Source organism: Paraburkholderia xenovorans LB400 (genome assembly GCF_000013645.1).
In the GTDB taxonomy this organism is placed as follows: Bacteria; Pseudomonadota; Gammaproteobacteria; order Burkholderiales; family Burkholderiaceae; genus Paraburkholderia; species Paraburkholderia xenovorans.
Genome location: NC_007953.1, coordinates 1,383,755 through 1,441,425 on the forward strand (window position 1 = coordinate 1,383,755; position 57,671 = coordinate 1,441,425).

At 62.0% G+C, this 57,671-nt stretch carries 49 protein-coding genes and 4 pseudogenes (1 of these 53 cut by a window edge); 15 read left to right on the forward strand and 38 right to left on the reverse strand.

Annotated elements, in window-relative coordinates; translation table 11 throughout:
• The 9 genes from argE to BXE_RS43635 all read right to left on the reverse strand — a co-directional run.
• A protein-coding gene (gene argE / locus BXE_RS42845; RefSeq protein ID WP_011494395.1) for an acetylornithine deacetylase crosses the window boundary here: on the reverse strand, positions 1-750 show its 5' portion. 447 nt of this gene lie to the left of the window's left edge; the window shows 750 of its 1,197 coding nt (coding positions 1-750); it begins with the start codon at positions 748-750; the stop codon falls past the left edge of the window.
• A 99-nt stretch (positions 751-849) separates the two neighbouring features.
• On the reverse strand, positions 850-2,049 hold the full coding sequence (locus tag BXE_RS42850) for a porin (protein ID WP_011494396.1): 1,200 nt from the start codon (positions 2,047-2,049) through the stop codon (positions 850-852).
• A gap of 119 nt (positions 2,050-2,168) precedes the next feature.
• Positions 2,169-3,014, reverse strand: coding sequence for a hypothetical protein (locus tag BXE_RS42855; RefSeq protein WP_011494397.1), 846 nt, complete (start codon positions 3,012-3,014; stop codon positions 2,169-2,171).
• 43 nt (positions 3,015-3,057) lie between these two features.
• Positions 3,058-3,822, reverse strand: a complete 765-nt coding sequence (locus BXE_RS42860) for an amino acid ABC transporter ATP-binding protein (RefSeq protein ID WP_040123814.1) — start codon at positions 3,820-3,822, stop codon at positions 3,058-3,060.
• Between the two features lie 35 nt (positions 3,823-3,857).
• Positions 3,858-4,748, reverse strand: a complete 891-nt coding sequence (locus BXE_RS42865; RefSeq protein WP_011494399.1) for an ABC transporter substrate-binding protein — start codon at positions 4,746-4,748, stop codon at positions 3,858-3,860.
• Between the two features lie 39 nt (positions 4,749-4,787).
• Positions 4,788-5,687 (reverse strand): amino acid ABC transporter permease, encoded by a 900-nt coding sequence (locus BXE_RS42870; protein WP_011494400.1) that lies wholly within the window; start codon positions 5,685-5,687, stop codon positions 4,788-4,790.
• 14 nt (positions 5,688-5,701) lie between these two features.
• A complete protein-coding gene (locus BXE_RS42875; protein ID WP_011494401.1) occupies positions 5,702-6,385 on the reverse strand; it encodes a type 1 glutamine amidotransferase domain-containing protein in 684 nt (227 codons plus the stop codon).
• 23 nt (positions 6,386-6,408) lie between these two features.
• Positions 6,409-7,446 carry a phosphotriesterase-related protein gene (locus BXE_RS42880; protein ID WP_011494402.1) on the reverse strand — a complete coding sequence of 346 codons (1,038 nt, stop codon included), beginning with the start codon at positions 7,444-7,446 and terminating at the stop codon, positions 6,409-6,411.
• 26 nt (positions 7,447-7,472) lie between these two features.
• Entirely contained in the window at positions 7,473-7,943 is a 471-nt protein-coding gene (locus BXE_RS43635) for a DJ-1/PfpI family protein (RefSeq protein ID WP_011494403.1), read from the reverse strand.
• Between the two features lie 150 nt (positions 7,944-8,093).
• Between BXE_RS43635 and BXE_RS42890 the strand changes: the two genes are divergently transcribed.
• On the forward strand, positions 8,094-9,035 hold the full coding sequence (locus tag BXE_RS42890; protein ID WP_011494404.1) for a LysR family transcriptional regulator: 942 nt from the start codon (positions 8,094-8,096) through the stop codon (positions 9,033-9,035).
• A 570-nt stretch (positions 9,036-9,605) separates the two neighbouring features.
• Here BXE_RS42890 and alc read toward each other — a convergent pair.
• Genes alc through BXE_RS42930 form a run of 8 tightly spaced genes read right to left on the reverse strand, consistent with a single transcriptional unit; the run spans position 9,606 to position 15,658 of the window.
• Positions 9,606-10,637 carry an allantoicase gene (gene alc / locus BXE_RS42895; protein ID WP_011494406.1) on the reverse strand — a complete coding sequence of 344 codons (1,032 nt, stop codon included), beginning with the start codon at positions 10,635-10,637 and terminating at the stop codon, positions 9,606-9,608.
• A gap of 40 nt (positions 10,638-10,677) precedes the next feature.
• The gene (locus tag BXE_RS42900; RefSeq protein WP_148223132.1) at positions 10,678-11,346 is read right to left on the reverse strand and encodes a DUF1989 domain-containing protein; all 669 of its coding nucleotides are present in this window, start codon (positions 11,344-11,346) and stop codon (positions 10,678-10,680) included.
• A gap of 2 nt (positions 11,347-11,348) precedes the next feature.
• Positions 11,349-12,146, reverse strand: a complete 798-nt coding sequence (locus BXE_RS42905; protein ID WP_011494408.1) for an amino acid ABC transporter ATP-binding protein — start codon at positions 12,144-12,146, stop codon at positions 11,349-11,351.
• A gap of 5 nt (positions 12,147-12,151) precedes the next feature.
• On the reverse strand, positions 12,152-12,826 hold the full coding sequence (locus tag BXE_RS42910; RefSeq protein WP_011494409.1) for an amino acid ABC transporter permease: 675 nt from the start codon (positions 12,824-12,826) through the stop codon (positions 12,152-12,154).
• Complete coding sequence (locus BXE_RS42915) at positions 12,823-13,506, reverse strand: amino acid ABC transporter permease (RefSeq protein ID WP_011494410.1); 684 nt, start codon at positions 13,504-13,506, stop codon at positions 12,823-12,825. Before BXE_RS42915 ends, BXE_RS42910 begins: the two co-directional genes overlap by 4 nt.
• A gap of 18 nt (positions 13,507-13,524) precedes the next feature.
• Complete coding sequence (locus tag BXE_RS42920) at positions 13,525-14,160, reverse strand: urea carboxylase-associated family protein (protein ID WP_011494411.1); 636 nt, start codon at positions 14,158-14,160, stop codon at positions 13,525-13,527.
• Between the two features lie 12 nt (positions 14,161-14,172).
• Positions 14,173-14,790: a DUF1989 domain-containing protein gene (locus BXE_RS42925; protein WP_011494412.1), complete on the reverse strand. Its 618-nt coding sequence runs from the start codon at positions 14,788-14,790 to the stop codon at positions 14,173-14,175.
• A gap of 19 nt (positions 14,791-14,809) precedes the next feature.
• Positions 14,810-15,658 (reverse strand): transporter substrate-binding domain-containing protein, encoded by an 849-nt coding sequence (locus BXE_RS42930; RefSeq protein ID WP_011494413.1) that lies wholly within the window; start codon positions 15,656-15,658, stop codon positions 14,810-14,812.
• A 280-nt stretch (positions 15,659-15,938) separates the two neighbouring features.
• On the opposite strand from BXE_RS42930, the gene BXE_RS42935 reads away from it, so the two are divergent.
• Both BXE_RS42935 and BXE_RS46865 read left to right on the forward strand, forming a co-directional pair.
• Positions 15,939-16,823: a MurR/RpiR family transcriptional regulator gene (locus tag BXE_RS42935; RefSeq protein WP_049782495.1), complete on the forward strand. Its 885-nt coding sequence runs from the start codon at positions 15,939-15,941 to the stop codon at positions 16,821-16,823.
• A 160-nt stretch (positions 16,824-16,983) separates the two neighbouring features.
• A pseudogene (locus tag BXE_RS46865) lies at positions 16,984-17,411 on the forward strand (transposase); the annotation flags it as partial.
• A 53-nt stretch (positions 17,412-17,464) separates the two neighbouring features.
• On the opposite strand, the pseudogene BXE_RS47765 reads toward BXE_RS46865, so the two are convergent.
• From BXE_RS47765 to BXE_RS42955, 3 genes and pseudogenes are all read right to left on the reverse strand, one after another.
• Positions 17,465-17,669 (reverse strand): annotated as a pseudogene (locus BXE_RS47765) (integrase); the annotation flags it as partial.
• Positions 17,670-17,820: 151 nt separating this feature from the next.
• Positions 17,821-18,462, reverse strand: coding sequence for an alanyl-tRNA editing protein (locus BXE_RS42950; RefSeq protein WP_011494416.1), 642 nt, complete (start codon positions 18,460-18,462; stop codon positions 17,821-17,823).
• 133 nt (positions 18,463-18,595) lie between these two features.
• Positions 18,596-19,468, reverse strand: coding sequence for a LysR family transcriptional regulator (locus BXE_RS42955; RefSeq protein WP_011494417.1), 873 nt, complete (start codon positions 19,466-19,468; stop codon positions 18,596-18,598).
• A 113-nt stretch (positions 19,469-19,581) separates the two neighbouring features.
• Between BXE_RS42955 and BXE_RS42960 the strand changes: the two genes are divergently transcribed.
• Both BXE_RS42960 and BXE_RS42965 read left to right on the forward strand, forming a co-directional pair.
• Positions 19,582-20,979: an MFS transporter gene (locus BXE_RS42960; protein ID WP_237712054.1), complete on the forward strand. Its 1,398-nt coding sequence runs from the start codon at positions 19,582-19,584 to the stop codon at positions 20,977-20,979.
• A 728-nt stretch (positions 20,980-21,707) separates the two neighbouring features.
• Positions 21,708-24,002, forward strand: coding sequence for a multicopper oxidase family protein (locus tag BXE_RS42965; RefSeq protein WP_011494419.1), 2,295 nt, complete (start codon positions 21,708-21,710; stop codon positions 24,000-24,002).
• A gap of 28 nt (positions 24,003-24,030) precedes the next feature.
• Here BXE_RS42965 and BXE_RS47770 read toward each other — a convergent pair.
• The 3 genes and pseudogenes from BXE_RS47770 to BXE_RS42975 all read right to left on the reverse strand — a co-directional run.
• Positions 24,031-24,546, reverse strand: a pseudogene (locus BXE_RS47770) (asparaginase domain-containing protein); the annotation flags it as partial.
• A complete protein-coding gene (locus BXE_RS47775) occupies positions 24,431-25,012 on the reverse strand; it encodes an asparaginase domain-containing protein (RefSeq protein ID WP_237712055.1) in 582 nt (193 codons plus the stop codon). The gene BXE_RS47775 and the pseudogene BXE_RS47770, both read right to left, overlap by 116 nt.
• Complete coding sequence (locus BXE_RS42975; protein ID WP_233518878.1) at positions 25,009-25,281, reverse strand: non-heme iron oxygenase ferredoxin subunit; 273 nt, start codon at positions 25,279-25,281, stop codon at positions 25,009-25,011. Before BXE_RS42975 ends, BXE_RS47775 begins: the two co-directional genes overlap by 4 nt.
• Positions 25,282-25,343: 62 nt before the next feature.
• Between BXE_RS42975 and BXE_RS47780 the strand changes: the two genes are divergently transcribed.
• The 4 genes from BXE_RS47780 to BXE_RS42990 all read left to right on the forward strand — a co-directional run bounded on the left by BXE_RS47780 (position 25,344) and on the right by BXE_RS42990 (position 27,482).
• Positions 25,344-25,868, forward strand: a complete 525-nt coding sequence (locus BXE_RS47780) for an MFS transporter (protein ID WP_272942406.1) — start codon at positions 25,344-25,346, stop codon at positions 25,866-25,868.
• Positions 25,869-25,880: 12 nt separating this feature from the next.
• Positions 25,881-26,486 (forward strand): porin, encoded by a 606-nt coding sequence (locus tag BXE_RS48025; RefSeq protein WP_233518877.1) that lies wholly within the window; start codon positions 25,881-25,883, stop codon positions 26,484-26,486.
• Complete coding sequence (locus BXE_RS48030; protein ID WP_081435660.1) at positions 26,389-26,784, forward strand: porin; 396 nt, start codon at positions 26,389-26,391, stop codon at positions 26,782-26,784. Before BXE_RS48025 ends, BXE_RS48030 begins: the two co-directional genes overlap by 98 nt.
• Positions 26,785-27,194: 410 nt before the next feature.
• Entirely contained in the window at positions 27,195-27,482 is a 288-nt protein-coding gene (locus tag BXE_RS42990; protein ID WP_011494420.1) for a DUF1488 domain-containing protein, read from the forward strand.
• A 1-nt stretch (position 27,483) separates the two neighbouring features.
• Here BXE_RS42990 and BXE_RS42995 read toward each other — a convergent pair whose 3' ends face one another.
• A complete protein-coding gene (locus BXE_RS42995) occupies positions 27,484-27,831 on the reverse strand; it encodes a hypothetical protein (protein WP_040123602.1) in 348 nt (115 codons plus the stop codon).
• Here BXE_RS42995 and BXE_RS43000 point away from each other — a divergent pair.
• Together BXE_RS43000 and BXE_RS43005 are read left to right on the forward strand one after the other, a co-directional pair.
• Complete coding sequence (locus BXE_RS43000; RefSeq protein ID WP_040123601.1) at positions 27,830-27,964, forward strand: entericidin A/B family lipoprotein; 135 nt, start codon at positions 27,830-27,832, stop codon at positions 27,962-27,964. The genes BXE_RS42995 and BXE_RS43000 overlap by 2 nt on opposite strands.
• 680 nt (positions 27,965-28,644) lie before the next feature.
• Entirely contained in the window at positions 28,645-37,251 is an 8,607-nt protein-coding gene (locus BXE_RS43005) for a GH36-type glycosyl hydrolase domain-containing protein (RefSeq protein ID WP_011494422.1), read from the forward strand.
• A 410-nt stretch (positions 37,252-37,661) separates the two neighbouring features.
• On the opposite strand, the gene BXE_RS43010 is transcribed toward BXE_RS43005, so the two are convergent.
• The 8 genes from BXE_RS43010 to BXE_RS43035 form a co-directional block, all read right to left on the reverse strand.
• On the reverse strand, positions 37,662-38,960 hold the full coding sequence (locus BXE_RS43010; RefSeq protein WP_011494423.1) for an L-fuconate dehydratase: 1,299 nt from the start codon (positions 38,958-38,960) through the stop codon (positions 37,662-37,664).
• A gap of 205 nt (positions 38,961-39,165) precedes the next feature.
• Positions 39,166-40,107 carry an ABC transporter substrate-binding protein gene (locus BXE_RS43015; RefSeq protein ID WP_011494424.1) on the reverse strand — a complete coding sequence of 314 codons (942 nt, stop codon included), beginning with the start codon at positions 40,105-40,107 and terminating at the stop codon, positions 39,166-39,168.
• An 88-nt stretch (positions 40,108-40,195) separates the two neighbouring features.
• Complete coding sequence (locus BXE_RS43020) at positions 40,196-41,221, reverse strand: ABC transporter permease (protein WP_011494425.1); 1,026 nt, start codon at positions 41,219-41,221, stop codon at positions 40,196-40,198.
• 16 nt (positions 41,222-41,237) lie between these two features.
• Positions 41,238-42,752 carry a sugar ABC transporter ATP-binding protein gene (locus tag BXE_RS43025; RefSeq protein WP_011494426.1) on the reverse strand — a complete coding sequence of 505 codons (1,515 nt, stop codon included), beginning with the start codon at positions 42,750-42,752 and terminating at the stop codon, positions 41,238-41,240.
• A gap of 501 nt (positions 42,753-43,253) precedes the next feature.
• Complete coding sequence (locus BXE_RS48035) at positions 43,254-43,376, reverse strand: hypothetical protein (RefSeq protein ID WP_267886379.1); 123 nt, start codon at positions 43,374-43,376, stop codon at positions 43,254-43,256.
• Between the two features lie 66 nt (positions 43,377-43,442).
• Positions 43,443-44,678, reverse strand: a complete 1,236-nt coding sequence (locus BXE_RS43030; RefSeq protein ID WP_040123808.1) for a cation:proton antiporter — start codon at positions 44,676-44,678, stop codon at positions 43,443-43,445.
• A 342-nt stretch (positions 44,679-45,020) separates the two neighbouring features.
• Positions 45,021-45,161: a helix-turn-helix domain-containing protein gene (locus BXE_RS45190; protein WP_233518876.1), complete on the reverse strand. Its 141-nt coding sequence runs from the start codon at positions 45,159-45,161 to the stop codon at positions 45,021-45,023.
• Positions 45,162-45,217: 56 nt separating this feature from the next.
• A complete protein-coding gene (locus BXE_RS43035) occupies positions 45,218-45,421 on the reverse strand; it encodes a hypothetical protein (protein WP_011494429.1) in 204 nt (67 codons plus the stop codon).
• Positions 45,422-45,703: 282 nt separating this feature from the next.
• Between BXE_RS43035 and BXE_RS43040 the strand changes: the two genes are divergently transcribed.
• Positions 45,704-46,441, forward strand: coding sequence for a protein-L-isoaspartate(D-aspartate) O-methyltransferase (locus BXE_RS43040; protein WP_011494430.1), 738 nt, complete (start codon positions 45,704-45,706; stop codon positions 46,439-46,441).
• Between the two features lie 489 nt (positions 46,442-46,930).
• Entirely contained in the window at positions 46,931-48,031 is a 1,101-nt protein-coding gene (locus BXE_RS43045; RefSeq protein ID WP_011494432.1) for an NAD(P)-dependent alcohol dehydrogenase, read from the forward strand.
• A gap of 73 nt (positions 48,032-48,104) precedes the next feature.
• On the opposite strand, the gene BXE_RS43050 is transcribed toward BXE_RS43045, so the two are convergent.
• The 6 genes and pseudogenes from BXE_RS43050 to BXE_RS43070 form a co-directional block, all read right to left on the reverse strand.
• Complete coding sequence (locus BXE_RS43050; protein WP_011494433.1) at positions 48,105-49,547, reverse strand: aldehyde dehydrogenase family protein; 1,443 nt, start codon at positions 49,545-49,547, stop codon at positions 48,105-48,107.
• A gap of 130 nt (positions 49,548-49,677) precedes the next feature.
• Positions 49,678-50,865 carry a fumarylacetoacetate hydrolase family protein gene (locus BXE_RS43055; RefSeq protein WP_011494434.1) on the reverse strand — a complete coding sequence of 396 codons (1,188 nt, stop codon included), beginning with the start codon at positions 50,863-50,865 and terminating at the stop codon, positions 49,678-49,680.
• An 85-nt stretch (positions 50,866-50,950) separates the two neighbouring features.
• On the reverse strand, positions 50,951-52,735 hold the full coding sequence (locus tag BXE_RS43060; protein WP_011494435.1) for an IlvD/Edd family dehydratase: 1,785 nt from the start codon (positions 52,733-52,735) through the stop codon (positions 50,951-50,953).
• Positions 52,736-52,835: 100 nt separating this feature from the next.
• Positions 52,836-53,358, reverse strand: a pseudogene (locus tag BXE_RS45195) (MFS transporter); the annotation flags it as partial.
• A gap of 130 nt (positions 53,359-53,488) precedes the next feature.
• A complete protein-coding gene (locus tag BXE_RS43065; protein ID WP_011494436.1) occupies positions 53,489-54,373 on the reverse strand; it encodes an SMP-30/gluconolactonase/LRE family protein in 885 nt (294 codons plus the stop codon).
• A complete protein-coding gene (locus BXE_RS43070) occupies positions 54,370-55,137 on the reverse strand; it encodes an SDR family NAD(P)-dependent oxidoreductase (RefSeq protein WP_040123806.1) in 768 nt (255 codons plus the stop codon). The genes BXE_RS43065 and BXE_RS43070 overlap by 4 nt, the downstream gene beginning before the upstream one ends.
• Positions 55,138-55,675: 538 nt before the next feature.
• On the opposite strand from BXE_RS43070, the gene BXE_RS43075 reads away from it, so the two are divergent.
• On the forward strand, positions 55,676-56,197 hold the full coding sequence (locus BXE_RS43075) for a helix-turn-helix transcriptional regulator (protein ID WP_011494439.1): 522 nt from the start codon (positions 55,676-55,678) through the stop codon (positions 56,195-56,197).
• 2 nt (positions 56,198-56,199) lie between these two features.
• Positions 56,200-57,534: a type II toxin-antitoxin system HipA family toxin gene (locus BXE_RS43080; RefSeq protein ID WP_011494440.1), complete on the forward strand. Its 1,335-nt coding sequence runs from the start codon at positions 56,200-56,202 to the stop codon at positions 57,532-57,534.
• Positions 57,535-57,671: the final 137 nt, after the last annotated feature.

A 57,671-nucleotide genomic window follows, 5' to 3' on the forward strand; every position in this document is an offset into this window, starting at 1 on the left:
GCTAGTTTGCGCAGTCGAGAACGGCACATCGTACGCATCATCGAAAGGTCCTGTACGACGGAATCGATCGGCCACATCGCGTATGTGGCATATAAGGCGCGCAGCATATTCAATTGCGTTGACGCCATTGGGCGTCAGGGAAGAGTGAGCCGCCACCCCGCGCACGCAACAGCGAAAAGTGTTGATCCCCTTGTGGCCCACGACAGGCTGCATGCTCGTCGGCTCCCCGACGATGCACGCCTCGGGATTGATGCCTCGCTCGCGCATGTCCGCAATCAACAGTGGCACGCCGAGACAGCCAACCTCTTCGTCGAACGACAGCGCAATATGAACGGGCCGTTTCAGTTTGGCTGATAGCATTTCCGGCACCAACGCCAGTACAGTGCCAATAAACCCTTTCATGTCGCACGTTCCGCGCCCATAGAGTCGTCCATCGCGAACGACGGGCCGAAATGGATCCGAGGTCCAGTGCTGACCGTCCACAGGCACCACGTCGGTATGACCGGACAGCACTACACCACCGTTATCACGTCCATCATGCGACGGAATGGTGGCGAACAGGTTCGACCATCCGTCGCGCTTGTCCCGCGTCAGGATCGATTTGATGCCTTGTCGCAGCAGCCTGTCCCGAACAAGTTCGATGAGTTCAAGGTTCGGATTCCGGCTTACGGTATTGATCGAAACGAGGTCCTCGATCCACGGCAGGCCAATGGTTTGCTGGCCTTCTTGAGTGCGCGTCCGGCTGGTCATAATTTCCTTGATTGCGTGAGTATCGGCTGTTGACCGACATCGTCAGGCGCAAGGCCGGCGAACCGTTCGCCGCCCCTGCGCTGACGCGAGTTGACCTGCTCAGAACTTATGGACAATGCCCGCGAACACACCTTGCTGACCCCGCCCATAATTCGGCGCTGTGCTGGATCCGCCGCTTGCCGGATCGTCGTTGCCGTTAGGTCCATACGGATCGGTGAATCCGTCGCCAAGGCCAATGTTCGACGTTTTGCTGTTGCTGACATAGCCTGCCTCAGCGTACAGGAACGTCGCCTTGCTGAGATTATGCGTTGCCCCGAGCGTGTATAGCGTGGCATTGCCGTTACCGTGATTCGCATTGGCGTGATAAATCCCCGCTGTCAGCGAGTTCGCTGGATCGACCTGCCATTGCGCGCCCAACCATTCCTGCTCCGCGCTGGTCGGCACCGTTGCGCCAGATGGCAGCACCGGATTGACGCCCGAACCGAAGACCGAGGCACTCGTCGAATCCGGAGCGCTCAAATGCTGGTATCCCGCGTAGAGCTTCACCGCACCCAACTGGTAGGTCCCCGCTGCCATCAACGACCTGGAATTCAGGTAGACGTTATCGAAGAGGCCGTTGCCGTCCCGGATTTCGTCGTAGGCAACCGTCAGATACGCCGGGCCCTGCTCATAGCTCAGCTGGATGCCATCCGAACGCCCCTGGGTAAATTCACCCATCTGGTTTGGACCGCTGGCGCCTTCGTTCCAGTGTGTGCTATTGCCGAGATCGTATTGTCCCTTCAGCGTAAAACCGTGAATGGTGGGCGACGTGTACTCAAGGCCATTCCCTGCCTGCGACCAGTTGCGTCCCCGAACCAGTGTCTCGATTGCATAGGGCAACTCCCATTGAGGATCGGCCAGGAAGGCGGCGTCCTGCGCGAGTTCCGTAATGCCGAAGTTACCCATCCTGAACTGGCCCCACGCGTCGTTGCTAAACCCCACCACCGCCACACGGCCAAAGAAACTGCCATTGCCTATTTTTCCGGTCATCAGACTGGCTCCGGATTCAAGCCGGAAGAACGCCTTCGTTCCTCCGCCTAGATCCTCGACGCCCTTCATTCCCCAGCGCGTCGGCAATGCGTAGCCGGATTCGGTATGCACGAGACTGCCGTGAGCCAATCCCGACAGATACTCAACGCCGCCGTCGACGATGCCGTAGAGCGTGACCGAAGACTGCGCCCATGCAACTCCAGGCAGACTGGTCAGCATCACCATACCCAGGGAATTTGCTGCGAGAGTCACGAATATTTTCTTTTTCATTAGTATTCCTAGGTTAATAGAATAGCGAAACACCCACATCAAAAAAGCACTGATACAGATCACCCCGCCGGACGCGACCACCGTGCCGCTGCGTCCCCGCAGCAGCGTGCATCGGTACGTCAGAAGCCTTTCTTAAAGATTTCCGAAGCAGCTGCCGTGATCTTGCCGCCTTCGTGACCCACGCCGACGACGTCGATCATGGACCATCCAAAACGGGCGTGACGCTCGTCAGCCGCCTTTCTGGCGCTGTCGAAGTATCGGTGAGCGCGCTCGTATCGGGTCCGTCCCTGGACCATCGCCTCGGCCTCCTTCGGAAAGCTTGGATCGTCGTAGTCAATGTCCAGCGTGCCCGCCATCACAACGAGTGGGAACGCGAGCAGATCAAGCAAGGCTGGCTCGTCCACCCCTATCCCTGCGAGGCCATATGGATAACGCACCGATAGATCCGCCACGCCATACGTGCCCGCATTGGCAGCTATAGCAGCGCCTATATGAGCGGTGAAACCCGCAGACAGCGAACGCTGCACATACTGACTACCGGCGGAATGTCCAAACATGGCGCAGGTCGGTCGGGTCGTGACACCTGCTTCGCGCAACGCTGAAAAAAGGCGGGGGATGATGGCATACGTACTCTCGCTGCGCGGAAGCGCGTTGCCGTCGTCGTCCAGCAAGTTGCCGAAATTGAACCAGCGCAATCCCGGGAAATATTCCTGCCGGTATTCAGGGGCGATTACCAGCGCTGCCGTCTCGTCGATCACGGGCAACCAGTAGTCGCGGTAGATATCCGCATTGCGAGCCGCCCCGTGAAATGCAAAGATCACGGGCATCCCTGGATGCCAGTCCTTCGGACGAGCGGCCCACAGCCTGAGTGGCCTATCGGGAAAATGCGGGTCGATATAATCAATATTGTCGTTGGCGCCAGCTTTTTCCACCAACGCCATCATGGCTTCGGAATGGTTTTTCATAATGTCTTTACGCTATGGGCTGTTAGTGACCGGTACGAAGGGATTAAAGGTGACGGGAAAGAAATTCGCGGGTTCGGCATTCGCGCGGATTTGAGAGCAAGCCTTCCGGTGGCCCTTGCTCCACGATTCGCCCGTCGGCCATGAAAATCACTTCGTCGGACACTTCCCGGGCGAAACTCATTTCATGCGTCACACAGATCATGGTCATGCCGTCTCGGGCAAGCTCACGCATGACGGCCAGGACTTCGCCCACCCGTTCCGGATCCAACGCCGAGGTCGCCTCATCAAACAGCATGACCTTCGGGTCCATGGCCAGCGCTCGCGCAATCGCTACGCGCTGCTGCTCGCCGCCGGAGAGCTGCTTCGGATAACGATCAGCCTTGGAGCCAAGACCGACTCGACCGAGCAGGCGCTGTGCCCTTTCGCGCGCGACTGCTCGCCTGACCTTCCTGACCATGACCGGGGCGAGCATGATGTTCTCAGCGGCGGTCAGATGTTCGAAGAGATTGAACCCCTGAAAGACCATGCCCACGTCGCTGCGCATTGCGCAGATCTCGCGTTCCGGAGCGTGACGAAGCGTTGAGCCGGCCAGACGGAAGCCGATCATCTCACCGCCAATCGATACGTGTCCGGAATCCGGTACTTCGAGGTGATTCAGGCACCGCAACAGGGTAGACTTTCCCGCGCCTGAGGGCCCAATCAGACAGACGACCTTACCCGCGGCGACGTCAAGACTCACGTCCTTAAGCACCTCGACATTCCCGTACCATTTGCGCAGTCGGTGCGCCCGGACCATGGGTAGTCCCATGCTCGCGCCCGCGGTAGATTGAGACGAGGCGATATTCACTGCGCCTCCGCCACGAAGGATGGAGTACTGCGCAGCGCGGAAAGCCCCCATTTTCTGAAAATTGCGTCATAACTACCGTTGGCGACCATCACCTTCAATGCTGCCGCGATGGCATTGCCAAGCTGAGGGTCGTCCTTGCTGATTGCCACCCCGCAATCCAGCTCGCCCCCTGGAGCCGCGCCTCCTTCAGCTACGCTGAGTTTGCCTCCCGAATGCTGGGCGACAACCACGGCAGTCGCATAGCCGACGCCGGCGGCCTCCGCGCGTCCCGACTGTATCGCCAGCATCTGGGGACCCTCGCCGTCCAGCACCAGCAAATTCATTTTGGGCTTTCCCTGCTTCGTGCAGTCGTTGGCGGCAGTTTCCCAATACAGTTCCGGAGACGTTCCCTTTTCAAGAGCGATCGTATGGCCGCATGCGTCGTGGGTGTTGATCTTCGCCGGGTTGCCGCTTGCCACAACGAGCCCGTTGGTTGCCACCGAATAGCGGACAAACGACACTACCTTCAGCCGTGCCGGCAGAATTCCGATCCCCGACATGCCAACCTGGATACGCGCACCGGAGACCGCGGGAATGATCGATGCAAATCCCATACGGTTTATTTGCGGCTTCAATCCCAGGGTCTCGGCAATCCCATTGAAGATATCGACGTCTAACCCCTGCGCCTTGCCATCCGCGCCCATGAAGTTGTAAGGCTCATAGTCGAGCGGCATGCCCACAGTAAGGGCGCCAGCGTCGCGCACACTGGCGGGCAATAAACCCCGGGCGGCAGCGTCAGGTGCCGCCATCGCTGGTGCTGCCGACACCGCCATAATCGTCGCCACGATCACGGCCGATACCACGTGCTTCTTACTGCGAGCAAACACCATGCAGACATATTTGTTCATAGCCAGGTCTCACTTGAAAGAATCTGCTTCAATGGATTTTCACTGCATGGTTCTTCTCTTGTAGCGGCCGAATCGCTGTTCCAGATATCGCTGTCCGATACTCAGCACGAGTGACAGAGCCAGGTACCACAGCGATGCGACGATCAGCAGAGGAATTACCTCGAACGTGCGATTGAAGATGAGTTGGGCAGACGTCAACAGTTCGGTGAAGGAGATCACGCTGGCCAGCGACGTCAGCTTCATCATGCCAATCACCTGGTTGCCGGTCGGTGGAACGATGATGCGAAGTGCCTGAGGCAGGATCACCTTAAGCATTGCTTGAGCCCGGCTCAGACCTACCGCGAGCGCCGCCTCCCGCTGACCGGCATCGATCCCAAGGATGCCGCTGCGTACGATTTCAGCCATGTACGCCCCCTCGCACAGACCCAGACCAAGAACGGCCGCCGTCATGGGAGTAATCGCCTTATTGGCATCCACGAACATGGATCCGAGCCCAGGCAGGGAGAACCCGATGTGTGGAAAAATGGCCGACAGGTTGTACCAGAAGATAAGCTGCACGAGCGCCGGAATGCCTCGCATGACCGTGACATACGAGCGGGCGAAGCCGCTCAGGAACCAGTCATCGGACAGCCGCATCAGCGCCAGCGCGATGCCGATGAAAACACCGGTCGCCATCGCATACACCGTCAGGACTATCGTCATCAGCACACCCTCCAGGATATCCCTGCTGAATAGATAGTCTCCGACGACAGTCCAGTGAATTCGCGGATTGGCTACGAACGACCAGCCAAGCCCGATCATCAGTAGCGCCACGCACGCACATGCGCCCAGACGAACGGGCGATGGCCGGTCTTTGACCACGGCCGGCTCTTCCGAACCGGGCTGCTCCGCCTCCGACTGCATGGCGGGTAGTGAATGGGAGGTTGACGATGTGTTCATGGGCTGTAGGAGCGTTAAGCTGATGCGCCGGAGGCGGCGATTGCAAGCGTCGTGTAGTTTGCCGACGCCCGCCCGCGCGGCCCCATGATCAGCTCGACCGGCTCGAGGTAGGCCACCGGAGACGGCTTTCGTCCGTCGGCTGGCGCGAGCCGGCGGGCAGCGCCCGGCTCGACGTCGTTACTGGACAGGTAATCGACAATGGCTTTGCCGAACACCGGCAGATCACTGGGCAACTGGGACGTGATGATGTTGTGGTCGATGACAAGACCCTCGTTCACGTAATTGGCCCCCGCGTTGATGACGTCGTCCTTCACGAGCGACACGCACGTCAGCTTACGATTGCGAGCAATCTGGGCCGACGCGAGCACCAGACCCGCGTGACAGATTGCGGCAATCAGACGGCCTTGCGCGTCCATCTCCCGAACGAATTCGATCATTGCGGGGTGCCGCCTCATGCCTTCCGGCGCAAATCCGCCAGGTATCACGACCGCGTCGAAATCCTCGGCCTTGACATCGTCGATCGATAGATCGGGGCGTGCTGGATATCCGAGCTTGCTTGAATAGACCAGTCTGGTATCAGGCCCCACCAGCAAGACATTAGCGCCGGCCTCGCGTAGGCGCAGAACCGGATGCCACAGTTCGAGCTCCTGATACAGATGCTCGACGAGAACAGCTACCTGTGCTTTTGCGATGTCCATTTTCATTCACCTCGTTCAAAAACTCAAAAAGCAAGCAGACGCTTGGGGTTTTCGACCATAACCTGATGCAGCTCTCTTGCCCCAAAGCCTTTGCGCTCCAGACGCGGAGCGAACTCCGTCATGATGTAGTCGTTAGGGACCAGTTCATTCAACTGCTCGGGCTCTTCTTCCGTCACCGGACCTCGCGCATGGCTGAAAAACTTGTCGTATGAGACAACCAACTTGTCGAGATGGCCGAGGTCTGCCAGTTGGCACATGGCCACCGCAATCAGCTCGTCCAGTTGTGCGCGGCTGTCGTTCTGCCAGGGAATACCGATGTGATCCACCTGGACGCTGGCGCCGCGCTCGCATATCGCCTTGAGCTGATCGATGTTGGGGTGGACGAAAGCATGACCGATGATCACCTTGGTCGGATCCGCGCCTCCTTCCTCCAACTCGTCGAGAAGTTCGATGCCAGGGTTGCACACCGCATAGTCAAGCGGCTGCGTATGCGTATTGATCGCGCACCCCACTTCGCGCTGCGCGGCAGCTATTGCGGAAATGACGTGGGTTTCGACATTTCCGATGCGACGTCCCTTCTCGTTGACCGGCGTACGCGTCTTCGCGGTTAGCGACCCGGTCGCGGCTTTCAGGATACCTGCACGATAAGGCGTCTTCTGCCCATCGTAAATCATGCCTTCGGTCAGGTCCCTGATGAGCATGTTAACGACGTCTTCCTTGCGCTGACGTCGCCAGTGGAACGGGATGCCCATCGCGTTAGCCTCAGGGAAAAAGCCGGTTGTCGCAACGATATTCATGCCGCTTCGGCGGGCAATTTGTGCAAACAGTTCGGGGTGCCGGCCAATCTCTGGCGGGGTCAACTCGACGACGGTCTTAATCCCACACCCTTCACGCATTTCCTCGAACTGCTTGCCGACATCCTCGGCGACAAAATCAAAGTCCCATACACAGCGGTGATCAAGCTCGCACCCCGGGTAGGCGTAGCGGATGTGTTCGTGAGTCAGAGTGCTGCCAGCTTGATCGGGAGTAATGTCGCCAAGCACGGTGCGGACGATTGCCATGGTGTTATCTCATTAGAAAAGGAGAGTTACTCGAATGCGAGGCTAGAGAAACGTTGATAGAACTGCGGCAGATCTTCAGCGCTTCCCGCTGCAACGACTTTGCCGCCGGCAAGCACGCGCACACCGCTTTCCGGCCCACCCGACGACGCGATGTCGACTGCTTCCAGAATCCAGCTCGCCCCCGAGGTGATGCCGATCGTCTTGCCGGCACCCATAGCTGCCTTGACCCACGCCAGAACCGGCCCATGGTTGTGCGCCGCCAACTTGCCACCGGTGAGGAGGATGGCTGAACAACCGTCAACCGCCGCATCCGACAACGCACGCTCGGGAAGGACCGGATAGCGCAAACGGCTGTGGTAAGTGCGATCCACGTCCTCCCCCACAACTTCGACCGGAACGTCGTCCTCTCGTAGGCGCAGCAATGGGTACCAGAACTCCATTTCCTGATAGCCATCGCTGACGAAAACGTAAACGGGGCTGCGTGCTTGCGTACTCATTTGATTTCATCCGTGTAGTTGCATAGATCCGTCGGGACGACCACTTGCGGCCCGACTTTTGAAAATGGGGATGCCAGGACCAAGCGAATGCTATAAGCTTGACGTCAATCAAAAAAACGAAATTTTTGAATCGATCAATCGGAAAGCCCAATGAGTACGGTTGTATCCCTCAAGCACATGAGAGCGTTCCTCGCGGTGGCCCAGATGGGCAGCTTCACCCGGGCGGCCGACATCCTCCACTTGACGCAGTCATCGGTCACGGCGCTGATAGCGCAACTGGAGAATTCCCTGGGGGTGAGGTTATTCAGCAGGAATAGCAGGCACGTCGAACTGACTGCCGCAGGTACAGATCTGTTGCCGAGGGCGCGGCGACTGGTCGGAGACTTCGATGGTCTCGTCGACGATATGCGCCGCTATGGAACTCTGGAAAAGGGAGTGGTGCGCGTCTATTCGGCCTTATCCGCTATGGAGTATCTGGCCGCCCCTGCCGTTGCGGCATTTGCGAAGCTCTATCCATCGATTCGCGTGCAGTTGCAGGATGGCTGGTATCGCCAGATTATCGACGCAGTGTCATCGGGGACCGTGGACTTTGGCATCACGTCGCACTGGTCCGACACGCCGGGCCTGACGTTCACTCCACTCGTGAGGGATGCCTACGGAATGTTTCTGCACGCGCAAGACAAGTTGGCGGGCAAGGGGGAGCAGGCCCGCTGGCGTGACGTGGCCGACCGGAACATAGTCGACTACAACAGTCTTAGCGGCAACACGACCTTTCTCCGTTGGCACAATGAGATGCCCGCCAGCGTACTTTCGCCGTTCTATGAAGTCTCAAGCATGGGCACGCAGGAAGCCTTGGTGAAACAGGGCGTGGGTGTCGCCATTCTGCCCGCCTTGGCGGCACACTGCCTGCTCTCTTCCATGACACGTTTTGTGGTATTGCAGGACCCGCTCATCGAGCGGGACCTGTGCCTCGTGACTCGCAGCGACGATAATCTTTCCAGCGCCGCCATGGCGTTGTCGTCTCTCGTTCAGGAACGCTCGAGGCACATGGCTAATTTATACGGCGTCAGGCGATCAGTCCCGGCCGTATAACTTTTCCGGGCCGCACTGACGGTGTCCAGCGGAAGCAATAACTCCCGCAACCGCGCTACTCACACGACACGTGCGCCTGCGCGGGCACCAATACCCAGCGAAACTATCGTGCTGCGTGGGCGCGTGACGCGTGATGCGTGGGGCTATCGCTCGCCTTCAGGAATTCGCCGCACGCACGGCGTCATACGTAGCAGGGTCGAACGATCAACATATGTCGCCTGGAATTGCTTCGTCTATTGCAAGTCGGTGCAAACGGCGTCAAGCGTGGACACGAAGCCGTTGCCGATTTCTCGATTCCCGGTCCCAGTCACCGGTCGTCACCAGCGGCCAATATCAAAGCAAAGCGGCCGTCTGAATGGCATCTTCATCTCGACAGCGAGCGGCAGTTGTTGGCCGACTCCGAAAGTACAAGGTCAGCGGTGCCAGCCGCGGCAGACGGCTAGCCCGAACCTCTATAGTCGACCCACAACGGTCGATCGTCAACGACCGCAAGCCGTGTCCGCTCAAAAAGGTAAAGCGGCCACTTGATCGCAAAGCATGAGTCGTGAGTTGTCTCGAGTCGACTATGGATTAATCGGGTTGAAGGCTTGCTTTGGAACAAGTCGAGGTCCGGCCGATTAGTCTCAGCCGCGAGACGCCACCATCCGGCAATATATTGAAGCGCACATGTGTAACAGGCATGCTCTGGGTCGGCACAAAGGTATGAACTCTGCCCATCTCCAGCTTTTGCTCGTCAAGCAACACCGGCCAGAAAATCGATTGCGTGATCAGGGACTCGTCCGTTCCGGCCCTGACCCACGCGCCTTGTAGCGAGCAGCGGTCTGCAAAATTCCCCTTGAAATGCGCGGTGTCGACGCTGATCTGACTTATTTCGCCGGGCGTCGCCAACTCGATGATGCACCAGTCGCAGCCTGGTTCGCGGCGCCGGCGGGTCTCCCAGCCTTCGCCCATGTTGGCGGCACGCGTTGGCAACAGCAGGTTCGAAGCAGCCCCGTAATGCTCATTGTTCGCGGCGACGATTCGCGCACCGTTCGTAGCGGACGCGAGATCGAGTTCGACGCCTGGCGACAAGTCCCGGCGAGGACGGCCGTACACGCGCAAGCGGGCGACACCGCCATCTGGATAGATGTTCAGGCGCACGTGCGTATAGATGTCGCGGGTGGCTGCGTCGATTGCGCGATAGTGATGCGCATTGCCGTTTAGTGCGGTCGCCGGCAGCACTTCAGTCCATGGCGAATGGGCGCCCGGAATATCGTCGTCGCAACGGCAAGCGTCGATCGACGCGGCCGGCGGAAAGTTGCCGGTGAAATAACTGGTGTCGATATCGACGCCCATCAGTTCGCCTGCCACGCCCAACTTAACGATACAGAAATCGTGGCCCGCCACGCGCTTGCGGCGCGATTCCCAACCGTCCATCCATTTACCGTTGTCGTCGTATTTGCCAGCGATGAAAACGGCCGGATTGGGATCGAGCATGCGCGCCATCGGCGCAAAGAAGTCGTCGCTGGTGAGCACGGCCTCGGCACCGAGGCGCGGGTCCGCGAGGTTGATGCCGGTGCGCGTAAAGGCAGGAGCGCCGGGATCGGGACTGGGTAGAGCCATGTATCGTTGAGCCAGATGATCGGTTGATGAACGGGGACGCTCAGGCGAGCGGAACCCACGAGTGCGTGCCCTGCAGATCCGACTCGAAATCGTCGAGCACGACAATGTCCACGGGCTTCGGCGTGTTGTCGCCCTGCCCCTGGATCTTGACAATGTCCTGCGGGCAGGCTGAGAACGCGACGAAACAATCCATTTCCGCACGCAATGTGATGAACTCGCCGGGCTTCGTCACCGTGGGTAACGTATGCAGTGTGATGCCGTCGGGCTGCACGCGGATGTTCATGAAGATGTTGAACGACGCAAGATTTTGGCGAGGCGGTGTGACGCCGAGTTCGAACATGCCTTCGAACATGTTGTCGCAACAGTTGCGATGATAGCCACGCACGCCCAGGAGTTCGTAGCGCTTGCGATCGCAGGCCGCCATAAAAGTGTCGTGGACACCCGGCGTTGTATCCTCGACGACGGTCAGCACCGGATGACGCTGATTGGTCACGAAGCTGTCGCCGACCACCGGGTTGAGCCGCTGGTTCCACACTCGCGTGGTTTCCATGCACATGTATTCGTTCAGGTCGTACGCATTCCAGGCCCAGCAATCCACCACCTGGGTGCCATGTGTATTGATGACGCGTACGGCCTCACCTGCTTTCAGCCGGACGGCTTTGCCGTGGCCGGCGGGAACAGTCGACGTGGGTTGATTCGTGTAGCTCATGATCATTTGGTTTCCGGGTTGAAGCGGTAAAGGAATTGCTGGAGACGGGGCGACGATGGCGTATCCAGCACCGTTTTGGACGGCCCCTGTTCGACGATGCGTCCGCCGTCCATGAAGATCACGTGGTCGGCAACATCGCGGGCGAAGCCGATCTCGTGCGTGACGACGATCATCGTCGTGTCCTTTGCGGCGAGACCGCGCATCACGCCGAGCACTTCCCCGACCAGTTCCGGATCGAGCGCGCTGGTCGGCTCGTCGAAGAGGATCACTTCCGGCGTCATCGCCAGCGTGCGTGCGATGCCCACGCGTTGCTGCTGTCCGCCCGACAGGTTCGCCGGCATCGCCGTGTGCTTGCCGCTCAAACCAACCTGGCGCAGCGCCTCTACCGCAAGATCGCTCGCGGCAAGGCGGCTCATCCGCTTGACCGACAAAAGGCCCTCCATCACGTTTTCGAGCACTGTCATGTGCGGCCACAAGTTGAAGCTCTGAAACACCATTCCTATCCGGCTGCGCTGCGTGCGTATTTCGCGGTCGGGACGCGGGCTGATCGAGCCGTTCGCGTTTTCGCGCATGCCAATACGCTCGTCGCCGATCCAGATCGCCCCATCATCGGGCGGAGAAAGCCAGTTGAGGCAGCGCAACAGAGTCGATTTGCCGGACCCGGAAGGGCCGAGTACGCAGACCGTTTCGCCGCGCGCGACGCTCAGGTCGACGCCGTCGAGAATGCGATTCTGACCAAACGACTTGATGATGGCGCTGGCCTTCAGTGCAATGGGCGTCGTGTTGCCGGACGGGTTCATGTAATTCACCGGGGCAAGGCGACCCGTTGGGCACGGCCAAGACGGCGCTCCCAATGACGGGTCGACAGATGGATGACAGACGTCGCAGCCCAGTAAACCAGCGCGACGACGAAATAGACTTCCAGTGGCGCGTAAGTCTCGGACACGACGGCCTTCGCGGCAAACATGAACTCGTGCACCGAGATCATGGAGAGCAGCGCTGAATCCTTGACCAGACCGATCGACAGGCCGGTCAGCGTGGGTAGCAACAGAGGCATCGCCTGTGGGGCGATGATGCGTCGCGCGATTCGCGCCGGCGACATGCCTATGGCCACACCCGCTTCGATCGTGCCGGCAGGCACGGCAGCGATGGCGGCCTGAATTACCTCGGCGACGTATGGACCGTAGTAGAACGCGAGCGTCACGGTGCCGATCAGCGGAGCCGGCAGCAGCACGCCGAACTCCGGCAGCACGAAGAACGTCACATATAGCAATACGAGTAAAGGCAAACCGAGCGTCAAGGCGGTGTAGCCGCGAATCATTGCGACCAGCCACACTGCGCCACGACGTTGACCGATCGTCAACAACACGCCGAGTACGCCCGACATGACCGCGCCAGCCGCACAGAGCCAGATCGTGCCCCCCAGCCCCTGGACGAGTTCGGGCCAGTAGCCCGACAGAACCCCGAGGTCGAACGTCATCGATTGCCTCCGGTTGCGATGCGTGGAGCATGCGCTTCGCGCGGCTTGCGCTGCATACGTCGTGCGGCGTAGATGACCGGCAGCGCGACTGCCAGGTAGCCGACGCTGACCAACAGCATCACTTGCGTCGATGTATAGGTGCGAGCGATCACGATCTGCCCCGCATACGTCAGTTCGGTGACGGCAACGACCGACGCGAGCGGCGTGGTCTTCAGCAGAATCGTGAATTCGTTGATGAGTGCGGGCAGGCTCGCTTTGAGCATCTGCGGCAACGCAATGCGTAGCGCAATACGGCTTGGCGACATGCCGAGCGCGATCGCGGCGTCATACTGACCGGTCGTCACGACCCGCAAGTTGCCGCGCAGGATTTCCGCCGTGTAGGCGCCGCTGTTCAGGCCCAGAGTCAGCGCTGCCGCCAGCATCGGCCGACCGCCCAGCCCAATCAACGGTAGTGTGAAGAACAGCATGAACAGTTGCACGAGCGCCGGCGTGCCTCGCATGAAACTGATGTAGAGCCGCGCAAACCAGCGCAACGGCGCACAACGCGTCAGTTGCAGCGCCAATGCGAGATGGCCGGACACGACGCTGCCGATCGCGCCGAGCAGCGTCAGTTCCACGGTCAGCAACCAGCCGTCGATTAAGGTCGACAGGCTGTGGATCACTTGTGGGTCGAAGCCCATTGCGGCATTTCCCCGGAATCAGAGTTCGTCGAGTTCTTCTGCGGTCGACAGTTCGAGCGCACCGGGAGTATCGTTTCCCGCAATGCCTGTGCAACACGCCGACACGATGAATACCATGTCCGTGACGACGCGGCAGGCGATGAAATCGCCAGCCCGTGTGGTGTTCGGCAGCGGTTCGATACAGCCATCGCGATGCAGTGCGACGTGCATGAACAGGTTGATCGGATCGGGGACTTTCGGCGGCTTGAGGCCGAGCGTGGCAATCACCGCGCCAACCGATTCGACGCAACCGGTTTGGCCGGCGTAACCGTGTTCGGCAAGATAGGGGGTCGTGGAGGCAGGCAGCAACAAGTCGTGCTTGCCGCTCGTGTCCTTGCCGAGGACCATCAGCGCGCGGCGACGGTTGCTGACAATTCGCATGCCTGCCTGCAACACATAGGAATTGCTGAAAACGCGTGTGTGATGAACCGACATATAGACGTCGTCGTTAATCCGGCTGAAGGCGAACATCGAGGCAACGGCACCGGGTTGCCTGGCCTCGATGCGAAGAATCTGGCCTGCTTTAACTTCGATGGCGCGGCTTTCGCCGGCTGGCACGGCGATGATTTGCGGCGGCAGCGCGGCGCGCGCGGGCGGTTCTTTGAGAAGCAGCATGATTGAGTCCGTTCAGGCGGCGACGAATGTCGCGGGCAGGATGGAAATGGCGATGTCGGTGACCTTCAGGCCATTGCCGGGAATGATGTCCTGCGGACACGATGACACTGCGCACACCAGGTCTTCGAGCACATCAAAGGTGATGTAGTCGCCCGCCTTGCTGGTGGGGTCGGTGACCTGCATCCGGCAGTCGGCGGTGACCGGACCGTTCTGGAACAGATTGAACGGCTCGGGCACATCGAACGACGACAGTCCGTACAGCGCGAGACCCGCGTGCATGTTGTCGAGGCAGTTGCGATGCCCGGTCACGTTGAAGTCGACCGTAAAGCGCGTGTCGTCGCACGCGGGCACATTGGCGTCGTGAACGCCGACGGTGTCCTCGACGACCCGCAACAACGGCCGTCCCAACGACGAATACAGCGCGTCGCCGACATTGAAAAACAACGTGCGAAGCTGTCGGCGCGTATGTGTCGGCGACAGCTTCTCCGTATGGTTCGAGGCGACGATTGCCACGAAGTCGGCGGCTTGCTGCCCTGCCACATCGATGATCGTCAATCGTTGACCGGCCTTCACTTCGAAAGTGCGGCCGTGCCCTGCCTTGACGGTGAGAGTCTGAACTGGATCTGTCATTTGATTCGGCCTGCTGGCGTTACTGCTGGGGAATGAAGTCGGACGTCGGCGTATCGAAGCTCACGCCGAGGCTGGCTTTTTGCAGGCGGGCGAGTTCGCCGGATTTCTTCATCGCGATGATCTCGTCGCTGATCGCCTTGTTCAGACGCGTGTCGTCCGGCCGAGTCGCCAGCGCGATCCATTGCGACGGGCCGAGTTCACCGGTCGACTTGAGTTTGCTCGGGTTCTGCTTGATCACGCCGGCCAGCACCGTGATATCGTCAAACACGAAATCGGCGCGGCGCGTCAGCAAGGCGGCGACCGTCTGGTCCACGCTATCCACGCTGATCAGCGTGATCGGCGCGAGGCCCTTGGCCTTCAGCGTTTCGTTGAACTGTTTGAGAATCTGCTCGGGCGCGCTGGCGCTCTTGACCGCCGCGGTCAGGCCGGCCAGCGATTCGATCGTGGCCTTCGCCGGAATCTTTTTGAAATCGGCGCGGACGAGTGCGCCGTTGACGGTCTTGCTGGTCGGGACCACGTAGGCGAGACGCTTCGCACGTTCAGCAGTCACGTTCAACGCGGAACCTTCGATATCGAACGAATGCGCGAGCAGGCCGGGGATGATGCCGCTGAACGCGAGACGCTGATATTCGATCTTCACGCCCAGGTGCTTCGCAACAGCCGCGAGAATCGCGGGATCGAAGCCGACAATGTTGTTGTTTGCATCGGTGTACTCGTATGGCGCGAATGTTGGATCGATGCCGACTGTCATCGTGCCGCGGCTCTTGATGTCGTCGAGCGTATCGGCGCTGGCGGCGACGGTGTTGATCAACGCGGCGAACGGCAACAACGCGGCAAGGGCAAGGCTGGAGAAGCGGCGCTTCGACATCTTTGAAAACTCCCGTAGGCAGGTGGACGATGCAGGATGTAATGCATGATCCGTACCAGTGAAGACGGTGAAACACGTGTTTCAGGAATTTAAATCAGAAAACACATGTTTCTAAATGGCCTTGAGAGAAACAATCATTTCACGTTCGTGCGCGCAGACCTATAATGAAGCCCATACCACACGGCACCGCCATGCACTCGTGCCGTGCAGGCAGGTCTTCGTGCACGCTTGCGGTGCCGAAACCGCACCACGATGTGTAACATCCTATCCATTCGCCCAAATGCCAACCGCTCAAACAAAAAAAGAGAAGCGACCGCCAGCGTCTATCGAAAGCCGGATTGCGGAGTGCTACGACGAACTGTCCGAGATCGATCAGCGGCTTGCGGACGTGATTCTGAGTGCGCCGGGGCAACTGGCGATGCAAACCGCCACTGAACTTGCGTCCAGCGCGCAAGTGTCAAAGGCAACCGCCACGCGGTTTTTCCAGAAGCTGGGCTATGCGTCTTATGACGACGCCCGCGCGATTGCGCGCGCGGCACAGGTCGGCGGTTCGCCGCTGTATCTGCAGGACAGAGGCCGTAAAACGGCGGGATCGAAACTCGACGATGTGATCCAGAGGCATCTGCAACACGAAGTCGAAAACATGGCTAACACCTATCGTTCGCTCGATACGCAGGTGCTAAGCGAAGTGGTCGACGCCATCGCGCAGGCGCGGCGGGTGGCGATCATTGGCTACCGGCATAGCTATACGGTCGCCACGATGATCCGGCGAGAGCTGATTCAGGTCCGTTCGGACGTGATGTTACTGCCCGCGCCCGGCGACACGATTGGCGAATATCTAGCCGACCTGAACGCGAAGGATCTCGCGATCGTCATCGGCTTGCGCCGCCGTGTGCCGGCGGTGGGACTTGCGACGGCCGCGCTGGCCGAGGCCGGCGTGCCGGTTGTGTATATGTCGGATGTGATTGCAGGCAAACCCGCGCGACTGGCGCGCTGGGTGATCCGCTGTCACACGGACGGCCTGATGCTGTTCGATAGCAAGGCCGGTATGACTGCGGTGGTCAATTTGATCTGCTCGCTGGTCGCGGAGCGGGTGCTCGATCGCAGCAACAGCCATTTGCAGCGCGTCGAAGTGCTGCACGACAGCTTGCGGGAACTGGAGTGAACCCGGCTTCAGTAAAAAGCGACATCGTATATTAGAGATTCTTCGCGGGCCATGAACCTGATTAAATTCTCTGAGATTGCTCTGCTTCAGAATTGTGACCTGCCCCCGGCAAACAGCGCCATCCGGAGTCTAGTAAAGTTCGTTTTCGGAGAAGACGAACATGAAGAAGCGCTTTACGGAACAGCAAATCATCGGGTTTCTGAAGGAAGCCGAGGCCGGTATGCCGGTCAAGGAACTGTGCAGGAAGCATGGGTTCAATGATGCTTCGTTTTACACCTGGCGCGCGAAGTTTGCCGGCATGGAAGTCTCGGACGCACGCCGGCTGAAAGACCTGGAGGCTGAGAACTCGCGGCTGAAGAAGCTGCTGGCCGAGGTAATGCTCGACATGGAAGCATTGAAGGTTGTCGTCAAGGGAAAGCCCTGAGCCCGCAAGCCAAGCGCGAAGCAGTGGTGGCGATTCGGGAGAAGGTCAACATCTCCGAGCGCCGCGCCTGCCGGCTTGTCGGGCTTTCTCGCAGCGTGCAGCATTACAAAGCGAAGCCGGACCTCGAGAATGAAGCGTTGACGGTTCGTCTGGTGGAGTTGGCGCCGTCGCAAGCGCCGCGGCGTAATGATTGAGCGCGAGCAACTGGCATTGCCGGGCGCACCTCGCTTCTGGTGAGATTGCATGCTCGCAACTTGCTGTCGATCGCAAGGTTGAACATCGCAAGATCGTGAGTCATCCCTGCCAACTGCAGGCGGATACGGATCGCCCAGATCTCCCTGAGTTTCAGTGGCGGCTTCTGGCCCGTCAGCTTTCCTTTGTTCCACGGCGCGCGCCGTACGATCAATACCGATCGCTTCCATCACAATTCTCCTTTCAACGGAAGCAAAATCAGTCTGCGCCTGTGGGCGGCGGACGCTGTACGCCCCCTTTCGGTCAGTGGAATTGAGACCCTTCAATGGCGGGCTTAAAGTTAACAAAGGACGCTCAGCCGGCAGGATGCCAACATGCTTGTCATCCCACCAGGATGACCTCAATTCGCTCCTTTCCTCGACCCGTATTTTTGCGTTTAAGTTTCACTGCACCAATCTCGTGAGTCGATTTTGGATGCGTGCCTCCACACGCCATCATCGCAAAGCCATCAACTTTCCAGTATCTTCGCTGTGTCTGGACATCGCTGAAATCTGTGAGGATAGCGAGGTCGCGTGCCGTCAAATCTGCTGCCGCTGATTCAATCTCTGGAAACAACGGCGCGAGGCTGACATCACTCGCGAAATCGATGCGCGCCTTATCTTGCGCGATGTGGGCGCCGATACGCTCGATGCCCGGGCGCAGCCGATATACCAACTGCAAGACCATTTCTGCGGCAAAGTGCAGGCGCATCAATCGATACCGTCTCTCCCAGTCAATGCGCCATGTGACGCAGTCCCCCACGCTTAGCGAATGGTCGTGCGGCAAGGTATAAACGATTTCCAGGCCAAGCTTTTCGGCCTTGATAACCGGGTATCCGGCAAGTGAACCACAATCGCTTTCCTGGCCGCCAGAGAAGGCAAAAAATATCGTCGCCTCGACCTGCACCTGCTCACCGTCCACTTGACTGACGATTGTGTCCAGCGCTGTTTGGTAAGGTTCGTCCCAGAATACTTTTCGTGTCACGATCTGACTAGCCCTGTTTTTTCCTGAAAAGGAGAATACGGTAATCCAGCCGAACTTGGGTGGCTTGTACGATCTTGCGATCGGCGGCCTGCCTATTTCGTTGAGCGCAAGCGGGGACGCATACCTTTGCTTTCTAACCACTTATCGTGAAAGCGGGATTTTCCTTCACGATCTTCAGCAAAAAATCCATGACTGCGCGTACATGTGGCGACCGGCGCAGGTCCCGATGGACTGCCAGCCAAATATCCCGCGAAAACGGTTCACCGTCGTATGCAACACGTTGCAGCTTCGCATCGGTATCCGCCAGGAAGTCTGGTAGGCCAGCCACGCCAGCACCTGCCTGAGTTGCTGCCAGATGGCCATTAATATCGCTGATTTCGCACGCGATTGGTCTACCCCTGGCAACGCTCATCAACCACTTTTGCTGTGGCATGTCCGTGAATCCGGCATCGTAGGAGATGAACTCCCAGGCAGACGGATTATGCAGGTGCGGATAGTCCCTGCTGGCGTATAGGTCGAATGACATACGCCCTAGCTTGCGCACGACGCTGGTCCCTTCCTCGGGCCGAACCAGTCTCAGAGCGACATCCGCCTCCCTTCGACTGAGGGAAATCTGCCGCGCCTCGCCCGAAACAGATAACTGCACGCCGGGATGCACGCGCCGAAAGTCCGCGAGATGCTTCGCCAGAAAATGGGCCACTAGCACCGGCGGTGCGCTCAGCGAGACCTTACCGCTCAACGGAGAGCGGCTGGCATCCACGAATCGCTCAATCGCGTACGCGTCTTCTTCCATTCCCTGCGCCAGTTCGAACACACGCTGGCCAATCAGAGTGAGCTTGCAAGCCCTGGGGAGGCGTTCGATCAATCGCGTCTTGATTTCGTCCTCCAGCGCGCTCAAGCGTCGGCTCACCGTCGCGTGATCGACCTTCAGGCTGCGAGCGGCGCCGGACAACGTGCCGATGCGCGCGACGGCCAGGAAATGGCGAACGTTTTCCCAATCGAACATCTGTGCATTTCCTCAAGGATGATGTGCAGTTATGTGGAATATTCGCACACAGCCAATATGCCTAACATTGGAGCTACTTCAGCCGACACGGTTTATTCCACATGAACATGCCCATGAGCCGCGATCAACGCGGTACTCTCGCCGCCGCAGGACTGGGCTTTGTCGTCGTTTTGCTTGATGTCAGCGTTGTCAACGTTGCGCTCGATGCCTTGCGAGCCCGTTTCGCCACCGACGTGACCGGCCTGCAATGGGTTGTCAATGCATATACGCTAGCGTTTGCGTCGCTACTCCTCACGACAGGCGCTTTAGGCGACCGCTTCGGCGCAAAGCGAATCTTCACCGCAGGATTCGCAGTCTTTACGCTGGCATCGATCGGGTGTGGAATTGCCGACTCATTGCCACTTCTTGTAGCGGCACGCGTCGTACAGGGCATTGGCGCCGCGCTGCTGGTGCCCAATTCACTGGCCATGCTGCGCCAGGCGTTCCCGGATATGCAGCAAAGAAGCCGCGCTGTGGGCTGGTGGGGCGCTGCGGGAGGAATCGCGCTTGCCGCTGGACCGGTTTTGGGCGGCCTCCTGGTAACGCACGTGGGTTGGCGCAGCATTTTCCTGATTAACCTGCCTATCGGCGTCGCGGGCGTGGCACTTACTCTCCGTCACGCTGCAGCGGCCGTATCTACGCATAATCGAAGCATTGATCTTCCGGGCCAACTGGCGGCTATTGTCGCGTTGGTAGCATTGACCGTGTGCCTTACAGAAGCGGCCCGGCTCGGCTGGCGTCACCCTTTGGTCTATGGTGCGCTGCTGCTTTCAGTGGTTGCCACCCTGGCTTTTCTTTGGCTGGAGTCACGAAGCACGGAGCCGATGCTCCCATTGTCGCTGTTTCGAACGGCTACGTTCTCTGTGGCGTCAGTCGCCGGCGTGATCGTGAACTTTGCTTACTACGGTTTGATCTTTGTTTTCAGTCTCTTCTTTCAAATAGAGCAGAACCTGTCAGCTCAATGGACCGGCCTCGCGTTTTTGCCCATGACAGCTGTTCTAATGGGAGTGAATATTCTGGCAGGCCGGCTGCTCAACCGAATCGGTGCAAAGAAACTCATGATTGCCGGCATGGTGATTGCCGCGTCGGGTTATCTGCTTCTGTTGCCGGTCAGCACAAACGGTTCGTACTGGATGCTGGTCCTGCCAATGCTCGTTGCCGCAAGCGGCATTGCCCTGATGGTGCCAACCATGACAAACGTCACACTGTCATCTGTAGATGCCTCCCGCTCCGGTGTCGCGTCGGGAATACTCAACTCAGCGAGGCAGGTCGGCGGCATGTTAGGGGTAGCGGTGTTCGGTTTTTTCGTACGCGATACCAGTCATGATGGATTTATGCAAGGCATGCATCTTTCCATCATGACCGCCGCGGTGCTCCTGTTGTGCGGCAGCGTGATATGCCTGTACGGAATTAGAACGCCGCGGCCCGCGCACGTTGAGACCAATCCCAAGGTTCTGGCCTCTGACAGTTAAGGCCGCAGTCTGCATGCTGTGCAGGCGCGCGGGAATGGCAATGACTTATGTCGACCTGTAAGCGGACACGCTGGAGTTTGAGCTGAACGGCTCCAGTTGGCCGACTCCGGAAGCACAAGGCCAGCGATGCAAGCCGCGGCAGGCGGCTAGACCGAACTTCCATAGTCGCCCCCTTCCCGGCCGTTCACGACCTCACCAGACGTTCGGCCGCTCTGCGGGATTGAACGGCCATTCGTTCCTGGGCGACCAGCGGCGCCTCATCGGCTAAGCGATCTCCGACCTCAGAACCCGTACCGTGCGCCGCCATTGATCAGTCCGCCTAAATCCGCCATTACCCACCTTCTGCTGCCCGAGTGAACGCTGACGGAAGCTGCCGCGATCTCGGGAGCGAGGTACACATCGAGCTGTTGCCGGCAGCGTGGGCCACGCCGCGTCCCGGTTACGTGCGCAACCTTTGCGAACCCGCAAGCCGGCTACCCGGAAGCGGATAGCAAAGATGGCACCGCGGCCTTCCGGTTGACCGCGCTGGCGCCCTCGTCCGATCCCGGGGAAGCGGGCGAAGGCGCCACACTATGTGCGCGCCGGCACGAGGAAACGCGCCAATACTTCGTACTTTATAGACAGCCCTAATTTCGTTACGACGGTTGCCCAATATACTCGCCGGCACGGATGGCGGCCGTCAGCCGCCCGCCCCTTGTCCCCATCCTGCGGCCTGACGGAGGTCGATCATGCGGTCCACTCGATGGTTCGCCGCCGTTGCGGCGTGCGCGGCGTTGTTCTGCTGGCTGCCGGCGCTCGGTCAACAGCCGGGCGACGCGCGCTCGTTCGTCGACCTCGGTCACCCGGCGAACGCCATTCAAGCCGGCACGGCCGGCACCGCCAGCGCGCCGCTGTTCGCGCACCCCGACTGCGGCGCCAGCGTCTACGCGTTCGCCGGCACTACATCGCTGACCCTCAATGTCGGCTATGCCACATACCGGCTCTACAATCCGTCGACAAATGCGTACGACACGCTGAAGATGCGCGCTTACAACGGCTGCCCCATGGGGCCGACGATCAACGTCGCACCAGGCGGCCAGTTCAATGTCCACCTCGCGAACCACCTGCCGCCCGAATCGGCCGCGACGTGCCCGCCGAACCCCGCTCATAACACCCCACATTGCTTCAACACGGTCAACCTGCATACGCACGGCATGCACGTATCGCCGTCGGGGCACTCGGACAACGTCTTCGTGGAGTTGCCGCCCGGCACGTCGTTCGATTACGCCTATCAGATACCGCGCAACCACCCGTCGGGAACGTTCTGGTATCACTCACACGAGCACGGATCGACAGCGATCGACGTCACGAGCGGCATGGAAGGCGTCCTGATCGTGCGCGGCAACCGCACCGCGGCGCAGCGCGCGGCGAACGACGGCATCGCCGACATCGATACGATCCTTCGCGACGGCCAGTTCAACGTGCCGTTTCGCGAGCACGTGTTCCTGTTCCAGCAGATCGAATATGGTTGCTTCGACAATTCCTCGCCAGCAGCGGCGCCGCTCGCGGACCCGACCACATTCGAATGGATATGCCCGCAGGGGACCGTGGGCGAGCTGCGCAACTACACGCACCAGCTTGCGTTCGTTGCCGATCCACGGCCCGGCTACGCCGGCCAGTTCAACACGACGTGGGCGATTTCGGGCCGCTACACGCAGATCAACGGAAAAGTGCAGCCGATCTTCCCCGCCGCGAACGACCGCGTGCCGGCCGGCGAGATCCGGCGTTTGCGGCTCGTGCACGGCGGCAATCGCGACACGATCAACTTCAAGATCGTACGGGCCAACCTTGCCGCGCCTGGCGGCACGAACGGCGTCAATAGCGAAGCCGATCTCGACGCCGTGACGGCGCAGGCAACGGCGCTGTTGGCTGGCAAACGCAGCAAAGCGAGCCAGGCGACGACACTCGACACCCTCTGCAGCGGCGAGCTCGTGAAACAGGTCGAGATCGCCGTGGACGGCATCACGCGCAACGCAATGGTCGAAAAGGACGTCACGACGCTGGATCCCGGCTATCGCAGTGACGTGCTGGTCGCGTTCCCGCGTCCGGGGCTCTACTGCATGCTCGACGAAGCGGCCGAGGCGTCGGCGACGATCAACTATCGGCCGAACGCGGGCAATGTGAAAGACCGGAGGTTACTGGCGTTTGCCCGCGTCGGCCCCGGCACCAACATTCCCGACTACACGCCCGACGGCGACGGTCACTCGAAATACTGGCAATACGTGCGCAATCGTCTGGTCGACGCCAACCCCGACCTGCCCGCCGACGTCCTCGCGGATCTCCGCAAACTCGACACGCACGTCTTCGCGCCGCACCAGCCGATCGAGGGGCCTGTCAACGTGAAGGCACCGACGGTGTTCGACGTGACTGTCTCGGGCGGTGCGCCGCAGTTCACGATCAACGGCGAGACGTACGATCCGTCGCGCGTCGACTACACGGCGACGCTCGGCAGCACAGACGAATGGCGACTGACGGCGGGCCCGGCGGGCGGCCACGTATTCCATATTCACGTGAATCCGTTCGAGATCGTCGATATTCAGAATCCGGGCGGCGTATCGATCTTCGACACGAACGGCGCCTGCACGGCCCAGGAAATTGCCACCGGGGACCTCGAATACTGCACGCTGCATGGGGTGTTTCTCGACACGCTCTACCTCAAACCCGGCTATACGGTCGTGATGCGCACACGCTACGAGGACTTCACCGGCGAGTTCGTCATGCACTGCCACATCCTCGATCATGAAGACTCGGGCATGATGCAAAACGTCGAAATCGTATCGCCGACGACCGCGTTCATCTCGCGGCTGACGTCACCGATCGCGGCGGCCGGCGAGCGCGTCGAATCGTGGGCGAGACGCGCGCTAGGCCGGCAACCCGATGTCGATCTGGCATTGTCGGCCCCCCTCTGCCGTGCGGGAAGCGCGTACGCGCCGCTTCAGCCGCTTCGTCGATCCAGTGCTGAACGGCTTCGGGATCGGTCGTGAAGGTCAATATCAGCATCAGCAGGATTCGCAACCTCGGCGCGGCGAGATCGCTGCCAGCGAGCATCCCGGAGCGCCGCAGGAAGTCCTGCGAAGGCACGACGCCACGTGGTGCGCGGGTCGCCTGTACAACGATCACGCCAGCGCGCGCGGCGTCCGCCAGCCCTTGCATTTCGCCGTTTGCCGGCCTGCCGGGAAGCAGCCCGGCGCTGACCAGTCCCCGGCTGCCCGCAGCGACGAAAGCATCGACGGGCACGCGATCCGCCCCGGCGTAGGACATCACGATATCGACGCGGGGCAGAGACTGCATCGCATCGAGATCCACCGGCAAGCGCGCTCGCGCGGCGGGTGGCAGCCGACGCAGGGTCACCTTGCCCGATGGTTCCACGCGGCCGAGCGGACCGAATTGCGGCGCCTCGAATGCCGCGAGTTCAAAGCTGGCGGCCTTGGTCACATCGCGCGCACTGAAGACGAGATTGTCCGTCACGACGAGCACACCCGCGTGGCGGTTCGAAGCGGCGCTGGCGACGGCCAGCGCGCCGCGCAGATTGGCGGGCACATCGCTGCCCGCCCGTATTGGACGGGCGCTGCGCGCCGGTGACGACGACGGGCACAGGCAGGTCGAGCGTCAGGTCGAGGAACCACGCGGTCTCTTCCAACGTCGCCGTGCCGTGGGTGACGACGAATCCGGTGATATCCGGATCGCGGTTTGCCGTATCGCGGATCAGCCTGGCGAGCGCCAGCCAGTCTGCTGGGGTAATGGCCGTGCTGCCGAGCGCGCGAAACGGGATCGGCACGAGTTCGACCGCAGCGGCTACGTTGCCGAGTTCGCCCAGGTCGTCGAGCAGCTTCTCGATCGGGTGGGTGACGCCGCTTTCGGCGTATTCGACCCAGTCGAACCGGTCGCGTGCATGCATGGCGAAGGTGCCGCCGGTGCCGATCACCGCGATGCGAGGTTTGGCGGCCTGCATGCGAGCATGCAGCGCGTAAGGCCGGGGCGCGGCGAACGTCATGGCCGTGGTTCCGCAGCGATGCCGGTTGCGATAAAGACGTCGCCGCGTTCCACTTTCACGGCATGGCAGCGTGCATCCCGGGTGAGCGGCGCGCATACTGCGCGGCCGGTCCGCACGTCGAACACGCCGGCGTGCAACGGACACTCCACTTCGTGGCCCTCGAACTCGCCTTCGGAGAGCCGCGCATGTCCGTGCGTACAGAGGTCGTCGAGTGCATAGACGTTCCCATCCACGTTGAACAGCGCGAGTTTGCGGCAGTCGACTTCCACGCCGCGACTCGTAGTAGTGCACCGCGAAGCACCACGGCGAATGCTGGAACCAGCCAAGCGATCTGACCGGCCGCAAGCTGTTGCTGATCGGCTGCGTGATGCTGTTTTCGCTGTCGATGCCCGGTGCTGTCCGGGCACCCACGCCAGGCATTTTCGCGCTGGTGTGCGGCATCGGCGGACTCGGACTGGGCGGCGTCATTTCTGTGGCCGCCGCGCTGACCGTCGAGTACTCGCCGCCGCATCGGCGCAACCTGAACTTCGCGCTGATGTATTCGGGCTATCCGTTCGGCGCACTCGTGTCCGCGCTGTCCGGAATGGCCTATATGCACCAGTACGGCTGGCGGGCGGTGGTCGCGATCGGAGCCACGCCGTTGCAGTTCGTGCCGGCACTGCTGATCTGGTTGCCCGAATCGCTGGAATTCCTCGTGGCCAGCGGACATTCGGCGCAAGCAGGCAAGCTGGCTGCGCGCCTCGGCGTTGCCGTGCCGGCACAGGTGGCGAGTCGGGATGAGTCGCGTGCGACGTTTGTGGAGGTGTTTCGCGAAGTGTTTTCGAAGCGCAACGCGTTCGGCACTCTCTGCCTGTAGGCCGCCCAGTCCATGGCGATCATGCTGGTGTACGGACCCGGTACCTGGCTGCCGCAGATCATGCGCAAAAGCGGCTACGAGCTGGGTTCGAGCCTCGGCCTGAGTAGCGACCGGTTCGGTACGCTTACCGCTGGCCGGCAGTACGATCCCGCGTTCGACTATCTGACCCAGTTCGAGTCCGCCGTGGCGGCAACCGGTCTTGGCGTTCATGTCGGCGACAACGACGACGCCTTTGGCAGCTACCGGTACAACAACTCCGGGAAATACCAGACCCCTGTTGTTGGCGGCCTGCGCGGCGAAGCGATGTATGCGATGAGCAACGCGGCGGGAGAATGGGCGCTGAACCGCTCGATGAGCGCAGGGATCGCGTATGATCGGGGCCAGTTGAAATTTGCCGCAATCTATCTCCAGAACGATCTGGCCTGGGGTAGGCGGCAACAGTTCTGGCGCGCTGACCGACGACTATGCGGGTGCACCGTTTCTGCTCTTCCATACGAGCCCATTGAATCCGTCCGTCGGCGTGCAGCGGCAACGAGAATATGGCGCCGGTGTCCAGTATCTGTTTTCGAAAGTCAAGCTGTCGGCCATGGCGACCGACGTGCGCTACGACTACCTTGATCACACGAGCCTGCATCTGGATAACTTCGACGTCAACGCGTCGTGGTTCGTTACGCCGACTCTCGCGCTCTCCACGGGCTATGTGTACACGTCGGGGCGGTACGGCGGCTACAACCTCGCGCCGCACTGGAACATGGTTCAGGCCGGGGTCGACTACTTCCTGTCCAAGCGTACGGACGTCTATCTCTTCGCCGATTATCAGCACGCCCATAGCGCGACGGCTGACGTCTACGTGTATTCGCCGTCGAACAGTGAGAACCAGACGGTCGTAGTGGCAGGGATCCGGCACAAGTTCTGATGCCGGGGATTGCCGTTGCCGTTCTGGTTGGCATGCCTCGCGGGCTCATTCAGACCCGACATGATTTGCCACCGGCGAACTGGTCGGTGAGCATCGCGAGGAGTTGCAGCGGCGCGGACCGCGTAGCGATCGCTGTAGCGGATCAGACCACCTCCAGGACTTCAGGTAAATAAAAACGTCGGCGTCAGCCAAAGGGTATACAGTGGGGGGAACCGGTCGCCGATGCGCGACCTCATGCTTCAGGGGTCAATCATGCGATCACAACTCCAACCTGCTTCGGCTGCAACCGGCCGTGAGAGCGAGTACGCCATCGAACGCAAAACGCGTGCTCATACACTCAATACGGCGGATGCTCTGAGAGCGGAGGAAAGACGCATCAGTTACGCCACGATCGACTCCAGCGCCAGTAAGTGGCGCTACTCGACCCAGCGCGACAAAAGCTGATCACGGTGCTTGATTTTCCCAACCCCAGCCGCAGCTACGATGCCTCCCGACATTGCGTATGCTTCTGGGGGTACGACAATTCGCGCGAAATCACCTTCATGGTCGACGACGCCATGCTCCGAAATTTGCAACCGGGCGTCGGGTCCGACGAGCGGTCGGTGCTAGGTGTATTTGACGAGTTTCGCGAGAAGGTTCTCGAAATCGCCAAGAAGCAGTATGTCGGCGGTCCACAGAATCGGTATTCGATTTCATGAGCTACGGCTCTGCCACAAGAACGCGCCACGCCGCCTGGATTCTGGCGGCCGCCGTCATCGCCCCTGCTTCGTTCTGGAGCAACGCAGCCTGAATCGGCCACTCGTGCTGGCGCCACTTCAACGACAGCTTGCGGGCGCGGCGGCCATGGGTGCCACCGTTCAGGCGCGAAAGCGAGACGAGCGCGTGAATGCGCGTGAATTCGACCCCCGGCAGTTGGCCGAAGTCTCGCCCACGATAAACCTCGTACTGATCCGCGCTGGGTCGGATAGGCACTGCGCCCCACGCATGTTTCGGCTCGCTACCGCTTGCCGTCACCGAAATTCCACAAAAGAGAAAGAAGGACAACATGATGCAATTCATTGCTTTGTTTCTGATCGCCGGTACCGCTCTGCTCGCGGGCTGCAACACCGTTGCGGGCGCGGGCGAGGATATTTCCAGGGGCGGCCAGGCCGTCCATAACACGGCCGAGCAAGCCAAATAACCAACGCTTGTGCTACCGGAATCGAAGTCCGATTCCATCACTCGTCGCGATGAGCTGATTCATCGGCTTCGGCAAATCAGGAGAAACATGTTGGCAAAGAGCGCAATGCGCGGTAATCGCGAGACCAAAAAACCTAAGCAACCCAAAAAGATAGCGTCACCTGCGGCGGGTGCGTCCCCGGCGCTCGCGCCGAAGACCATCGCCGCACGCGAACCGGCCAGGAAGAAGTAGCCGGCCACCGGGGCACGGATCCGTGCCCTCTCTGCTTCACTCTTTCGCAGTGTTCAGCCAGGGACCGCGTCTGCCAGGCAGCGTTCCTGCCTCTCATTCATTGCCGCATCGTTCTGATCGTAGTTCATCCCCGCGTTTCAGCGCGCCGCCAAATGGCGGTCAACGGTTCGCGCATAGGGTGGACTGACGCATTCCGTTACCCGCATCGTTCCGGCGGAGTTTTTTGAACCGCTGGCAGTCCGTACCCGTGGAATCAAGCCACAGTCCGGAGGCTTGCATCCACACGACACGCGTGGTCCGGCCTCCCCGAAGGAAGATCCGATCATGCCCCACCTCAATGAGCTATCCACCGATACAACGACGGCGAACGCCATGCGCGCCGCTCAAGTGACACGCCCCGGCGGCCGGCCCACCGCGTCGAACGCGCCGGCATCGCGGGAAGCGCGCCTGTGAAAACAATCCTTCGATATATCGCGGGACGTCGCTTGCCGTCGCCGCCCTGGACCGACATCGCGCCGGTGCGCGAAGAGCTGTTCGGCGTCGAACGGATCGAGCAGCATGCGGAGAGCCTCGCCGCCGCGCAGCCGGTCACGAAGACTCCACCCGCCGTGTTATCGCTGCACACGCGACTGAACGACAATGCCGCCGTCCTGCTCGCGGCCTACCGTGCGAGCGCCGCGGAACTGGAGAGTGGCCGGGGCGTGGTGCCCGCCGCGGAATGGCTGCTCGACAACTATCATCTCGTCGAGACGCAGATCCGCGAGATTCGTGACGACTTGCCGCCCGGCTATTACCGTCAGTTGCCCAAGCTTGCCGCCGGCCCGTTCGCGGGCTATCCGCGCGTGTTTGGTCTTGCGTGGGCATTCGTTGCCCATACCGACAGCCACTTCGACCCGCAGATCCTGCGGCGTTTCATCAGCGCATATCAGCGGGTTCAGCCGCTGACGATCGGCGAATTGTGGGCCGTGGCGATCACGCTGCGCATCGTGCTGATCGAAAACCTGCGACGCCTGGCTGACCAGATCACCGCAGGCCGCAGCGCCCGCGCCGACGCTGACGCACTCACCGAGCGTCTGCTCGAATCGGGCGGTGCCCGCTCCGCGCTCGAAGCGGACATTGCCACGCGCTCGACAGACCTGTTGTCGGAGCTATTCGCCGCGCAGCTCGCCAAACGGCTGCGTGACCGGGATCCGTGCACCATGCCGGCGCTGGGTTGGCTGGAAGAGCGGCTCAGGCTTCAGGGTGCGTCCATCGAGCAGGTCGTGCAGCACGCACAGCAGCGGCAGGGCGCATCGAACGTCACCGTGCGCAATGTGATCACCAGCATGCGGCTGATTTCGGACATCGACTGGGCGGAACTGTTCGAGGAAGTGAGTCTCGTCGACGCCCGGTTGCGCGCGGGCAGCCGCTTTGCCACGATGGATTTTCCGACGCGCAATCTGTATCGCAGTGCAATCGAGCAACTGGCGCGCGGCTCGTCGTTCACCGAACTCGAAGTCGCGGGGCTGGCGCTGGAATCGGCGCGGGCGGCCGCCCAGGCATCGGGCGATGCCGCGCAGGCGGAACGCGCCGGCGACCCCGGCTATCATCTGATCGCCGAAGGCCGGCAGGCACTGGAACAGGCGATCGGATTCCGTCCGCCGGCGCGTCTGCGGATCACCCGCTTCAACGTCCAGCTCGGCATTGGTGGTTACGTCGGCACCATCCTGGCGGTCGCCGCGACGTTGCTGGCGCTCGTGTTGTGGGCAATGTGGATACTCGCGCCGAGCGGCCTCGCGCCGCTGGTATTCGCACTCTTTGCCGCGTGCGGATTTCTGCCCGTCACCGAGATCGCGACCGCGCTCGTCAATCGCGCGGTGACATGGAGCTTTGGCGCAATCACGTTACCGGGTCTTGAACTGACTGCCGGCGTACCGTCGTCGTTGCGCACACTGGTTGCCGTGCCGACGCTCCTGACGAGCGAAGCCGATCTGCGCGAGCAGATCGAACGGCTTGAGGTGCATCATCTCGCGGGCGCCGGTGGCGACCTGTCCTTCGCGTTGCTGGCGGACGGGCTCGATGCGAATCAGGAAGTGCTGCCGAGCGATGCGCATCTGCTCGCCGTGGCGGCCGACGCCATCGAAGCACTGAACCGCCGTTACGAGCCAAGCCCGGGCGGCAACCGCTTCCTGCTGCTACATCGCCGCCGCGTGTTCAACGCGAGTGAGAACCGATGGATGGGCTGGGAACGCAAGCGCGGCAAGCTGCATGAACTCAACCGCCTGCTGCGGGGTGCGACGGATACGACCTTTATGCCGATCGCCGGCCGCGCGCCGCAGGTACCGTCCGACGTGCGCTACGTCATCACGCTCGACGCCGATACCCGTCTGCCACGCGACGCCGCGCTGCGGCTGATCGGCAAGATGGCGCATCCGCTGAACCGGCCGACATTCAGCGACGCCGAACAGCGCGTCGTCAACGGATACGCGATTCTGCAGCCGCGTGTCACACCGTCGCTGCCCGTCGGCCAGGAAGGGTCACTGCATCAGCGCGTCTTCTCCGGCCCTGGGGGAATGGACCCGTATGCGGCAGCCGTGTCCGATGTCTATCAGGACCTGTTCGGCGAAGGGTCGTATACCGGCAAGGGCATCTACGATGTCGATGCGTTTGAAGCGGCTTTACATGGACGCGTACCGGAAAACGCGCTGCTCAGTCACGACCTGTTCGAAGGGATTTTTGCGCGCGCCGGGCTGGCGTCGGACGTCGAAGTGGTCGAGGAAGTGCCGTCGCGTTACGACGTGATCGGCAAGCGGCAGCATCGCTGGACGCGTGGCGACTGGCAATTGCTGCCGTGGATCGTCGGGCATCGTGGCTCGGACCGGCACGCGATGCCGTCGATCGGCCGCTTCAAGATGCTCGACAATTTGCGCCGTTCGCTGCTCGCGCCCTTCATGGTCGCCGCGCTTGGCCTATGCTGGCTGATGCCGCTCCGCGCCGGGATTGCAGGCGCGCTGCTGGTGCTAGGCGCGCTCGCGATTCCGGCTTTCCTGCCGACCCTGTTCGCCATCCTGCCGCGTCGCAGTGGCGTCCGTCTGCGCAATCATCTGGACGTGCTGGCCGCGGACGTGCGGCTCGCCGCCATGCAAACTTTTCTGTCGACCGCGTTCCTCGCTGACCACGCGTGGCGCATGGGCGATGCGATCGTCCGGACGCTGACACGGCTGTTCGTGACGCATCGTCGGCTGCTCGAATGGACGACGGCGGCGCAGTCGACAGGCAGCCCTCGCCTCGATCTGCGTGGCTTTTATCGACAGATGGCGGGCAGTGTCGCGCTCTGCGTTGTATTGACGGCGGGCGCAATCGCGCTCGCACCGTCGCACTGGCCGCTCGTGCTGCCGTTCGCGCTGCTCTGGCTCGCCGCGCCCACGTTCGCGCTGTGGTCGAGCCGTTCGCCAACCGTCGCGCGACGCTTCACGATGACGGACCCGGACACGCGCAGTCTTCGCCTCATCGCGCGACGCACGTGGCGTTTCTTCGAGACGTTCGTGACAGCGGCAGAAAACATGCTGCCCCCCGACAACTTCCAGGAAGATCCGGCGCCGGTCGTCGCGCACCGCACGTCGCCGACCAACCTCGGGCTCTATCTGCTATCGGCGATTGCCGCGCGCGATTTCGGCTGGGCGGCGACGACGCAAACCGTCGAACGGCTCGAAGCAACGTTCGCTTCGATGCATAAGCTCGCGCGCTTCAAGGGGCATTTCTATAACTGGTATGGGACACTCGATCTCCAGGTGCTGGCGCCGGCCTATGTTTCGTCGGTCGATAGCGGCAATCTGGCCGGTCATCTGATCGCCGTCGCCAATGCGTGCGAAGAGTGGCAGCACGATCTGCTCGCGCCGGCCGCGCGGTCCGGAATGGTGGACAACCTGCAGCTCGCACGCGCCGCCATCGACGCGTTGCCCGCCGCAGGCGGCGAACGCGGCACGCACCTGGTGGGAATCCTGGAGGAGATCCGCGCGCAGTTGCATGGCCCGCAAACGCTCGACGCGCTATCGCCGTTGCTCATGCGCCTGACGGAAAAGGCCGGCAAGGCCACGCGCGAACTGGTGCCGGCTGGCGGCGACGCCAGCAGCGCCGACCTGATGTTCTGGGTCGACGCGTTGAGCAAAAGTCTCGTCGAACACGCTCGCGACCGGCAACAATTTGCCGAGGCGCCCAGTCTTCTGCAGGCCCGTTTGAAGTCGCTCGCCGATACGTCGCGAGCGCTGGCGCTCGACATGGACTTCGCGTTCCTGCTCGATCCGGAACGCAAGCTGCTATCGATCGGCTATTCACAAGCCGACAACAGCCTCGACCTGAACTGCTACGACCTGCTCGCCTCGGAAGCGCGCCTTGCGAGCCTGTTCGCCATCGCCAAGGGCGACGTGACGACGCGCCACTGGTTCCGCCTCGGTCGCGCCGCCACGCCGGTCGGCAAGGGTTCGGCGCTGATCTCATGGTCGGGGTCGATGTTCGAATACCTGATGCCCTCGCTAGTCATGCGCGCGCCGGCCGGCAGTCTGCTCGAGCAGACGAACCGTCTGGTGGTGGAACGGCAAGTGTCGTATGGGCGTTCGCTGGGTATTCCGTGGGGCATTTCGGAATCGGCGTACAACGCGCGCGACATCGAATTCACCTACCAGTATTCGAATTTCGGCGTGCCGGGTCTCGGTCTGAAGCGCGGGCTTTCAGAGAACCGCGTGATCGCGCCGTATGCGACGGGGCTCGCCGCGATGGTCAACCCGCAGGCCGCGCTGGAGAACTATGGGCAACTCGCCGCGCTGGGCGCGCTGGGTCGCTACGGTTTCTACGAAGCACTCGATTTCACCCGCTCGCGGTTACCGGACAACGCGGACGTGGCAATCGTGCGCAACTTCATGGCGCATCATCAGGGTATGACGATCGTGTCGATCGCGAACACGTTGCTCGATGCGCGGATGCGTGCGCGCTTCCATCGCGAACCCATGATTCAGGCGAGCGAACTGTTGTTGCAGGAACGCATGCCGCGCAATGTCGCGGTTGGGCATCCCCGTGCGGAAGAAGTGAATACGGCGGCAGCCGTCTCAGGTGCCGCCCCGTCGACGGTACGACGCCTAGCTGCGTCGGCTGTGGCCGGTGCCGCGCCGGTGACGCACTTGCTGTCGAATGGGCACTACGCGGTCATGCTGACGGCGACCGGCGCCGGTTACAGCCGTTGGCGCGATCTCGCCGTGACGCGGTGGCGCGAAGACGCGACCCGCGACGACTGGGGCTCCTTCATCTTCCTGCGCGATACGCAAAGCGGCCACGCGTGGTCGGCCGGTGCGCAGCCCGTGGGCAGCGAAGCCGACTATGAGGAGGTTGTATTCGGCGAGGACCATGCGGAGTTCATCCGTCGTGACGGCTCGTTGACCACGACGATGGACGTGCTGGTTTCCGGCGAGGCGGACGGTGAAGTGCGGCGCGTGTCGTTGGCGAACAGCGGACGCCGCGCACGCGAGATTGAACTGACGTCGTATGCCGAAATCGTGCTCGCGACGCCGGCCTCCGACAACGCCCACCCGGCCTTCTCGCGAATGTTCGTCCAGACCGAGCACGTCGCCGAATTCGGCGCGCTGCTGGCTACGCGCCGTCCGCGTTCGCACGATGAAAAGCAGGTGTGGGCCGCGCATTTCGCGGTGGTCGACGGCGAGATCATCGCCGACCCGCAATACGAATCGGATCGCGCGCGCTTTCTCGGGCGCGGGCGCAGCGCCGGCACGGCGGCGGCGATCTTCGACGATCAGCCGCTGACCAATACCGCGGGTACCGTACTCGATCCGGTCTTTGCGCTCAGGTATCGCGTGCTGGTGCCGCCGGGCAAGGTCGCACGCGTGACGTTCTGGACCGTGGTGGCCGAGTCGCGAGCGCTGTTGCTCGACCTGGTCGACCAGCACCATGACCGCAATGCGTTCGATCGCGCCAAAACACTCGCCTGGACGCAGGCTCAGGTGCAGTTGCGCCATCTCGATGTCGAAGCCGAAGAGGCAGCGGATTTTCAGCGCCTCGCCGCGCCCGTCATTTACGCCGATGCGCGTTTCCGGGCGCAGTCGGACACGATCGTTCGCGGGGCCGGCGTGCAGTCGGGACTCTGGCCGCACGCGATTTCCGGCGACCTGCCGATTGTGCTACTGCGGATAGACGAGGTCGAAGACATCGCGCAGGTCCGGCAGTTGTTAAGGGCCCACGAGTACTGGCGGATGAAGCGGCTGGACGTCGATCTCGTCATCATCAACGAACGCGCTTCGTCGTATATCCAGGAATTGCAGGGCGCGATAGAAACAGCCGTGCGCAGCAGCCAGTCGCGGCCGCGTTTCGGCGAAGAACTCGCGCATGGGGCCGTCTTTACGCTGCGCGCCGAATTGATGAGCATGGAGGCGCGCGCGTTGCTGCAATCAGTCGCGCGGGTCGCGTTGATCGCGCGTCGCGGCTCGATCGCCGACCAGCTCGCCCGGTTGCCTCAATCTCAGGGTCAGCCCTCCGCGTTGCGCCGGCAGAAGCCGCCGATGTCGTCGCCATGGCCCGCGCCGCCTCATCTGCCTCGCGAGCTTTCGTCAGTGCCGTCGAGTCTCGAGTTCTTCAACGGTCTGGGCGGCTTCGGTAAAAACGGGCGGGAATACGTGACTGTTCTCACGGCGGGTGCGACGACACCTGCACCATGGATCAACGTGATCGCGAACCCCGACTTCGGCTTTCAGGTCGCAGCGGAAGGCAGCGGTTACACGTGGGCCGAAAACAGCCGCGAGAATCAGCTCACGCCATGGTCGAACGATCCGGTCGAGGACCCAGCCGGTGAGGCCATCTATGTGCGCGACGAAATCACGGGCGAGGTATGGGGCGCAACCGCGCAGCCGATCCGCGATGGCGGGATCTATGTCGCACGTCATGGGCACGGCTATAGCCGCTTCGAACACGACGCGAACGGCATCGCACTCGACTTGCTGCAATACGTGCCGCTCGCCGACCCGCTGAAAATTTCCCGGCTGACGTTGCGCAATCTGTCCGCGAGACCGCGCCGGCTGTCGGTGACGGCGTGGACGGAATGGGTGCTCGGCACCTCGCGCGGCGCATCCGGTCCTTTCATCGTGACGGAGATCGACTCCGCGACCGGCGCGATGCTGGCGCGCAATCCGTGGAGCATGGGGTTCGCCGGGCGCGTCGCGTTCGCCGATCTTGGCGGCCGGCAGACCGCGTGGACGGCGGATCGCACGGAATTTCTCGGCCGTAACGGCCGCGGCGCGGCACCCGCCGCGCTGAGCGGCAATGCACGTCTGTCCGGCGCGACCGGCGCGGGCCTTGATCCCTGCGCGGCATTGCAGGACGTGATTGAGCTGGGCGTGGGCGAAATCGTCGAAGTGGTGTCGTTCGTCGGCCAATGCGCGTCCGCCGAACAGGCGCGCGCGCTGATCGAACGCTATCGCAAGGCTGATCTTGACGCCGTTCTCGCCGAGGTGACGAGCCACTGGCGCAACGTGCTCGGCGCCATCCAGGTGAAAACGCCCGACCGCGCGATGGACCTGATGCTGAACGGCTGGCTGCTGTATCAAACGCTCGCGTGCCGTATCTGGGCGCGCTCGGCGTTCTATCAGGCGAGTGGCGCCTACGGGTTCCGTGACCAGTTGCAGGATGGCATGGCGTTGACGCATGTGCGGCCGGACGAGACGCGTCGGCATTTGCTGCGCGCCGCGGCGCGACAGTTTGTGGAAGGCGATTTCCAGCATTGGTGGTTGCCGCAAACGGGCCAGGGCGTGCGCACGAGAATTTCCGATGACCGCGTGTGGCTCGCGTTCGCGACGGCGACTTATGTCCGCTGTGCGGGCGACGTCGCGATTCTCGACGAGATCGTACCGTTCCTCGACGGACCGCTGCTGCGGCCTGGCGAGCACGATGCTTTCTTTCAGCCGATGGTCGCGGATGAATCGGCATCGTTGTTCGAACACTGCGCGCGCGGCCTGGATCAATGCATCGAACTGACCGGCGCGCACGGGTTGCCGCTGATCGGTACCGGCGACTGGAACGACGGGATGAACGGGGTCGGCGCAGGCGGCAACGGAGAGAGCGTATGGCTCGGCTGGCTGCTGTTGCGGACCGTTGAGCTGTTCGCACCGCTGGCTGAATTGCGCGATCCGGCTGCGGTGGCGCGTGCTGCACGCTGGCGCGCTCATGCGGCCTCGTTGCGCGAATCGCTGGAGCGTGACGCATGGGACGGCCAATGGTATCGCCGCGCGACGTTCGACGACGGCAGGTGGCTTGGCTCGAACGACAGTGACGAGTGCCAGATCGATTCAATCGCGCAGTCGTGGGCGGTGTTGTCCGGCGCGGCGGATCCAGCGCACGCGGCGCTGGCAATGGCCTCGCTGGAAAAGCACCTGATCCGTCACGACGACGCGCTCGCTTTGCTGTTCACGCCTCCGTTCGATAAGACCTCGCACGATCCGGGTTATATCAAGGGTTATCCGCCGGGGCTGCGTGAAAACGGCGGCCAGTATAGTCACGCAGCGATGTGGGCGGTGCTCGCGTTGACGGGATTGGGCGAGGGCAACAAGGCCGCCGCGTTGTTTTCACTGCTTAATCCCATCAATCATGCGCGCACACCGCTGGAAGTCGACCGCTACAAAGTCGAGCCCTATGTCGTTGCCGCCGACGTTTATTCCGTGGCGCCGCATGCCGGTCGCGGTGGCTGGACCTGGTACACGGGATCCGCGGGATGGATGTACCGGGCGGGTGTCGAGGGCATTCTTGGGGTTTGTCGCGAGGGGGATTTTCTGGTGGTCGATCCTTGTATTCCGGACACGTGGCCGGGGTTTGAAGCCACCGTGACGATGCATTCGACGCGCTATGAGGTGCGCGTCGAATCGGCTGACGGGGGCGACGCGATGCGTGTGATGCTCGACGGCGCGAGTCTCGAATGCGGCGATGAACGGGTGCGCGTGCCGCTTGATGGCGGCTCGCATAAGCTGCTGATTTCGCGTTGCTTCGGCGTGAGTGAAGATATGAACTCCAACGCGCAAGTCGCGTGATGAATCACGCATCGGTCATCGGGAGTAAAGCATCAGGCTTCAGCTGCTCGCGCACGCTGGAGCCTGCTTCCGCCGACTGTCGGGCCGCCGTCACGGTGCTCAGGTCGGCCATCTCCAGTCGCGAGGCGGCCTATGACGCGATGCGCAAAGCTGCCGCGCAAGCGATCGCAATGGCACTGCGAAGTCAGCCCGCACCACGGCATTCCGCGTAGGCCCGCCAGGCGCTACGGGGTCATTCCGCCGTTTTCAAGGCTGCGCAGTCTCGACCCCATGATTCCAGACCGGCAGCGCTCGCATGAGTCGGAGATTCGCTTACGTGTCGAACTGAACAGCGGTATGAGTGCGCGCGCCTGTCCCGTTCATCGGACAGGCGTGGCGCGACCTCGGCGCACGGCCTTGTGGATGGCCGTTCAGGGCCGCCAGGCCGCGCCCTCCGGAAAGTCATACTGATCGAGCGACGCCGCATGCATTTCGATGCTGTAGCCGGGACGTTCAGGCGGCATGTAACGCCCGTTGCGGATCACCACAGGATCGACGAAATGCTCATGCAGATGATCCACGTACTCGAGCACCCGGTTTTCCAGCGATGCCGACACGCAGATATAGTCGAAAAGCGAAATATGCTGGACGTACTCGCATAAGCCGACGCCACCCGCGTGTGGACACACAGGCACGCCGAATTTCGCCGCCATCAGCAGCACGACGATCACTTCGTTCAGACCGCCCAGGCGGCAGCTATCTACCTGGCAGAAGTCGATTGCATGCGCTTGCAGCAACTGCTTGAACATCACACGGTTGTGACAGTGCTCGCCCGTCGCGACGCCGATCGGCTGAAGCCGCTGGCGGATGGCCGCATGCCCGAGAATGTCGTCGGGGCTGGTGGGTTCCTCGATCCACCACGGATCGAACTGCGCGAGGCGCCGCATGTTCGCGATCGCTTCGTCGACATCCCACACCTGGTTTGCATCCATCATCAGCTTCCGGTCTTCGCCGATTTCTTCACGCAGGATGCGGGCCCGGCGCACATCTTCTTCGAGATTGCCGCCCACTTTCTGCTTGAAATGCGTCCAGCCCTGCGCGACGCCTTCACGGGCGAGCCGGCGGATCTTGTCGTCGTCATAGCCGAGCCAGCCGGCCGACGTCGTGTAGGCCGGATAGCCGTGCGCGCGCATTTCCTTCTCGCGCTCGCCGCGGGTCTTCGCATGGCGATGCAGCATCGCGATGGCTTCGTGCGGCGTGATCGCGTCGGTCACATAGCGGAAATCGACGCAACGCACCAGCTCTTCCGGGCTCATGTCGACGAGCAGCTTCCACACCGGCTTGCCTTCAGCTTTTGCCCAGAGATCCCAGGTCGCGTTCACCACAGCCGCGGTCGCCAGATGAATCGCGCCCTTGTCCGGGCCGATCCAGCGCAACTGGCTGTCGGATGTCAGCGCGCGCCAGAACGCGCCCATGTCAGCAGCAATATCCTCGAGCGTTTTGCCCACGATCAGCGGAGCAAGCGCCTGCACCGCGCTCACGCAGATCTCGTTGCCGCGCCCGATCGTGAAGGTGAGGCCGTGGCCGGTGAGCGCCTGAGGCGAATCCGTCTCGAGCGTCACGTAGGCCGCGGAGTAGTCCGGCGCGGCGTTCATCGCGTCGGAACCGTCGAGTGAACGCGAGGTCGGAAACCGGATGTCCCGGACAGACAGCCTGGTGATTGTCGTCATCTGAACACGCTCCTGGGCGACAGCTATCGACTTCCGCCTATGAGCCCTATGAGCCCTATTGCAGCCTGTACGGCCTCTGAGCGAAGGCGGAACGGAAGGGTACGTTGCAAACTCAACTTACGGCCTTTCTCGCCGCGATGCGACGGACAAAAGCCAGGGAAGAGCGATGCGTCCTTCCCCGCTTGTCGCGCCTTGATGGCAATCGTCAATCGTAGAGCACGGCGGCGATCCTGGGATCGCTCATATTGTTCTTGTCGTACCAGAAGAAGCCCGTGTCGATTTTCGCCGGCAACTTCTCGCCTTTGAGTGCCTTCACCGCGGAGTCCACCACGCACTTGCCGATGCCGACCGGATTCTGTGTGATGGCGCCCAGCATCAGACCCGACGTGATGTCCGTCTTTTGCTCCTTGCCGGAGTCGAAGCCGATCAGCACGAGCTTCTTGCCCGATTCCTTGACACCGATCGCCGCGCCTTCCGCCGAGCCTTCATTGGCGCCAAAAATGCCCTTGAGATTGGGATTGGCCTGGATCATCGTCTTGGCGATCTCCGCCGACTTCAAATGGTCGCCGCCGCCGTACTGTACGGAAACGATCCTGATGTTGGGATGCTTCGCCTTCATCTGATTCAGGAAACCGTCACGGCGATCGACGCCGGTGCGGCTGGTCTGGTCGTGCACGATCACCGCGACTTCACCGGCATTGCCGATCGCCTCGGCCATCTTGTCGGCGGCGAGCGCGGCCGCGGCAAGATTGTCCGTCGCGCAGGTGGTCAGCGGAATGTCGCTGTCGACGCCGGAATCGAAGGCGATAACCGGTATTTTCGAGGACTGCGCCCTTTTCAGAAGCGGAATGGCCGCCTTGCTGTCGAGCGCGGCAATGCCGAGCGCCTGGGGCTTCTTGGCGAGCGCGGCCGACAGCATGTCGATCTGTTTGTCGACCATGGCCTCGGTTTCCGGGCCCTCGAATGTGATCCTGACGTTGTGCTCCCTGGCCGATTGCTCGGCGCCGGCTTTGACGGCCTGCCAGAACTGGTGCTGGAAGCCTTTCGAAATGAGCGGAATATAAACGTCATCCGCATGCGCAAGATTCGCTCCGCCAATGAGCGCGCTCAAGCCGACCACGACACCGGATATTCTTCGATTCAACATGGAATTTCTCCTCCTGGGGTGGACCATCAACCTACAGCCTGTGGGGGAGCCTTTGCGCGCCCCTTCTTTGAAATTGTCCGGCTCAGCGTCAGCTCTTCCTGCGTCGCAGAATATCGGCGTAGACCGCGAGAATGATGATGAGGCCTGTCACGACGATCTGCCATTCCTGCGCGACGGACATGATGCGCAGGCCGTTGGTCAGCACGCTCATGATGAAGGCGCCGATGATCGTGCCCAGCATCGTGCCGGAACCGCCGCTTAACGACGTGCCGCCGATCACCACGGCGGCGATCGCTTCGAGCTCATAGCCCTGGCCCAACGCGGGCTGGGCCGAATTCAGGCGCGACGCGATGAGCAGCCCGGCGATGCCGCAAATCGCCCCGCTCAGGCCATAAATGGCGATTTTCCACCGGTCCACATTCACGCCGGAAAGGCGCACGGCTTCCTCGTTGCTGCCGAGTGCAAACGTGTAACGGCCGAGCGCCGTGCGATTGAGCGTGATCGAACTCACCACCGCAAGGAAAAACAGGATCAGGACCGCGTTCGGAATGGGCAGGCTCGGCACGATATAGCCGATCAATGAATCCTGCGAGATCCGGTAGAAGTTTTCGGTGTCGGTGAAATAGATCGGCTTGTCGGCCGAGACGACGAGCGAGAGCCCTTTGAGCAGCATCATCATGCCCAGGGTGGCAATGAACGGCGGTATTTTCATTTTCGCCGTGAGCGTTCCTGAAACGGTCCCGCAGATTGCGCCAGTGCCGATCGCCGCCACGACGCCGGTCCACATCGGCAAATGCCAGGAGCTGAGAAATACGCCGCAGATGACCGCCGTGAAGGTCATCAGCGTGCCGACGGACAAATCGATGCCGCCGGTAATGATGACAAACGTGCAGGCAATCGCCAGCACGCCGTTGACCGCCGTCGCCTGCAGAATGCCGAGCATGTTGTCCATCTGCATGAAAGATGGCGAAGCGAAGCTGAAAAAGATCAGCATCAGTAGCAGGCTCGCGAAGGCGAGCAGCTTCTGCAAAGCGGTCGGCGAGAAGACGCGGGCCCGAAGGCCGGCGTAGCGTCCTTCCCGCCCGAGCGCTGAGGTATCCGATGGCAATGTCATATCGATCTCTTGAGACTCAGGCCGCCGTTTTCAAGGTTTCGCGCCGCGTCGCCAGATGCATGATGCGCTCCTGGGTCGCCTCCGCGGCTGAGAGTTCGCCGGTAATGCGGCCCTCGCACATCACGATGACCCGGTCGCTCATGCGCAGGATTTCCGGCAGTTCCGACGAGATCATCACGACCGCCTTGCCCTCCCCCGCGAGCGAGCGCAGCAGCTTGTAGATTTCATTCTTGGCGCCGACGTCGATGCCACGCGTCGGCTCGTCGAAAAAGAGAACGTCGCAGTCGCGCTCAAGCCATTTCGCAATGACGATCTTCTGCTGATTGCCGCCCGACAGAAGCCGCACCGCCTGGGTCGCCGAAGGCGTGCGAATGCCGAGCAGACTGATGAAATGGCTGGCTGTCCGGCGTATCTGCGCACGGCGCAAGAAGAAGTTGAGCGACAGGAATTTGCGCAGGTTGGACATGACGATGTTCGATTCGACATCCATGCCGGTCGCAAGACCAAAGCGTTTGCGGTCTTCCGACAGATAGCCGATGCCGTGCGCCACCGCGTCGCTCGGCGTTCTGATGGTCGCCCTGGCGCCGTTCACGACGATCTCGCCGGATTCGACCGGATCGGCGCCGAACACCGCCCGGGCGACTTCGGTGCGACCGGCGCCCATCAAACCGGCAAAGCCCAGTATTTCGCCTTTGCGCAATGCGAAGCTCACGTCCCTGACCAGTGGGCCGGCATTCAGATTCCTGACCTCCAGCGCGATCTCGCCCTGGTCCGCCACACTGTGGGACGGCGCGATGTCGGTCAAGGTGCGCCCGACCATCATGCCAATGATCGCTTCGACGCTGGTGTCCCTGGCGGCCACGGTGGCCACATATTCGCCGTCGCGCATGACGGTGACGCGGTCGGCAATCTGCTTGAGCTCATCCATCTTGTGCGAGATATAGACGATGCCGACGCCCCGGCTCTTCAGCTCGCGGATGATGCGGAACAGTTCGGCGATCTCGGCGTCGTTCAACGCCGAGGTGGGCTCGTCCATGATCAGGACGCGCGAATCGAAGGACAAAGCCTTCGCGATCTCGACCATCTGCTGCCGCGCCACGGTGAGTGCACCGACCACCGCGCGCGGGTCGAGACTCACATGCATGCGTGCCAGAATGGCGGCCGCCTGCGCATTGAGCCTGTCTTCGTCGAGCAACAGGCCAAGGCGCCCGCGCGGCTCGCGGCCGATGAAAATATTCTGCGCGACGGTCAGATGATTCATCAACTGGAGTTCCTGATGAATGATGCCGACGCCCACGGCCTGCGCGTCGCGCGGGCTCAGGAATTCGACCGGCTGGCCGTCGTAGAGGATTTCACCCGAATCCCGGGTATACACCCCGGCAAGGATTTTCATCAGCGTCGACTTGCCAGCGCCGTTCTCGCCCATCAGCGCATGGACTTCCCCCGCCATGAGCTCGAACTGGACTTCGTGAAGCGCCCTCACGCCGGGAAAGCTCTTGTTGAGTCTTTTGACGGAAATGAGCGAGGTCACGGCGCGGATCTGACGATAATTCCGCGACCGCAGCCGGTCTCATCGCGACACGCTGAAGGCCCAGGCGGCAGGCGGCGCAAGGTTTCGCGACCGAAATCGCAAAGAGAAGCCAGACACATTGCTGGGCCTCCGGAACCGATGTGCGACGATTTTACGACGCTGGCGAGCCGCGGCTCAAGCTCAGACATTCCCCAGTGTCGGCGGCAGGCGCAAGCGACGCGGGGTCGCTTCCCGGGTGCCCGGTAACGCCGAGACTTATCCGACATTACAGAAACCTTCGCCGCCGCTTCGGCCACGCCGGACCCTACCTGCGCGGGCAGTCGGCACGCCGGGTGGAGTAACCGAATCCCAGCATCCAGGTTGGCGCGAGGATGTCAGAGGTCGAAGGTGCCACGATACTTCTCATCGGCATGCGGGCAGGTATTGATTCGACGAGCGCGCCGCCAGGTACTTGGCGGAGAAACCGCGAGCCGCGCTCAGGCTTGAACACGTCGGTTTTCATCACGACGCCGCGGCGACCCTCTGTTCATACAGCGTGCGCACATCGCCGGAAGACGCCAGCTCGAAGAAGGTACCGGTGGCGCTCATATCGGACGAGGAGAAGCTCACATGATTGAGCTTCATGGGAGGGGTGATTGCAGAAGGTGGTGTCTTGCCTGTTCAGAAACGCCGTTAGCACCCGATACGCCGCTACCGCCGGTTAAGCCGCCTGACCAGCGGTCCCAGCGTGGTCGCCTGAATCAGCAGACTGAAGACGACCACGAGGTACGTGACCCCGATGAACATGTCCCGGCCATGAAAATCGGGTAACGACAGCGCGAGCGCGATTGAAATACCTCCGCGCAAACCGCCCCACGTCAGCATAAGCGCCGAATGGGGATTGACCCGTCGGAAATTCTGCAATGCAAACAACGGTATCGACACACTGATGCCGCGCGCAACCAGAACCACGGGAATCGCAGCCAGCCCCAGCCGGACAATGTGCTGATGTAGCGATAGCGCAATGATCTCCAGCCCGATTAAACCAAACAACACCAGATTGAGCAGTTCGTCGAGCAGCTCCCAGAAGCTGAACAGATGCTCGCGTGTTTTCTCCGACATCGATGTAAGCGCGCCATGATTGCCGATGACAAGACCCATGATCACGACGGCAAGCGGTGCGGAGACGTGCAGCGTCTCGGCCAGACTGTATCCGCCGGTGGCAAGCGCGAGCGTGATCAGGATCTCGACCGGGTAGCTGTCGATGCCGCGCAGCAGCAGCGATGCGGCGAACCCGAGGCTCACGCCAAGGATCAATGCCCCGGCAATCTCACGAAGCAGATCGATGGCCACGGCCGTCGCGGAGAATTCATTCGCACCGCTGGCAAGCCCGACCAGCGTCACGAATGCGACGACGGCCGTCCCATCGTTAAAGAGCGCCTCTCCTGTGATCTTGGTTTCGAGGCTCTCGGGCGCGCCAGCGCCCTTGAGTACGCTAAGAACGGCGATCGGATCGGTCGGGGAGATCAGCGCCCCGAACGCCAGGCACCAGAGAAGACTCACCGGATGTCCAAGCCATTGCGTGACGTAAAAGAACCCCAGGCCGACGAGCGCCACGGATATCAGCACGCCGATTGTCGCGAGCAACAGCACCGCGCGCCGCTGTGTGCGCATGCGTGAGAGGTCGACGTGCAGTGCGCCCGCGAACAGCAAAAAACCGAGCAGGCCGTGAAAGACGATATCGGCGAAGTCGATCTGCGTCACAATCTTTCTGGCAACGACCGCCATGGTCGGGTAATAAAAACCGAGCGCCGATATACCCAGACAGACAACCAGCCCGACCGCGGTAATCCCCAACGTGTCGGGCAGTTTAATAAAGCGATAGTTGATAACGCCGAAGACGGCAACGACCGCGAGCAGAGCGCCTGTGATCTGGAATACTGTCATTGTCTGGATAACGTTGATACCGGAGAAGAGAGAGGGTGCGTCAGAATTCATGGCGCTCGCAAGCGCGTTCATCTGAATGTTTGATGTGTCACTGATCCGCGTAAAGGCGCCCGGGATGATTGCCGTAGTGGCGTCAGTTAGGAGTGTTGTCGAACGCGGATTCGAACGGCGTCAAGAATGCGTTTTTTTGCGGGATTTTGCAACGGTGATTTCGCCATTTTTTGCTATTGGTTTTGGCTTGAGGAAGCTCTCACCCTCGCTACCCGGTGCGTCATGCATCCGTTTCTCCGGAGCAAAACTCCTGGGCAAACGGGCGGTGAAGTGCAACCACGGGATGAATGTTTAGAGTTCAGCGCTAACGGTGGCGAGCGAGCGCCCGACGATCCGGGCCACGGCCCGGATCGTCGAACCCTGCGGATGCAGGTTCGCAATGATAAGGCGTTCTTCAGGTTGAAGTTGCTGATACTGAGTTGTTACGTGCATCGCAACACCTTATGTGAAACAGTGTTGCGCTTCAGGAAAGCGCCGCGACTCGCGGGCTAATGGTCTGCCGCCAGCGCCTTCAGATGGGCTTCACCGGCGTCTTTCGCGGCGGCACGCGTTTCGAAGGTTCCGTCGGACACGAGCGAACGTTTCACCTCGCGGTTCCGGAAGTCGACTAGCGTGATGACCCAGACATAGGCTCCAGTCTGTTCCGCCGTTTGTACGAAAGCCTGCACATCGCCCTGGTTGTCCGCATTCATCGTGATCTCCTGAGGAAAGTGGCACAAGAACAGATTGCGCCAGAAGAACGGCCGGCATGCCAATTCGGCGAACGGAAGAAACCGGCCAATAATGGAGCCGATTTCGCCTTTGGCGGGCGCAACCGGCACCGCAAACGCTACGCTCCCTGTTTCGCGAGCCGTTGCGCGGGTAAACTGATTCTAGACAATACGTTCACGCGCAATGCGCTATTTGTCTGGATCCGGCGACGGGCCGGAATGGGCACGCGAGCGTGCCGGCATCTGCAGCAATACGGAGGGGCTATGACCGACTTCACCGAGGCCCGCGAGCGGATGGTCGAACGGCAGATCGCTCGCCGCGGCGTGGTCAATCCCCATGTACTGGCCGCGATGCGTCGCGTGCCTCGCGAGGAATTCGTGGCCGCCGATCTGCGGGAATTCGCGTACGAAGATACGCCGCTGCCGATCGGCAACGAACAGACCATCTCGCAACCCGCCATCGTCGCGGCGATGATCGATGCCGCGGAAGTGAGTCCAGGCGAGCGCATCCTCGACGTCGGCACCGGCTCGGGCTATGCCGCAGCGGTTGCCGCGGCGATCGCACAGCACGTGGACTCGATCGAACGCCACGCCGGACTTGTCGCCACCGCTCGCGAAGTCCTGCGGCGGCTGCAAATTTCCAACGTGACGATTCACCTCGGCGACGGCACCGTTGGCCTCGCGGAACATGCACCGTACGACGCGATCATTGCGGCAGCCGGCGGCCCCCATGTTCCCGACGCGTGGCGCAGGCAACTCGCCGTCGGTGGCCGGATCGTCATGCCGGTGGGTCGCGATCCCCATCATCAGCGGCTCATCAAGCTCGTGCGCCGCAGCGAACAGGATTATGACGAGAGCTGGCTTGGCGAAGTGAGGTTTGTACCACTTGTCGGCGAAGATGCGTGGCCGTCGATGGACGGCGGCGCGCGGCGCGCGGGAAGCGGCTTTTGCCGCGGGCGGCTTCGCGCCATTGCGCGGGCTGTAGGGGTCGGATGTGAATAGCCGGACGCGCAACGAGATGGGATGCTTGCGAAGCGGCGATCGAAGCGCCGCTTTGTGACCAGCAGATTTGACGGGACCGCCTCCGCCCGCTGAATCGATGCGCGCGTCAAATACCTTCCGCGTACCGGCTACGTGCGCGCAACCCCCGATGGAATGAGCGCCGCGGAAATTATCGCTCCGGGAAAGGTGTGCGCGGCATGATGCCGCAAACCGCGTGACCTCGCGCAAGACCGGAGCGCGCACATTTATTCCTGGTGACAACGAACGGAAACGGTGAGGCCGGGCGTTGATCTGGCGCAAGCAGGCCGCCATTCGCGGGTGTCCGCCATCGCGAAACAGGCGCTATTCTTGACCAGGCAAGATGGAATCGCAGCTCGGACGGTGGAAGTTGCGAAATAGCTGCGCCGTATTCGCTGCCAGCGTCAGTCTGTTGCAGGAAGTGCGAGCGCCCTTGAGTTGTTTGTTGATCCAAACTGGAAGGAAACATTCATGACCGCCATGATGAAAGCCGCTGTATTCATCGAGCCGGGCCGCATCGAACTCGCCGACAAACCCGTGCCCGATGTCGGCGCCAACGACGCGCTCGTGCGCATCACCACCACCACGATCTGCGGCACCGACGTGCATATCCTGAAAGGCGAATACCCGGTTGCCAAGGGCTTGACTGTCGGCCACGAGCCCGTGGGCGTGATCGAAAAACTCGGCAGTGCGGTGCTCGGCTACCAGGAGGGCCAGCGAGTGGTCGCGGGCGCTATCTGCCCTAACTTCAACTCCTATGCCGCGCAAGACGGGGTCCCGTCGCAAGACGGCAGTTATCTGATTGCCAGAGGCCTGTGCGGTTGCCACGGCTATAAGGCTACGGCGGGCTGGCGCTTTGGCAACATGATCGACGGCACGCAGGCCGAATACGTACTTGTCCCCGATGCGCAGGCCAATCTGGCACCCGTGCCCGACGGATTGACCGACGAACAGGTGTTGATGTGTCCCGACATCATGTCCACGGGCTTCAAGGGCGCGGAAAACGCCAACATCCGTATCGGCGACACGGTCGCCGTGTTCGCACAAGGGCCCATCGGCCTGTGTGCCACGGCGGGCGCGCGTCTGCTCGGCGCGAGCACCATCATCGCGGTGGATGGAAACGACCACCGTCTCGAGATAGCCCGGAAGATGGGGGCCGACGTCACGCTCAACTTCAAGAATTGCGATGTGGTGGACGAAATCCTGAAGCTCACTGGCGGGCGCGGCGTGGATTCGTCGATTGAAGCGCTCGGCACCCAGAGTACGTTCGAGTCGGCTTTGCGGATCCTCAAACCAGGCGGCACGCTGTCGAGCCTCGGTGTGTACTCGTCCGATCTGACGATTCCCCTCGGGGCCTTCGCCGCGGGTCTCGGCGATCATAAGATCAACACCGCGCTGTGTCCCGGTGGCAAGGAACGTATGAGGCGTTTGCTGAACGTCGTGGAATCCGGACGCGTCGACCTTGGCGCACTGGTCACGCACCACTACAAGCTGGACGATATCGTCGCTGCATACGACCTGTTTGCGAATCAGCGCGACGGGGTGCTTAAGGTGGCGATCAAGCCGCATTGAGCGGAAAAGCGATGACCGGGCAAATCGGCCTTGCCTTCGTCATCGCCACCCTGCCCCGGCTATTGCCTCGATCTCAAACCGCGCCCGGACTCACGTACGCCGTCTTGACCGTGGTGTAAAACTCGCGGGCATAGCTGCCTTGCTCGCGCGGACCGTAGCTCGAACCCTTGCGGCCGCCAAACGGCACGTGGTAATCCACGCCGGCGGTCGCCGTGTTCACCATCACCATGCCCGCCTGCACATGGCGGCGGAAGTGGCTCGAATACTTCAGCGACGTCGTGCAGATACCCGCGGAGAGCCCAAACTCCGTGTCATTGGCGACCGCGAGCGCCTCGTTGTAGTCCTTGACCTTGATGACCGAAGCTACCGGGCCGAACACTTCTTCCCGGTTGATGCGCATGTCCGGCGTGGTGTCGGTAATCAGCGCCGGCGCGAGGAAATAGCCGCGCGTATCGCGCTCGATCCGCTCCCCACCGAAGATCGTGCCGCCCTCCTCGCGCGCGATGGCGATGTATCGTTCATCCTGCTGGAGCTGCTTGTCGTCGACGACCGGGCCGATGTGGGTGCCGTCGGCAAGCGCATCGCCCACCTTCAAGGCTTGCATGCGCGCTTTCATCGCGTCGATGAAGCGGTCGTGGATCCCTTCGGTCACGATGAAGCGGCTCGACGCCGTGCAGCGCTGGCCCGTCGAATAAAACCCACCGTTGATGCACGCTTCGACCGCGACGTCGAGGTCGGCGTCATCGAGCACCACCATCGGGTTCTTGCCGCCCATCTCCAGCTGGAACTTCTTGCCGGAGGCGAAGCATTTCGCTCCGATGGCACGCCCCGTCGCGACAGAACCCGTGAAGCTCACGGCGTCGACCTGCGGTGAGGAAACCAGCGCTTCGCCAACCACGGCACCCTGTCCCATGACGAGATTGATGACGCCCGCCGGCGCGCCCGCCTCGGCGATGATCCTGACAAGCTCCCACGTGCTGGCCGGAACGAGGTCGGCCGGTTTGACGACGACGGTGTTCCCGTACGCAAGCGCCGGCGCAATCTTCCAGGCCGGAATCGCGATGGGGAAATTCCACGGCGTAATGAGGCCGATCACGCCGAGCGGCTCCCGGGTCACTTCCACCGTCATGCCGGGTCGTACGGATGGCACGATTTCGCCGCCAATGCGCAGCGCTTCGCCCGCGAAGAACTTGAAGATCTGCCCCGCGCGGCCCACTTCGCCAATCGCCTCGGGCAGCGTCTTGCCCTCTTCACGCGCGAGAAGCCGGCCCAGTTCGGCCTTACGCGCGAGGATCGTGCTGCCCGCCTGGTCGAGCAGATCGAAACGCTGCTGCGGCGTGGACAGCGACCATTGCGCGAACGCGTTGCGCGCGGCGCGGATCGCGCGCTGCGTCTGCTCAGCGTCGGCCTGGGCGAACTCGCCGATCACGTCGTCGAGATTGGACGGATTGACGTTGCGGGACACGCTCGCGCCGTCTACCCACTGTCCGTCGATGTAGTTCGCAAACTGGCTCATGTTCTTTCTCCGGTCGATACGGAATGAAGCCTGCGCCGGCATGACCTGATCGTCAGGCCCGGGCGCAGGCGCCTGGAAATGCCCGTTGGGCCGCGCGCGCCGCGACCGCCGCTCTCCATGTTCGAGCCTCTCAGGCCGACGCAAGCAGCCCGCGTGCGGCAAGGTTCCGGTACAGCGCGCGCACACCGAACGTCCACGGTTCGATTTCGGTGCTGAGCCGGACCGTATTGGTCAGCGCGCCCAGTTGCGGCGTCGAAATCGTCACCAGGTCGCCCAGGTGATGCGTGAATCCCGCGCCGGGTGCGTCGCGGTCCTTGATCGGCGAGAACATCGTGCCGAGGAACAGCATGAAGCCGTCCGGATACTGGTGATGCCGTCCCCATGTTTGCGCGACCAGGTTCGCCGGATCGCGGCTGATTTCGCTCATGTGGCTCACGCCCTCGAGCACGAAGCCGTCGTCGGCGCCTTCCACTCGCAGCGCGACGCTCGCCGTGCGCACGGAGTCGAGCGAAAAGCTCTCGTCGAAGAGGCGCACGAACGGGCCGATCGCGCACGAGCCGTTGTTGTCCTTGCACTTGCCCAGCAGCAGCGCCGAGCGGCCTTCGATATCGCGCAGGTTGACGTCGTTGCCCAGCGTCGCGCCGACGATCTCGCCGCGGCTGTTCACCGCCAGGACGATCTCCGGTTCCGGATTGTTCCAGGTGGAAGCCGCGAGCAATCCCACGTCGGCGCCGAAACCAACCGCCGACATCGGCTGCGACTTCGAGAACACTTCCGCGTCCGGGCCGATGCCCACTTCCATATATTGCGACCACGCGCCGCGCCGCTCGAGTTCGGCCTTCAGCTTCATCGCGGCGTCCGAACCCGGCTCGATTTTCGACAGATCCGTGCCGATCATCGAAGCGATGGTGTCGCGGACTTCCTTCGCCTTCGCCGGATCGCCGGCCGCCTGCTCTTCGATGACGCGTTCGATCAGGCTCACGGCGAACGTGACACCGCACGCCTTGATGGCCTGAACATCGCACGGCGCGAGCAGTCGCAAGGCCGGCGCGGCAGCGCCGGGCAGATTGGACGCGATCAGTTGCGCGACCGCGCCGAGCGACACGCCAGGCGCCGTGCGCGCGAGCGGCGCGGCGTCCTCCCGGTCGAACAGATCGGCCGTGGTCGGCACGGTCGCGGTAATGTCGAAGACCTCGCCGCCACGCACGACGACCACCGACGGGCCTTCATGCTGGTCGGTCTTGCGCCACACGCGCCCAACGAGCAGCGCCTGGCCGAGGTCGTCCGGGAGGAAACTGGATGGAGAAGTTGCGGACATGGAGAATGGATTTCTTCAGGAAAGTTGGAAGGCCGGCATGGCCGGGCTCGACGCAAAACCCGGGCCCGGCTCCGCAACCTGCGGTTCAGTGCGAATGCCTCGGATTGCCGCGCTCGGCGATCACCTTCAGATACAGCGTCGCGGGTTCGAGACAGCCGCCGGTAGAGAGCTGACCCACCGTCTGACGGTACAGTTCCTGCCACGGCGTCTGCGTCGGAGGAATCGCGAAGGTGGCCGTTTCGCGGCGCCGCGCGAGTTCCTCGTCGTCGACCAGTACGTTGACGCTGCGCGAATTCAGGTCCACGCGAATACGATCGTTCGTGCGCAACAGCGAGAGTCCGCCGCCAACCGCCGCCTCGGGCGACATGTTGAGAATCGACGGGCTCGCGGACGTGCCGCTTTGCCGGCCGTCGCCGAGCGTCGGCAACGACGTGATGCCCTGACGCACGAGTTCCGCCGGCGGCGCCATGTTCACCACCTCGGCGCTGCCCGGATAACCCACCGTGCCGGCGCCGCGAATCACCAGAATACAATGCTGGTCGATATCGAGCGACGGGTCGTTGATGCGCGCGTGATAGTCCTCGGGACCATCGAAGACGATGGCCCGCGCCTCGAACGTGTTTTCGTTGCCGGGCTCGCTCAGATAGGTCTGCCGGAAAGCCTCGCCGACCACCGACATCTTCATGATCGCGCTGTCGAAGAAGTTGCCCGACAGCACGATGAACCCTGCGCCATGCTTGAGCGGATCTTCCGTCGTCCTGATGACGTCACGATCCGGCGACGGCGCATCCGCAGCAATCTCGCCGATGGTCCGGCCCGAAACGGTCAGACATTCGCGATGGACGAGTTGTGCGTGGACAAGCTCGCGCAACACAGCGGGCACGCCGCCCGCGCGGTGAAAACTCTCGCCCAGATATTCGCCCGCGGGCATGCAGTTCACGATCAGCGGCACCTGCTCGCCCACCCGCTGCCAGTCGTCCAGCGTCAGCTCGACGCCCATGTGCCGCGCAATCGCGATCAGATGCGGCGGACAGTTGGTCGACGCACCCAGCGCCGACGCGACCACGATCGCGTTTTCGAACGCCGCCTTCGTCATGATGTGCGACGGCCGCACGTCCTCGCGTACCAGATCGACGATTCGCTTGCCCGTCGCATACGCCATCTGGCCGCGTTCGCGGTATGCCGCGGGAATGCTCGCGCAGCCGGGCAACGACATGCCGAGCGCCTCGGCGAGGCTGTTCATCGACAACGCGGTGCCCATCGTGTTGCAGTGGCCGATCGACGGCGATGACGCGGTCGTCAGCTGCATGAAGCCCTCGTAGTCGATTTCCCCGGTAGCCAGCAGATTGCGCGCATGCCAGATGACCGTGCCCGAACCGACGCGCTTGCCTTCGTGCCAGCCGTCGAGCATCGGACCACCCGAGAGCACGATCGCGGGCATGTCGACGGTCGCGGCCGCCATCAGACAGGCGGGCGTGGTCTTGTCGCAACCGGTGGTCAGCACGACGCCATCGAGCGGAAAGCCGTGCAGGATTTCCACCAGTCCCAGATACGCGAGATTGCGGTCGAGCGCGGCGGTCGGCCTGCGGCTCTGTTCGGCGAGCGGATGAACCGGGAATTCCATCGGAATGCCGCCGGCGTCGCGAATGCCCGCTTTCGTACGCGCCGCGAGTTCGATGTGGTGCCGGTTGCACGGCGCGAGATCGCTACCTGTCTGTGCGATGCCGATGATCGGACGGCCCGACTGAAGTTCTTCGCGCGTCAGGCCGTAGTTCATGAAGCGCTCCACGTAGAGCGCCGTCATATCCGCGTGCGATGGGTCGTCGAACCATTCCTGGCTTCTCAGCCGGCGCGGTGTGGATGCTGACATGTGCCTGTCTCTCTGTCGTGGGGAGGTTAAATTGCTTGCGTGCTGCGCTGCACATCCGTCTGGCGGCGGATTTGCCATCGTCGGCCGGCGCTGCCCCTATCAGCATGCTACGCGGCACGAGCAGGATCAACACGCAACTGACCAGCAGACACGCGCCAGGCGTATAAGTGCCGTTGTTGATATCGCCGGTCAGGTTCCTCGCGACGGCGGTGATGATCGGCCCCGTAAAACCGGACAGGTTGCCGATTACGTTGATCATCTCGATACCCGCCACGGCGGCCGCGCCTGCCAGCAATTGACCAGGGAACGTCCAGTAAATCGGCATCAACGCGAGGATGCCGGCAGTGACGATCGGGAGAAACGTGATGGCCCACGCCACGTGATGCACGAACGCCGCGCTCAGAATCAGCCCGATGCCGCCAATCGGCGCGGGGATCGCCGCGTGCAGGCGCCGCTCGCCGGTTTTCTTCGGCCAGCCCTGATAGGCCGAACCGGCCCGCGGTATGGCCGACCAACCAGCCGGACACCACGCCGCCCAGCATCAGACTGACCGGCATCGCGATCAGGAAGCCCGACATGACGCAGCTCTGACGGTGCGCCGGAAACCAGTAGTTCAGGTAAAGGGAGGTCGCGGAACGCCCATGATACCTGGCGGCATCCGGCGCACGGCGAGGTTTCGCCGCCGTTCGCGGATGGCGCGAGGCCTCGCGCGGCCCGTTCCGCGTGCTGCCTTGTGATTGTCTTATTGCCACCTTATTGCGCGAAGCCCCATTTACACCGGGCCTGCGGCTGGCCGGGCACCGGTGAGCGAAACGAGAACAGACCGCCGGCATCCGGCTGCTGCTGACGCGCTACCGGCGACAAGCCCTTCCATGCGGTCGACGCATAAACAGTCTGCAGATCGTCGCCGCCGAAGGCGAGCTTCGTCACGTTGGCGCAGGGAAACGGTACCTGTTCGACCCGCTTGCCGTCGGGCGAGAAGCGCTCGATACGCCACCCGCCGAAAAGCGCGACCCACAGGAATCCGTCGGCGTCGACCGCCATGCCATCGGGGTAGCCGTCGCCGGAAATGGCGGCAAAGATGCGTTTGCGCGACAACGTCCCGTCTTCGCCCAGGTCGAATGCATACACCACGCGCCGCATGGTGTCGCCGTGGTAAAGCGTGCGCGCGTCCGGGCTCGAGGCGGGTCCGTTGGTGATCACGTAGCCGTCGTCCTGGGCCACCGCTTCGCCGGCATGGTTGACGCGATACAGCGTGCCGCTGGGCTGCTCTTCGCCGTCGTCCATCGAGCCGAACCACAAGTGCCCGCTGGCATCCACGAAGCCGTCGTTGAGACGGTTGCCCGGCAGGTGCACTTCAACGTCCTTGAGCTTGCTGAATTGTCCGCTGCCGGCATCGAAGCGATACAGGCCGCCCGGCAGCCCGCAAACAAAACCGTGGCCCGCAAGCGGTGCGATGAAACCCGGTTGACCGGGCGCCTTCCACGTTTGCGTTTGTCCGGTAGTGACCGTCAGACGATGAATCTGGCGGCCCTTGATATCGACGAAATAAACCGCGTTCTCCCCGGCCTGCCACAGCGGGCCTTCGCCCAACTCGGCATGGACCGGCCATACGCAGACAGGGGGATGAATTTTCATTCTCCGTACCACCCGGCGTCGACGAAATAATCCCGCCCTGAGCAACGCGACGCATCGTCGGACGCAAGAAACAACGCCATGCGCGCGACATGCTCAGGTTCGATACGCAAACGCAGACATTGGCTGGCGACGAGCTTCGCTTCGCTCTCGGGCGACTGCCAGAGCTGCATCTGACGGGGAGTCCGCACCGCGCCGGGAATAATGCAGTTCACGCGGATGCCGGCGGCGCCGAGATCGCGCGCGAGGCCCCGGGTCAGCCCTTCGATACCGGCCTTCGCGCTCATGTAGATCGCGAGGTTCGGCAACGCGAGGTGCCAGGAAACCGAGCCAAGATTCAGGATCACGCCGCGCCCGATCTTGCGCATGCCGGCCGCTGCGGCCTGCGCGCAGAAGAACTGGTGCCGCAGGTTCACGGCCATGCGCTCGTCCCAATAGGCCGGCGTGATGGCGTCGACTTCATGCCGGTCGTCGTTGCCAGCGTTGTTGACGAGTACCTCGATCGGCCCGGCGATCTCGACGATCCCGGCAAACGCACTGTGGATCGCATCGACGCTGCGCAGATCGCAGCGGCGGAACAACGGCGGGTGAGGCGCGTCGCTCAGCGATTGCTGCAACGCCAGCGAATCGTCCTCAGCGACGTCGAGGAAGAAAACTCGCGCGCCCTGCCGGGCGAAAGCTTCGACCATCGCGGCGCCGATGCCGCTGCCGCCGCCGGTGATGACAACCGTTTTGCCTGAGAGGCTGGGATAGATTGCGTACGACATCGGATAGTCCACCTGTTCCGGGTATGACAACAAATACATGGCGTCCAGCCGCCGCCCGGCTTGACGCGTGCCGACTCGCGGGTTGAGACCGGACCTCGACCCCGCTCGCGAGGCGCCGGTCGCGTTGGAGCGTTCGCGCCGCGTTGCCGGTGAGCGTCACCGTATCGCGCAGGTGAATGTCGCGGCTCGGGCTTCCGACCATCAGATCGAAGTCTCCTGGCTCGACGATACGCTCTCCTCGCCCATCGGTGAAGTTGAGCATCTTGTCAGGCATGTCGCCGTCGCGCGTGAATCACCTGTTCGTCGCGGCGATTCCCTATGCCAACCGGGAGCGCCGGGCGTGGACTCGAATCGGCTCGACCGTTAGTTGCGTTATGGCTTTTGCCAAGTGCGGCGTTGGTCCAACAATACCAGCCCGGACAGTATTCGCCCTTAACAGGTTTTAGCTTGTATTTGTAAAATACAGGATATAGACTGTACAAGACATTTACAGGCGTTAGCCTGTGACGGTGTCGAACCATAAGCCGGAGATTTTGCCGTGGACTACCCTATCAAGACGCTGAGCCAGTTAAGGCCAATTCTGCAGGGCTTCAGAAAGACCGCCGGCCTCACTCAGGCTGCGATGGCCAGTCATCTCGGCGTAACGCAGCAGACTTACGCGCAACTCGAGGCCAATCCGGCCACCGTCAGCGTGGAGCGGCTATTCAAGGTCTTGCGGGTACTACAGGTCGATCTCCAGCTCACTCAAACCGCGGGTGGATCGGCAAGCGGCGCCGCCGGGGAAGATGCAGAGCCCTTCGCAACCGCCACGCGAACAGCAGAGCGAACCACCACTGCCCGCTCCGCAAGGAAAGCATCGGCTGCACCGGACAACGTAAAGCGCAAAGCCCCATCATCACGCAGGCAGGAAGCCTCTCCTGAAACGCCCACGCGAACCACAGGCCCGGCAAAACAAACCGCCAGGGCAACTACGCGTGAAACCCGCGGCCGTACCGCACCCGACGCCCCACGCGCGGCCGCCAGATCCGCAAACGTCGGCAAGAAACGGGAGACCTGGTAAGCATGGTGCGAAACACACAGCCCAACCGCCTGAACCTGTGGATGAACGGCTTGCAGGTCGGTTATTGGGAAACGACCCGCAACGGTGAACGTCTGGCGTATCGGGACGACTGGATCGACGATCCGCAGGGGCGCCCGCTGTCATTGTCGCTTCCTTTTACGCCAGGCAACCAGCCCTATCGCGGCGAGGTCGTCGCGAACTATTTCGACAATCTGCTCCCCGACAGCGAACCGATCCGTCGCCGGATCGCCACGCGCTACCGAACCGGTAGTACCGCGCCTTTCGCGTTACTCGCCGCGCTCGGCCGCGACTGCGTCGGCGCCCTTCAGTTGCTGCCACCGGACGAGGCGCCCACCGACCTCACGACCATCAGCGGGCGCAAGCTCGACGACGGCGAAATTGCCCGCCTGCTGCGAGGCACGACGTCGACATCACCGCTCGGACAACACGATCCACTGGAGGATCTGCGCCTGTCGATCGCGGGCGCGCAGGAAAAAACCGCCCTGCTCCGGCATCACGACCGCTGGCTGCTGCCTGAAGGCAGTACGCCGACCACGCATATCTTCAAGTTGCCGCTGGGGCTGGTCGGCAATATGCGGGCGGACATGCGTACCTCCGTGGAAAACGAGTGGCTCTGCTCGCAAATCGTCGCGGCCTACGGGCTGCCCGTCGCCCGTTGCGAGATCGCCGGCTTCGAAGACCAGAAGGTGTTGATCGTCGAGCGATTCGACCGCCGGCTATCCAGCGACGCCACATGGATCGTGCGGCTCCCCCAGGAGGACATGTGCCAGGCGACGGCCACCTCGGCGCTTCACAAGTACGAGTCCGATGGCGGCCCGGGGATCGAGGCGATCATGGAGGTGCTCTCCGGTTCCGCGCGCGCGGCGCTCGACCGGCGCAACTTCTTCATGACGCAGTTGATCTTCTGGCTGCTCGCCGCAACCGACGGCCACGCAAAGAACTTCAGCATCGCGCATTTGCCGGGCAACCGCTACGAATCCACGCCGCTCTACGATGTGCTTTCCGCGCATCCGATCATCGGTGCCGGCGCCGGTCGCTTGCCTGCGCAGAAGGTCAAGCTGGCGATGGCGGTGCGTGGCAGGAACGTCCACTACCTGCTCAATCAGATCCAGCGTCGGCACTGGATTACCGAAGGGCAGCGCGTCGGGTTTTCCGCGGAAAATGTGGAGGCGATGATCAGCGAGATCACTGCACGGACCGAGGCCGTGATCGACGAGGTGTCGTTGCGATTGCCCGCGGACTTCCCGATTGACGTGGCCGAGGCGATCTTCGACGGGATGCGTCGCCTGAACAGGAAGCTGGCGCCGGCGCGGTAAGTGCCATTCGCACTTCCCGTTCGAAGCGGGTACCGCGTCAATGCCAGCGACGCAGCTCGCGTGGCCCCTTCCGGGTCCAGCGCCTCAACGCCCGTTGTGATTGTGCCGGGATGGATCGTCGGATCGTTTCAGGCCGA

Bases quoted from the DNA above. Each gene is read 5' to 3' on its own strand.
- BXE_RS43050 (WP_011494433.1), bottom strand. From the start codon at position 49,547: ATGAGCCAGTTTGCGAACTACATCGACGGACAGTGGGTAGACGGCGCG.
- BXE_RS48025 (WP_233518877.1), top strand. From the start codon at position 25,881: ATGGCGATCATGCTGGTGTACGGACCCGGTACCTGGCTGCCGCAGATC.
- BXE_RS45190 (WP_233518876.1), bottom strand. From the start codon at position 45,161: ATGCACGTAACAACTCAGTATCAGCAACTTCAACCTGAAGAACGCCTT.
- BXE_RS42930 (WP_011494413.1), bottom strand. From the start codon at position 15,658: ATGTCGAAGCGCCGCTTCTCCAGCCTTGCCCTTGCCGCGTTGTTGCCG.
- BXE_RS42935 (WP_049782495.1), top strand. From the start codon at position 15,939: ATGCCAACCGCTCAAACAAAAAAAGAGAAGCGACCGCCAGCGTCTATC.
- BXE_RS42920 (WP_011494411.1), bottom strand. From the start codon at position 14,160: ATGCTGCTTCTCAAAGAACCGCCCGCGCGCGCCGCGCTGCCGCCGCAA.
- BXE_RS43635 (WP_011494403.1), bottom strand. From the start codon at position 7,943: ATGAGTACGCAAGCACGCAGCCCCGTTTACGTTTTCGTCAGCGATGGC.
- BXE_RS43040 (WP_011494430.1), top strand. From the start codon at position 45,704: ATGACCGACTTCACCGAGGCCCGCGAGCGGATGGTCGAACGGCAGATC.
- BXE_RS42855 (WP_011494397.1), bottom strand. From the start codon at position 3,014: ATGAAAAACCATTCCGAAGCCATGATGGCGTTGGTGGAAAAAGCTGGC.
- BXE_RS42875 (WP_011494401.1), bottom strand. From the start codon at position 6,385: ATGGACATCGCAAAAGCACAGGTAGCTGTTCTCGTCGAGCATCTGTAT.
- BXE_RS43030 (WP_040123808.1), bottom strand. From the start codon at position 44,678: ATGACAGTATTCCAGATCACAGGCGCTCTGCTCGCGGTCGTTGCCGTC.
- BXE_RS42890 (WP_011494404.1), top strand. From the start codon at position 8,094: ATGAGTACGGTTGTATCCCTCAAGCACATGAGAGCGTTCCTCGCGGTG.
- BXE_RS43020 (WP_011494425.1), bottom strand. From the start codon at position 41,221: ATGACATTGCCATCGGATACCTCAGCGCTCGGGCGGGAAGGACGCTAC.
- BXE_RS43060 (WP_011494435.1), bottom strand. From the start codon at position 52,735: ATGTCAGCATCCACACCGCGCCGGCTGAGAAGCCAGGAATGGTTCGAC.
- BXE_RS43055 (WP_011494434.1), bottom strand. From the start codon at position 50,865: ATGTCCGCAACTTCTCCATCCAGTTTCCTCCCGGACGACCTCGGCCAG.
- BXE_RS43015 (WP_011494424.1), bottom strand. From the start codon at position 40,107: ATGTTGAATCGAAGAATATCCGGTGTCGTGGTCGGCTTGAGCGCGCTC.
- BXE_RS42965 (WP_011494419.1), top strand. From the start codon at position 21,708: ATGCGGTCCACTCGATGGTTCGCCGCCGTTGCGGCGTGCGCGGCGTTG.
- BXE_RS43045 (WP_011494432.1), top strand. From the start codon at position 46,931: ATGACCGCCATGATGAAAGCCGCTGTATTCATCGAGCCGGGCCGCATC.
- BXE_RS43065 (WP_011494436.1), bottom strand. From the start codon at position 54,373: ATGAAAATTCATCCCCCTGTCTGCGTATGGCCGGTCCATGCCGAGTTG.
- BXE_RS42880 (WP_011494402.1), bottom strand. From the start codon at position 7,446: ATGGCAATCGTCCGCACCGTGCTTGGCGACATTACTCCCGATCAAGCT.
- BXE_RS42910 (WP_011494409.1), bottom strand. From the start codon at position 12,826: ATGACGTTCGACCTCGGGGTTCTGTCGGGCTACTGGCCCGAACTCGTC.
- BXE_RS42995 (WP_040123602.1), bottom strand. From the start codon at position 27,831: ATGTTGTCCTTCTTTCTCTTTTGTGGAATTTCGGTGACGGCAAGCGGT.
- BXE_RS42960 (WP_237712054.1), top strand. From the start codon at position 19,582: ATGAGCCGCGATCAACGCGGTACTCTCGCCGCCGCAGGACTGGGCTTT.
- BXE_RS42905 (WP_011494408.1), bottom strand. From the start codon at position 12,146: ATGAACCCGTCCGGCAACACGACGCCCATTGCACTGAAGGCCAGCGCC.
- BXE_RS42865 (WP_011494399.1), bottom strand. From the start codon at position 4,748: ATGAACAAATATGTCTGCATGGTGTTTGCTCGCAGTAAGAAGCACGTG.
- BXE_RS42860 (WP_040123814.1), bottom strand. From the start codon at position 3,822: ATGGGACTACCCATGGTCCGGGCGCACCGACTGCGCAAATGGTACGGG.
- alc (WP_011494406.1), bottom strand. From the start codon at position 10,637: ATGGCTCTACCCAGTCCCGATCCCGGCGCTCCTGCCTTTACGCGCACC.
- BXE_RS43070 (WP_040123806.1), bottom strand. From the start codon at position 55,137: ATGTCGTACGCAATCTATCCCAGCCTCTCAGGCAAAACGGTTGTCATC.
- BXE_RS42900 (WP_148223132.1), bottom strand. From the start codon at position 11,346: ATGAGCTACACGAATCAACCCACGTCGACTGTTCCCGCCGGCCACGGC.
- BXE_RS43010 (WP_011494423.1), bottom strand. From the start codon at position 38,960: ATGACGACAATCACCAGGCTGTCTGTCCGGGACATCCGGTTTCCGACC.
- BXE_RS42955 (WP_011494417.1), bottom strand. From the start codon at position 19,468: ATGTTCGATTGGGAAAACGTTCGCCATTTCCTGGCCGTCGCGCGCATC.
- BXE_RS42850 (WP_011494396.1), bottom strand. From the start codon at position 2,049: ATGAAAAAGAAAATATTCGTGACTCTCGCAGCAAATTCCCTGGGTATG.
- BXE_RS42925 (WP_011494412.1), bottom strand. From the start codon at position 14,790: ATGACAGATCCAGTTCAGACTCTCACCGTCAAGGCAGGGCACGGCCGC.
- BXE_RS43080 (WP_011494440.1), top strand. From the start codon at position 56,200: ATGGTGCGAAACACACAGCCCAACCGCCTGAACCTGTGGATGAACGGC.
- BXE_RS43000 (WP_040123601.1), top strand. From the start codon at position 27,830: ATGATGCAATTCATTGCTTTGTTTCTGATCGCCGGTACCGCTCTGCTC.
- BXE_RS48035 (WP_267886379.1), bottom strand. From the start codon at position 43,376: ATGAAGCTCAATCATGTGAGCTTCTCCTCGTCCGATATGAGCGCCACC.
- BXE_RS43035 (WP_011494429.1), bottom strand. From the start codon at position 45,421: ATGAATGCGGACAACCAGGGCGATGTGCAGGCTTTCGTACAAACGGCG.
- BXE_RS47775 (WP_237712055.1), bottom strand. From the start codon at position 25,012: ATGACGTTCGCCGCGCCCCGGCCTTACGCGCTGCATGCTCGCATGCAG.
- BXE_RS42870 (WP_011494400.1), bottom strand. From the start codon at position 5,687: ATGAACACATCGTCAACCTCCCATTCACTACCCGCCATGCAGTCGGAG.
- BXE_RS42915 (WP_011494410.1), bottom strand. From the start codon at position 13,506: ATGGGCTTCGACCCACAAGTGATCCACAGCCTGTCGACCTTAATCGAC.